This window comes from Stenotrophomonas sp. 93052_Sma, from assembly GCF_056481145.1.
In genome coordinates this window covers 4,846,291-4,902,500 of record NZ_CM151134.1, presented here as the reverse complement: position 1 = coordinate 4,902,500, position 56,210 = coordinate 4,846,291, and the positions used below count along the sequence as shown (strand labels likewise).

Below are 56,210 nucleotides of genomic sequence, written 5' to 3'. Positions count from 1 at the left end.
GACCTGCACGAATGGCGTAACGACAGCGGCGCTGTCTCCACCCGAGACTCAGTGAAATTGAAATCGCTGTGAAGATGCAGCGTTCCCGTGGCAAGACGGAAAGACCCCGTGAACCTTTACTATAGCTTTACACTGAACGTTGAGTTCGTCTGTGTAGGATAGGTGGGAGGCTATGAAACTGTGGCGCTAGCTGCAGCGGAGCCATCCTTGAAATACCACCCTGTCGTGCTTGACGTTCTAACCTGGGCCCATTATCTGGGTCGGGGACCGTGTATGGTGGGTAGTTTGACTGGGGCGGTCTCCTCCTAAAGAGTAACGGAGGAGCTCGAAGGTACGCTCAGCGCGGTCGGACATCGCGCACTGTGTGCAAAGGCATAAGCGTGCTTGACTGCAAGATCGACGGATCAAGCAGGTAGGAAACTAGGACTTAGTGATCCGGTGGTTCTGTATGGAAGGGCCATCGCTCAACGGATAAAAGGTACTCCGGGGATAACAGGCTGATACCGCCCAAGAGTTCATATCGACGGCGGTGTTTGGCACCTCGATGTCGGCTCATCACATCCTGGGGCTGTAGTCGGTCCCAAGGGTATGGCTGTTCGCCATTTAAAGTGGTACGCGAGCTGGGTTCAGAACGTCGTGAGACAGTTCGGTCCCTATCTGCCATGGGCGTTGGAGATTTGAGAGGGGCTGCTCCTAGTACGAGAGGACCGGAGTGGACGAACCTCTGGTGTTCCGGTTGTCACGCCAGTGGCATTGCCGGGTAGCTATGTTCGGAAGCGATAACCGCTGAAAGCATCTAAGCGGGAAAGCGCGCCTCAAGATGAGATCTCCCGGGGCACAAGCCCCCTGAAGGAACCATGTAGACTACGTGGTTGATAGGTCAGGTGTGTAAGTACAGCAATGTATTGAGCTAACTGATACTAATGATCCGAGAGGCTTGACCATATAACCTCAAGTTGCCTTGGCTTTACGACAGCGTCGTAAGAGCATCCAAGTGCACGCTACGTCACAAGAACTATGAGAGGCAGGCGCCTTATCCGGCTGTATTGGATGGCGACGCTCCAACCGCCTCCCTGGTGAAATTAGCGCTGTGGAACCACCCGATCCCATCCCGAACTCGGAAGTGAAACGCAGCTGCGCCGATGGTAGTGTGGCTCAAGCCATGCGAGAGTAGGTCATCGCCAGGGTTTACACCCGAGAACCCCGCTGCTTACGCAGCGGGGTTTTTCTTTGTGCGCGCGAAATGCGGGTAGTGCCGGCCGCTGGCCGGCAACCCGATGGCGTTACATCGCCCGTTAGATCCAGGCCATACGCGGATATTCTCCGCGGGTAGCCACAGCGCCAACCAAGGTTGGCGTCTACCGAGGGCATGCGGACCCACAGTAGGTCCACGCCATGCGTGGATGGGCAGTCCCTGCGAAGAGCGGTGCCAACCCCGGCAGCAGGCCAGACAGTGCGCGTCGCTGTGATTGCCGGCCAGCGGCCGGCACTACCAGTAGATCCACGCCATGCGTGGATGCCCTCCGTGAGGAACCACGGCGCCAACCAAGGTTGGCAGCTACTGGCAGCAAGGCCTACGCAACAAAAAGACGGCGCCCTGCGGGCGCCGTCTTGATCAGGATCGAACTGAAGGCCCGGATCAGGCGGCCTGCGAGACCTCGCGCGGTTCCTGCTGGCGGAACACCGACACCGCCTCGGTAAGCGTACCCGCCTGCGATTGCAGCTCGCGTGCGGCCGCGGTGGCTTCCTCCACCAGCGCGGCATTCTGCTGTGTGGCCTGATCCATCTGCACTACGGTCTGGTTGATCTGCTCAATGCCGATCGACTGCTCCTGCGACGCCGCGGAAATCTCGCGCATCAGGTGGCTGACATCCTCCACGCCGCCAACAATGCCCTGCATGCGTTGGCCGGCGTCAGCTACCAGCTGGGCACCCTCACCCACCTGGCGGCCGGCTTCGTCGATCAGCTTCTTGATCTCCTGGGCCGCCGCCGCAGAGCGCTGCGCCAGTACCCGCACCTCGCTGGCCACGACCGCGAAGCCTCGGCCCTGTTCGCCGGCGCGTGCCGCCTCCACGGCTGCGTTCAAGGCCAGGATATTGGTCTGGAAGGCAATGCCGTCGATGACGCCGGTGATGTCGCCGATCCGCTTCGAGGCACCTTCGATGGCCTGCATGGTATTCACCACGCGTTGCATGGCCGTGTTGCCGTCACTGGCAGCGCTCTGCGTGGAAGCTGCCAACGCACTGGCCTCACGCGCATGGGCGGCGTTCTGGCGCACGGTGGCGGTGAGTTCCTCCATCGATGCTGCGGTCTCCTGCAGGTGCGCGGCCTGGCGCTCGCTGCGCTCGGACAATGCGCCGTTGCCGGCGGCAATCTCGCTGGCGGCGGTACTGATCGACGCCGCACATTCCTGGATGCGACCGACCATGCGTGCCAACTGACCGGCCGTGGCATTCGCATCGCGCTGGATGGCAGCGAAAGCGCCGTGATACTCGCCGTGCATGCGCCGGTCCAGATCGCCATTGGCCAGTGCCGAGAGCATCTGCCGCACTTCGTTGACGGTGCTGCCGAGCGTATCGAGCAGCTGGTTGATGCCACCGGTCAGCCCATCGAGGAAACTGGCACCTTCAGTGGCCTGCAGGCGCTGGTCGAGATCACCGGCCGCTGCCGCTGCGACGATGCCGGCCACGGCGTTTTCCAGCGCGAGTTCATGGGTGCGGTCATGCCATTCCACGGCGAAGCCCAGGCGCGCCCTGCGCATCGAACACCGGGGTGACTACCTGCGCGAAGTGCACCGGGCCGATCTGCACCTTGCCGTTGTGGGTGACCTGCAGGCCGTTGAGGATCGCGCGGATGCGATCCGGGTTGGCGTGGAAGCGGTGGATGCTGCTGCCGACCAGGCGCTCGGCATCGAAGTCGGGGAAGGCCTGGCGCAGTGTTGCCTGCTGGTTGCGCAGCAGGGCCACCACCGAGCGGTTCACGTAACGGATCACGTGGTCGTTGTCGGCAATCATCATCGCGGTGCGCGAGGCATCCAGCGCCTGGCGGATCTGCGCATTCTCGGCATGCGCGTCAGCCTCGCGCCCACGCTGCGCCTGCACGTGGCGGGCGGTATCGGCCAGCGCATGGGCCAGCGAACCGGGTGCATAGGCCGCGGTATCCGCATGTGCGCTCAGATCGGTGCCCGTCGCGATATCGCGCGCCAGTGCCGCCAGGCGGCGTGGGCCGTGGCCAAGTGCCTCGGTCTGCTGCCGCAGGCGCAGCGCGACCTGGCCGAGGAACACGGTCAGGCTGGCGAACAGGCCCGCCTGCAGCAACGTCGGTCCCACGGCTGCGCCGTGCAGCAGCGGTACCAGCAGGGCGAGGGTGCCAACACCACCGGCCAGCCATACCGGCAGGCGATCGCGGTGGCTGAGCAGCACGCCCAGCAACAGCGCAATCGGCAATGCCGGCGACAGGCTGACGATCGCGCACAACAAGGCCAGCTGCAGCGACAACAGCAATGCCAGGCCATTGCGGGCGACGGCCCGGCCCGCCTGTGGACCGGCCAGCCAGAGGGCGGGCAGTACGGCGGCCGCGGCCAACGCAGCGCCCGGTACGTGGGGCCCACGCAGGGCCAGCACGAGGCCAGCCACAGTCAACGCCGCGCTACCGATCAGCAGTCGACGGTCAGCGCGGCGCGCGAGCTGCTGCAGATGCGGCATGCGGGCGGTATCGGGGGGGCGGGAGGATGCAACGGACATCGGCGACTCCTGGATCAGCAAACGACAACAGCCACGCCGCGGCACACGCAGGAGTGCGTGAGCAGGGCGCGAGCCGGGAATTCGGGGAATGCGGCGCGATCAGCGACGCGGAGACGGGACACCGTGGCCACATCCTGTGGGTGACGGTGCAGCAGAGCGGGCATGCGGACTTCCTTGCAGAACCAGACACACGCCGCAGGCCCGACCGGACCTGCGTGCTGCGGACGCAGGGGCCCGCAACTGATGTATCGGCCGCAAACGCGCGGAGTGAAGCGCGCGGATACGTTTGCTCAGCCGGCGTTGCCGTTGCTGAAGAAGTGCAGGATCACGCCCGCGATCTGTTCCGGGTCTTCCATGTGCAGGTGATGGTTGCCGGCAAACACCGCCAGACGGCCATCGCGCAGGTGCTGCAGGCGATCGCTGCGCATCGGCTCGGGATAGTACGACTGCGCCGGTGTGGCGTAGATCACCTGCGTCGGGCAGGCGATGGCCTGCAGCAGGTTGTCGATCTGGCCTTCGCTGAGGCGGATCGCAGTGGGCAGCATCAGGCGCGGGTCGCTGCACCAGCGGTAACCACCTTCGACCGGCTCCACGCCGCGCTCGACCAGCAGCCGTGCACAGCGCTCGCTGAGCTGGTTGGTCATCATCCGCGCGCGGATCGGCGCGGCGAGGTCGGGGAACACGCGCAGCTGCTTGCGTGCCAGTGCGCGCGTGGCATTCACATGTTCGCGCAGGCGGTTGGCGGTTTCTTCCTCAGGACCACGCAGGCCGCCGAGTGCTTCGATCGCCACCAGCCGTTCGACACGGTCGCTGACCGAGGCGGTGAGGCTGGCGATGCCGGCGCCCATCGAATGGCCGAGCAGGCTGAAACGGTCCCAGCCCAGCGCGTCGGCGACGTCGAGTACGTGACAGATGGCGGCGGCCGTGGTGTAGCTGGCACCGGCCGGCAGATGCGCGCTGTGGCCGTGGCCGGGCAGGTCGATGGCCACCAGCTGCAACGACGACAGGTGCGGCGCCAGCGGCACGAAGCTGGCCGCGTTGTCGAGCCAGCCATGCAGGGCCAGCACGCGCGGGCCATCACCGTGGTTGCGCAGGCCGGCGACGCGCGCCACCGACCTCGAGTTCAAACGGCTGCAGGCTCATGCCAGTGACGCCACGGCCAGCCGTGCCAGCGCACGCGCGTGCTCCGGTTCGGCGTTGAGGCAGGGGATGTAGCGCATCGTCGCGCCGCGCTCGGCCAGTGTTTCGGTGAAGCCCAGTGCCACTTCTTCCAGCGTCTCCAGACAGTCGGTGGCGAAGCCCGGGCACACCACGTCGATCTGCTTCACGCCGGATTCGGCCAGCGCCCACAGGCTGGGCTCGGCATACGGCTGCAGCCAGCGCTCGCGGCCGAAGCGCGACTGATAGCCCATCTGCCAGTCGTCCCTGCCCAGCTCCAGCGCCTTGGCGATGGCCTGCGCACTGGCCTCGCAGCGCTGCGGATACGGATCGCCGGCATCGGCCAGGCGCTGCGGAATGCCGTGGAAGGAGAACATCAGTTTCTGGCCACGACCGTGCTGTTCCCAGTAGCGGCGGATCGAGCCGGCAACGGCGTCGACCCAGCCCGGATCGACCGAATAGTCGCGGACCAGGCTGACGGTCACGCCCGGGTTGCGGCGCTGCCAGGCATCGACGCGGTCTTCGACCGAGGCGGTGGTGGTGGTGGAGTACTGCGGGTACAGCGGCAGCACCACGATGCGGCGCGCCTTCGGCGGCCAGGCGGTCGAGCTCGCTGCCCAGCGCCGGTTCACCGTAGCGCATCGCGTGGCGTACCGTCAGCGACGGCAACAGCGCTTGCATGGCCTGCGCCAGCTGGCGCGTATGCACCATCAGCGGAGAGCCCTCCGGCAGCCAGACCTGGGCGTACTTGGCCGCTGAACGGCTGCTGCGCAGCGGCAGGATCAGTCCGCGCAGCAACGGCTGCCACAGCAGTGCCGGGATCGAGACCACGCGGGGGTCGGACAGGAATTCAGCCAGGTAACGGCGTACGGCGGGGGCCGTCGGCGTCTCGGGCGTGCCTAGGTTGACCGCCAGCACGGCGGTATCGGGTGCGTCGAGCATGAGCGGTATTGTCGCCGATCCGGTGCCGCGCCGGGATGCAGGGTTCGGATTGCAGGCATAGCGCGCATCAATGTGAGCAGGGAACGCTCATTGGGGATTCATGACAACACTACTAATTTCAGTCACTTGCTATATCTTCCTATGGACTGACTTCTGGAGCCTGCCATGCGTCGCCCGATCCAAGCCCTGCTGATCGCCGCCAGCCTGCTGTCCAGCCAGGCCATGGCCGGACCGCAGGAAGACCAGCGTGCCCGCAATGCCGTGCGCGTGCTGGCTGAAATCCAGGAAATCCCTGAACAGGGCATTCCGGACAAATTGCTCGACGAAGGCCGCGCGGTCATCGTCATTCCCGACACGATCAAGGCCGGTCTGGTCATTGGCGGTCGTCGTGGCCACGGCCTGATGTCCGTGCGCATGCCCAACGGTGCCTGGTCCAACCCGGTGTTCGTGAAGCTCACCGGCGGCAGCATCGGCTTCCAGGCCGGCGTGCAGTCCTCCGATGTGGTGCTGGTGTTCCGCAACGACCGTAGCCTGGACAACCTGGTCAACGGCAAGTTCACGCTGGGCGCCGATGCGGGTGTCGCCGCCGGCCCGGTCGGCCGCAATGCCGCCGCCGCCACCGACGGTCAGCTGAAGGCCGAGATCTGGTCCTGGTCGCGCGCCCGCGGCCTGTTCGCCGGTGTCGCCCTGGATGGTGCGGTGCTGCAGATCGACGATGCCGCCAATCTGGACGCCTACGGCAGCAACACCACGCCGCGCATGATCTTCGAAGGCCGCGCGGCCGGTTCGCCGTCGATGGATGTGGTCACGTTCCGCGACCGCCTGGAAGAGGCCACCTACGCCGCGCGCAACAACCGCAACGGCAACGGCGGTAGCGCGCCGCGCCCGGCAGCGGCCCCGGCGGTTGCTCCGGCGCCTGTTCAGGCAGCGCCGGCCGCCCCGGCCGAAGCCACTACCGCACCGCTGCAGAACGTGCCGCAGAACCCGCCGCCGCAGCAGCAGGGCTTCCAGCCGGTCAACGACGGCGAGATCCGCACGGAAACGCTGGGCGGAAACTGACTTTCGTCACGCGCGCCGGCTGACACCCGGTGCGCTATGCTCGACAGCCTGATCACTAACGTAACGAGCGTCTTTATGGGCAGTTTCAGCATCTGGCATTGGTTGGTCGTGCTGGCCATCGTCCTGCTGGTGTTCGGCACCAAGCGCCTGACCAGTGGCGCCAAGGATCTCGGTTCGGCGGTCAAGGAATTCAAGAAGGGCATGCGCGACGAGGACAAGCCGAACGCGCAGCTGGGCGATGAATCGCGCAGCCAGGACGCCTCGCGCGCCGCGCAGGACGAGCACGACCGTAACGCTCGCTGATCCGGAGCGGTCGCGGTGTTTGATATCGGCTTCAGCGAACTGCTGGTGATTGCGGTGGTTGCCTTGGTAGTGCTCGGTCCCGAGCGCCTGCCCAAGGCGGCCCGCTTTGCCGGCCTGTGGGTACGTCGTGCCCGCAATCAGTGGGATTCGGTGAAACAGGAACTGGAGCGCGAACTGCAGGCCGAGGACATCAAGCGGCAGATGCAGGACGTGCGCCAGGGCATGCAGGACACCGAGAACCAGCTGCGCGCCAGCGGTGAAGCGATCCGTCGCGAAGCGCAGGAGGCCCAGCAGCAGGGCGATACGTTGGCGCAGGAAGTACGCGCGCCGGCGCCCGCGGATCTTCCGCCGCACATGAGCACCGCGCCCGACGCCGATGTGCCCGTACCGGAGAGCGCTGCTCCCGAGCCGATGCCGGCGACACCCCCTGAAGCCGGTGCGACGCCGCCGCAGAGCACGGAGCGCCAGCCATGAGTGAACAGGATTTCGGCGAAAGCTCGCTGGTTGAGCATCTGGTGGAACTGCGTGGCCGCCTGGTACGCGCATTGCTGGGACTGGGCGTGGTGCTGCTGGGCCTGCTGCCGTTTACCCAGAAGCTCTACAACGCACTGGCCGAACCGCTGGTCTCGCAGCTGCCGAACGGGCAGACGATGATCGCCACCAATCCGGCCGGTGCCTTCTTCGCACCGCTGAAGCTGACTTTCTTCGTGGCCCTGTTCGTGGCGGTGCCGTGGCTGCTGTACCAGCTGTGGGCGTTCGTCGCCCCGGGCCTGTATGCGCGCGAGAAGCGCCTGGCGGTGCCGTTGCTGGTGTCGTCGGTGCTGCTGTTCTACGCCGGCTGCGCCTTTGCCTACTTCCTGGTGCTGCCGGCGGTGTTCCACTTCCTGACCACCTTCAGCCCGGACGTGATCGCGATCACTCCGGATGCGAACGCCTACCTGGACTTCGTGCTGGCGATCTTCTTCGCTTTCGGCGGCAGCTTCGAACTGCCGGTGGCAATGGTGATCCTGGTGCTGCTGGGCTGGGTGACGCCGCAGCAGTTCAAGGAAGGCCGTGGCTACGCGATCGTCGGCATCTTCGTGGTGGCCGCAGTGCTGACCCCGCCGGACGTGGTCTCGCAGCTGATGTTGGCGATTCCGATGTGCCTGCTCTACGAACTGGGCATCCACGCCGCACGCTGGCTGGTGCCGTCGTCGGTAGTGAAAAAACCCGCCGCCTGAAAGAAAAAAAGGGGACGGAGGGGATTAAGTCGTTAGCTGCACACACTGGGCATAAACGACTTAATCCCCTCCGTCCCCTTTTTCCGTCAGGCGTGGAACACGTCGCTTGAGGTCGGCGTGGTCGGGATCGGTGGGGCCGCGCGGCTGCCGCGATGCACGAACATCTGCTTCCACGCGGCGTAGACCGCGCCGACATACAGCGGCATCAGCACCGTGGTCAGCACCAGCTGGGCGATGAAGGCCGCAGCCAGCGGGCCACCGATCAGCATCGCGACCTGGATCACGATCACGAACAGGATGTACATGCAGAACGCGGCGATCAGGCCGAGCGCGGCGAACACGAACATCGCGCCGATGTTCTCGATGCAGCCCTGCAGGCTCAGGCGCAGCGCATGCATGCCGCTCTGCTTGTCGAACACCACCAGCGCCGGCTGGGTGAACATCGCCAGTGACAGCGCCACCGCGCTCAGGAACACCAGCAGCATCCACAGCGCGATGCGCTTGGCCGGCAGGTTGGCGACCAGCGCGGCCGCGTCGTCCGGCTTGATCTGCTGGCCGCTGCGGCTGATTTCTTCCATCTTGGTCATGACCTCGCTGAAGGCGGTGAAGCCCTCGCGGCCGATCATCATGAACAACAGTGCGCCCAGCAGCAGGACCGCCAGCACCTGTATCGCCAGCGGCACCAGCAGGTGGCTGACGCGGTGGTCGCGGATCGGCTGCAGCAGGTGCGAGGCCAGGCCCGGGCGGCCTTCGTCGATCTCGCCCACGGCATACAGCATGCCGCCGAACATGATCGGCGAAATGGCCAGGGTCATGAGCTGTACTGCCATGCCGGCGGCGCCGGGAATCAAGGTCGACAGCAGGGTCACCACCCAGCTCACCAGCAGCCAGGTCAGGCCGATCCGGGCCAGCTGCAGCGGCGCACGCCGGTACAGGGAGAACGTATCGAGCAACCATTGAGCGCCCGCCGAGGCCGGCAGCTTGCGAATCTCTTTCATGGACATCCGGGAGGGACAGAAAGGGGGCCGGGCAGTCACCCGTGCCGCCGATTATCCCTGTTTTGTCGCCGGCTGGGCTGAAGACAGCCGCGCCTGGCGGACGAAGCGGCGCAACAGCTGGCGGGCCAGCGGTGCGGCACTGACCGCGCGCTCGATGCTGCGGGCGCAGCCGCCATGGCGGCCGATGCAGTCGGCCCGGGCGCGCACGTAGCCACGCATATGGTGGGTGGCGAACTCCGGATGGAACTGCACGCCCCAGGCCTGGCGCCCCCAGCGGAAGGCGTGGCAGCCATCCAGCGGTGAACGGGCCAGCACCTCGGCACCATCGGGCGCGCAGCACGGTCTGCAGATGGGTGGCATGGGCGGCAAAGTGCTGCGGCAGGCCCTGGAACAGCGGGTCCTGCGCCGCCTGCGGCTGCAGTTCCAGTTCGATCGTGCCGGACTCGCGGCCGGCCGGGTTGTAGGCCACTTCGCCACCCAGCGCATGTGCCAGCAGCTGATGGCCGTAGCAGATGCCGAACACCGGCAGGTCGTCGTGGGCGGTCTGGCGCAGCCACGCGGCGCTGCGCTCGCTCCAGTCGGCATGGTCGGTGACGAAGGCGGCCGAACCGGTCACCAGCACGCCGGCGAAGGCATGTGGGTCGGGCAGGGCGCCACCGTGTTCGACATCGACCACCACCGTCTCGTGTTCTTCCAGCCCGGCGGCGACGCGGATCCAGTGCGGAAAGCGCCCGTAGCGGCGCAGCGACGGTACCGGGCGGCCGGTTTCAAGGATCAGGAACGGGGCTGGGTTCATCCGGGGGCGGCAGGACTGACAGGACTTCCTCGATTGTAGTCAGCCCCTGCGCCACCTTTTCAAGCCCGGCCTGGCGCAGGGTTCGCAGGCCTTCAGCCCGCGCAGCCCGGCTGAAACCGGCCAGATCCATGTCGGCGCGGATCTGCCCGCGCAGCCGCGAGCCCAATGGCAGCAACTCATACAGGCCGATGCGGCCGAGGAATCCGGTGCGCCGGCACTCCAGGCAACCGACCGGCCGACAGGGCGTGGCGGCATCTGGATATGCAGCATGGCTATCAGCCAGCACCGCCCAATCGGCCGCGCCGAGGCTGTGCGGTTGCTTGCAGTGCGGGCACAGCGTGCGCACCAGGCGCTGGGCAAGGATGCCGTTGAGGGTGCTGGCCAGCAGGTAGTGCGGCACGCCCAGGTCGAGCAGGCGGGTGACCGCCGAGGGCGCATCGTTGGTATGCAGGGTGGACAGCACCAGGTGGCCGGTCAGCGAGGCCTGCACCGCCATCTGCGCGGTTTCCAGGTCGCGGATCTCGCCGATCATGATGATGTCCGGGTCCTGCCGCAGCAGCGTGCGCACGCCGCTGGCGAAATCCAGGTCGATGTTGGTCTGCACCTGCATCTGGTTGAACTCGGGCGCGATCATCTCGATCGGGTCCTCCACCGTGCACACGTTCAGGTCCGGCGTGGCCAGCCGCTTCAGCGTGGAATACAGGGTGGTGGTCTTGCCCGAGCCGGTCGGGCCGGTGACCAGCACGATGCCGTGCGGGCGTTCGACCAGTGCATTCCAGCCCGCCGCCTCCTGCGGGCTGAAACCGAGCTGGTCGATGCTCTTGAACGCGGCATCGGGGTCGAAGATGCGCATCACGCACTTCTCGCCGAAGGCGGTGGGCATGGTCGACAGGCGCATCTCGACCTCGCGGCCGCCCGGCGAACGGGTCTTGATGCGGCCATCCTGCGGGCGCCGGCGTTCGGCCAGGTCCATGCGGCCGAGCACCTTGATGCGGCTGACCACCGCGGTCATCACCGCCGGCGGTACCTCGAACACCTTGTGCAGCACGCCGTCGATGCGGAAGCGCATGCGCCCCATTTCGCGGCGCGGCTCCAGGTGGATGTCCGAGGCGCGCTGCTCGTAGGCGTACTGCAGCAGCCAGTCGACGATATGCACGATGTGCTGGTCGTCGGCATTGACGTCGCCGGTGCGGCCCAGCTCCACCAGCTGTTCGAAGCTGGGCAGGGTGGTGTTGGCTTCGCCACGCACGTCGCCACGGGCGCCGCGCACCGAACGGGTCACCCCGTAGAACTCCATGGTGTAGCGATGCAGGTCCAGCGGGTTGACCACCGCCAGCTCGATGCGGCGGCGGGTCAGGTGCTGCAGGTCGCGGCGCCATTCCTGCACCAGTGGCTCGCTGGTGGCCACCAGCACGCGCTCGGCATCCACCGCCAACGGCAGGAAACGGTGGCGGCGCGCGTAGGCATGGGAGACCAGCGCGGTGACCGCGGCGACGTCGACCCGGGTCGGGTCGATGCGCAGGTAGCGGCTGCCGGTGCGCTGCGCCAGCCACTCGGTGAGGCGCTCCAGGGTCAGTTCGCCACCGCCGTTGGCGGCCAGCTTGAGGTTGGACAGCAGCACCAGCGGGTGCACTTCACTGGCGTTGCGTGCGCCCTGCGCGGAAAAGCGCATGCGCTCGCGGTCCTGCTCGGCCACCAGGCCATCGGCGATCAGGGCCGCGGCAATCTGCTCGAACTGCAGCCGTCCCCACGGCAGCGGTACGCCGCCAGCCTCGCCGGGCGTGCCCACCGGCAGCCGATGTTCCATCTGCCTGCTCCTCCCGGGTACGGAATGCCCCGCAGGTCGGCCGTTATACTAACGCACCCCCTTGCCGGCCAAGACTCGTACGCATGTCCGCGACCCCGACCGTTCCGATCACCTTCCAGGGCCTGATCCAGACCCTGAACCAGTTCTGGGCCCAGCAGGGCTGCGTGCTCATCCAGCCGCTCGACCTGGAGGTGGGCGCCGGTACCTTCCACCCGGCCACCTTCCTGCGTGCGATCGGTCCGGAGAGCTGGAACGCGGCCTACGTGCAGCCCTCGCGCCGCCCGACCGACGGCCGCTACGGCGAGAACCCGAACCGTCTGCAGCGCTACTACCAGTACCAGGTGGCGATGAAGCCGGCGCCGGACAACATCCAGCAGCTGTACCTGGATTCGCTGAAGGCACTGGGCATCGACCCGCTGGTGCACGACCTGCGCTTCGTCGAGGACAACTGGGAGTCGCCGACGCTGGGCGCCTGGGGCCTGGGCTGGGAAGTCTGGCTCAACGGCATGGAGGTGACCCAGTTCACCTACTTCCAGCAGGCTGGTGGCCTGGAGTGCCGCCCGGTGCTGGGCGAGATCACCTACGGTCTCGAACGCCTGTGCATGTACCTGCAGAACTGCGACAACGTCTACGACCTGGTGTGGACCTATGGCCCGGACGGCCAGCCGGTGACCTACGGCGACGTCTACCACCAGAACGAGGTGGAGCAGAGCACCTACAACTTCGAGTACGCCGACGTGGAAGAGATGTTCCACCGTTTCGATGCCTGCGAACGCGAAGCGCAGAAGCTGGTGGAAGTGAACCTGCCGCTGCCGGCCTACGAGCAGGTGATGAAGGCCAGCCACACCTTCAACCTGCTGGATGCGCGCCGCGCGATCAGCGTGACCGAGCGCCAGCGCTACATCCTGCGCGTGCGCGCGCTGGCCCAGGCGGTGGCCAAGGCGTACTACGAGCAGCGCGAGAAGCTGGGCTTCCCGGGCGCGAAGAAGGCCTGACGGCCGCTCCCCCCTTACTCCGGGGCGCCGGACGCGTCGCGCGCTGCGCCCCCACCACAGGATTGAAACGATGAGCCAACTGTCCCCCCTGCTGATCGAACTGGGCACCGAGGAGCTGCCGGTCAAGGCGCTGCCGGGCCTCGCCCAGGCGTTCTTCGATGGCGTTGTCGACGGCCTGCGCAAGCGCGGCGTCGCGCTGGAACTGGGCGATGCGCGCCCGCTGTCGACTCCGCGCCGCCTGGCCGTGCTGCTGCCGGGCGTCGGCCTGGAACAGCCGGAGCAGCACAGCGAAGTGCTGGGCCCGTACCTGAACATCGCGCTGGACGCCGAAGGCCAGCCGACCAAGGCGTTGCAGGGCTTCGCCGCCAAGGCCGGGATCGACTGGACCGCGCTGGAGAAGACCACCGACAACAAGGGTGAGCGTTTCGTGCACCGCGCGGTGACCCCGGGCGCGAGCACCGCCAGCCTGCTGCCGGAGATCCTGCGCGAGGCGATCGCGGCGATGCCGATTCCCAAGCCGATGCGCTGGGGCGACCACGCCTGGGGCTTCGCGCGCCCGGCGCACTGGCTGGTGCTGCTGCACGGCGCCAACGTGGTCGAGGCCGAACTGTTCGGCCTGCAGGCCGGCCGCGTCAGCCGTGGCCATCGCTTCCACCATGACCAGGCGGTGTCGCTGGCGCAGCCGCAGGACTACGTTGAAGCGCTGCGCGCCGCGTTCGTGCTGGTCGACCCGAGCGAGCGCCGCGCGCGCATCGTCGCCGAGGTCGAGGCCGCTGCGGCCAAGGCCGGTGGCAGCGCCCGCATCACCGACGACAACCTGGAGCAGGTGGTGAGCCTGGTCGAATGGCCGTCGGCGGTGCTGTGCAGCTTCGAGCCCGCGTTCCTGGCGGTGCCGCAGGAAGCGCTGATCGAGACGATGGAGATCAACCAGAAGTTCTTCCCGGTGCTGGATGCCGCAGGCACGCTGACCGAGAAGTTCATCGGCATCGCCAACATCGAATCGAAGAACGTGGCCGAAGTGGCCAAGGGCTACGAGCGGGTGATCCGTCCGCGTTTCGCCGATGCCAAGTTCTTCTTCGACGAGGACCTGAAGCAGGGCCTGGTGTCGATGGGTGAGGGGCTGAAGACGGTGACCTACCAGGCCAAGCTGGGCAGCGTGGCCGACAAGGTGGCGCGCGTGGCTGCATTGGCCGAAGTGATCGCACCCCAGGTTGGCGCCGATGCCGCGCAGGCCAAGCGGGCTGCCGAACTGGCCAAGAACGACCTGCAGTCGCGCATGGTCAACGAGTTCCCGGAGCTGCAGGGCATCGCCGGCCGCCACTACGCCGTGGCCGGTGGCGAATCGGCCGAGGTGGCGCTGGCCATCGACGAGGCCTACCAGCCGCGCTTCGGTGGTGATGACATCGCGCTGTCGCCGCTGGGCAAGGTGCTGGCCATCGCCGAGCGCGTCGACACGCTGGCCGGTGGCTTCGCCGCAGGCCTGAAGCCGACCGGCAACAAGGACCCGTTCGCGCTGCGCCGCAACGCGCTGGGCCTGGCCCGCACGATCATCGAAAGCGGCTTCGAGCTGGACCTGCGCGCTGCTGGCCAGCGCCAACGCCGGCCTGGCCGCACGCAACGTGCAGGCCGACGTTGGCGAGCTGTACGACTTCATCCTCGACCGCCTGAAGGGTTACTACGGCGACAAGAACGTGCCAGCCACGCACTTCAATGCGGTGGCCGAACTGAAGCCTGTCTCGCTGTATGACTTCGACCGCCGCCTGGACGCGATCGGCACCTTCGCCGCGCTGCCGGAAGCCGAGGCGCTGGCTGCGGCCAACAAGCGCATCCGCAACATCCTCCGCAAGGCTGAAGGCGACATTCCGGCCCAGATCGACCCGGCGCTGCTGCAGGAAGACGCCGAGCGCGCTGGCTGAAGCGGTCACCGCGGCCATCGACGACACCGGCGCCAGCCTGCAGCACAAGGATTACGTGGCTGTGCTGGCGCGCCTGGCCCGCCTGCGCCCGCAGGTCGACGCGTTCTTCGATGGCGTGATGGTCAATGCCGAGGATCCGGCGCTGCGTGGCAACCGCCTGGCGCTGCTGACGATGCTGGGCGAGCGCCTGGGCAAGGTGGCAGCGATCGAGCATCTGTCGAGCTGACGCCCGTATCGGTAGTGCCGGCCGCTGGCCGGCATTGCCACCGCGCATCGGATCGGTCTGTGGGTTGCCGGCCAGCGGCCGGCACTACCGGATCACCGCTGGCGGATGTCCATCGGGGTCATTGCCGGCATCGCGCACGATGCCGGCATCCTCGGCTGCGATCACGACGATCGCCACAAAGGCGCGTATTTTGACCGCCACTTAACAACCGATCCCCAATGACGTGATGCATTTCGCATCGCCACCTTCGGTCGGTATGCTGTGCCGCATGCAGCCAAAGAAATACGCCCTGCCGCTGATGGTCCTGTCGCTGGCCGCCACCTCCGTGGCCCACGCGCGCGGCACCATCGACAAGGTGGACATCAAGGGATTGGACAAGGGCGACGACGCCGCAATCATCGAGAACATCCAGGAATCGCTGTCGCTGTACGACACGATCGGCAAGGAACAGGGCGAATCGCGCCTGGAGTACCTGCTGTCACAGGCCGAGCGGCAGACCCGCCAGGCACTGGAACCGTTCGGGTACTACAACCCGGTGATCAAGGTCGAGGCGCCGCGCGAGGACGAGCACGTGCGCGTGCTGATCCATGTCGACAAGGGCACCCCGGTGACCGTCCGCCGCGAGCACATCGACATCACCGGGCCGGCGATGTACGACCAGTATCTGCGAGACGATCTGGCCGCGTTCAAGCCGCGCAAGGGCCAGCGTTTCGAACATACGCAGTACGAAGCCAGCAAGATCACCGTCACCCGCCGCCTGGCCGAACGTGGCTATTTCGATGCCGACTACACCCAGCGTCAGGTGCAGATCACCCGTGCCGACAACGCCGCCGACATCGACCTGACCTGGGACAGCGGCCGCCGCTACAACATGGGACCGGTGCGTTTCGAGCAGGACTACTTCGTCGACAAGCTGTTCGATCCGCTGGTGTACTGGGAACAGGGCAGCTACTTCCACGAGGGCAAGCTGGACCGGCTGCGCGAGTCGCTGACCAAGCTGGACTACTTCAGCGTGATCGACATCCAGCCGCGGCCCGACCAGGCCGATGCGAACGGCGAAGTGCCGGTGGATGTGAAGCTGACCCGTGCCAAGCGCACCATCTACACCGCGGGTCTGAGCTACGGCAGCGAAAGTGGCCCGGGTGTGCGCGGTGGCATCGAACGGCGGTGGCTGAACAACCGCGGCCACAAGATGAACACGCAGCTGGACTATGCGCAGAAGCGCAAGAGCCTGGTCACCAGCTACCGCATTCCGGCCTTCAACTGGCTTGATGGCTGGTACACCTTCGCTGCCAGCGCCTACGACGAGCAGACCGACTACATCGACCTGCGCAACTTCAAGCTGATCGCCAGCCGCAGCGGCGAGATCAACGAACACTGGACCGCGATCGCCTCGATCAACGCGCTGCGCGAGCGCTGGCGCTATGCCTCCGGCACCGAATTCACCGACGCGGTCTACAACACGTCGACGCTGGTGTACCCGCAGATGGTCGCCGACTACGTCAACGTCGATGACGAACTGTTCCCGCGCAAGGGCATCAGCGGTACTGCGACGATGCGTGCCGGCGTTGAAGGTGCCGGTTCGGACACCAGCTTCGTGCAGGCCAATGCCGTGCTGCGCTGGTACATCCCGGTGGGCGAAAGCAACCGCCTGATCCTGCGCGGCGAGGGTGGCACCACCTGGACCAGTGATCTGGTGGCGATGCCGCCCAGCCTGCGCTACTTCGCCGGTGGTGACCGCAGCATCCGCGGCTATGCCTATCGCGAGGTGGGCCCGCGGACCCCGGCACCGGACAAGTACGCGCTGGGCGCCAAGAACCTGGTGATCGGCTCGGCCGAGTACGAGCACTACTTCAATGGTGGCCCCTGGGGTGCGGCGGTGTTCGTCGATACCGGCAGCGCCTTCGACAACACCATCGATCTGCATACCGGCGTCGGCTTCGGCGTGCGCTGGAAATCGCCGGTGGGCCCGGTGCGCGTGGATATCGCGCATGGCCTGAACAACCCGGATTCGCAGTTCCAGCTGTACCTCAACATCGGAGCGGACCTGTGAGTACGCCCGCACCCACTCCGAACCCGACCACGCCGCCGCGCGTGCGCTTCTACCGCCGCCGCCGCTTCTGGGCCTGGTCCGGTGTGGGCGTGCTGGGCCTGGTGCTGCTGGCCCTGCTGGCGGTGTACTGGCTGCTGCAGACCGTGGCCGGCCGTGACGTGCTGCTGGCGCAGGTGGTGGCACGGCTGCCGGTGGGCGCCAGCTTCACCTGGGACAAGGTGGACGGCCCGGTGGCCGGTCCGCTGACCCTGTACAACGTCGACTTCCGCTACGACGACATCCATTTCCACGCCGAGCGCGCCCATCTGGAGCCGGACCTGCGCCCGCTGCTGGGCCGCAAGCTGCTGCTGGACAAGCTGGAACTGACCAACGCGACGCTGAACCTGGCCAAGAGTGACGAGCCGTTCAAGCTGCCGTCGTGGCCCGATTCGCTGCCGCAGATCGAAATGCCGTTGGCGATCCAGGCCGATGCCATCGCCATCGACGGCTTCCGCATCAGCCAGGCCAACGAGCCGGTGATCGACATCAGTCGCGTGCGCGGCGGCATCGAGATCGCCAATGGCGAGTTCCAGGCACACAAACTGGTGGTGGACAGCGACATGGGCAATTTCACCGCCCAGGGTCGTTACATCCCGGCCAAGGACTACGACACCGATGTGACCGTCACCGCGGTGCTGCCGGCGCCGCGTGGCCGCACGGCCGCCACCGTCGGCCTGGTCGCCCGCGGTGACCTGTCGCACATGGAAGTGGCCGTAGCCGGGCGCGCCGAAGCCGCTGCACGCGATGCTGGTGTTCGATGGCCGCACCGATCCGAGCTGGAGCGCCAGCATCCGCAGTGACGAGCTGGATCTGGCGCTGCTGTCGCCGGCACTGGCCAGCTCGGCGATCGCGCCGCTGGCACTGGACTTCACCGCCGCCGGCAAGGGCGGCAACGCCAACCTGCGTGGCAAGGTGAAACAGGGCGATCAGGAACTGGAACTGGCACCGTCGGTGGTGTCGCTGCAGGACCAGGTGCTGAAAGTCTCACCGCTGCTGGTGAAGGGTCTTGGCGGTGAGGCGCGGCTGGAAGGCACCGCCGATTTCAGCCAGGAAGACCAGCAGAAGCTCAACTTCTCGGTGGTCGCACATGACCTGACCTACGTGCCAGCGGCGGACCCGAACACCGCCGGCAGCGCCCCGGTGCCGGTCACCTTGAAGGAAGCACGCTTCGGCCTGGCCGGTACCCTGAAGGCCTGGGCGGCGATCGGCCGCGCCGAGGTCGAGCGCGACGCGCAGAAGGCACAGCTGCACTTCGATGTGCGCGGCAACGATCAGGCCGCGTCGATCCACCAGCTGCAGGCGCAGACCCCAGGTGGCCAGCTGCAGGTGGAAGGCCAGGTGGCGTGGGCACCGCAGCTGGACTGGGATGCCAAGGCCACGCTGAAGGACTTCGACCCCGGCTATTTCGTGCCGGGATGGAATGGCCGCCTGTCCGGCAACCTGGCCTCCAAGGGCCGCCAGCTGCCGCCGCCGGCAAACGCACCGCCGGGTACCGCCGGCACGTTGGAAGCCACGGTCGATCTGCCGTCGTTGAAGGGCGTGCTGCGTCAGCGCAACCTGGACGCGCAGGGCAAGTTCGCGCTGCAGGGCGCGCAGGGCCAGGGTGACCTGAAGCTGTCGCTGGGCAGCAGCCGGGTGACCGCTTCGGGCAAGGTCGGTGACCGCCTCGACATCGATGCGCGTTTCGAACCGCTGCAGCTGAGTGACCTGCTGCCGGGCGCCGATGGCGGCCTGCGTGGCCAGGTACAGGTGAAGGGCCCGCGCGATGCGCCGGACATCACCGCCGACCTGGTCGGCAACAACCTCAACTGGGACGGCTACGGCGCCGAGAGCGTGAGCATCAAGGGCCACCTGCCGTGGCGTGGCGACAGCGGCACGCTGGCGATCCAGGGCCAGCAGGTCAATGCCGGCATGCTGCTGGAACGCTTGAATGTGGATGCGCAGGGCAGTGTCTCCAACCTGCGCCTGGCCGCGCAGACCCGCAACGAGATGGGCGCGATCGAGCTGCAGGGCAGCGTGCGCCAGCAGGGCGCGCAGTGGCGCGGCGAGCTGGCCGCGCTGCGCATCGCACCGGTGAAGGGCGATGCCTGGTCGCTGCGTGCACCGGCGGCGTTCGCGATCAACGGCAGCAACTACACGCTGGGCGAAGCCTGCCTGGCCGCTGCCAGCAGCGGCACACTGTGCGCACAGGCCAACTGGCCGCGCGAGGGCCTGGTGGTGCGCAGTGATGCGCTGCCACTGGCGCTGGTGCAGCCGTGGTTGCCGCCGCAGTCCGGCCGTCGCATCTACCTGCGTGGCGATGTCAGCCTGGATGCGCAGATCCGCCCGCGCGGCAACGCCTGGGAAGGCCATGTGGAAGTGCGCTCGAAGGAAGGCGGCGTGCGCCTGGGTGAGAACCGCAATGCCGTGGGGGACACCACCCGTGGCGAGCTGGTGCGCTACGACCAGTTCTCGCTCAAGCTCGACATGACCCCGGCCAGCATCAAGGGCTACCTGGGCATGGGCTTCCAGGGCAACGGCTTCGTCGACGCCAGGATGCAGACCGGCTGGGAAGCCAGCGCACCGCTGAACGGCGAGCTCTACCTCAACATGTCGCGGCTGTACTGGCTGGAGCTGTTCTCGCCGGACATCGTGCGACCGACCGGCCTGATCGAAGGCCACGTCAGCCTGCGCGGTACGCGTGGCCAGCCGTCGCTGGGCGGTGACGCACAGCTGAGCAACTTCAAGGGTGAATTCCCGGCACTGGGCCTGACCTTCGACCAGGGCAAGGGCAGCTTCGTGGCCCAGCCCGATGGTTCGGCCAAGATCACCGCGCAGGCCAACTCCGGCCAGGGCACGCTGTACGTGGATGGTGGCCTGTCGTGGTTCGGCGATGCACAGCCGCTGCAGTTGAAGATCCACGGCGACAACGTGCTGCTGTCCAACACCAGCGAGCTGCGCATCGTCGCCAATCCCAACCTCGACTTCACCCTGGCCAAGGCCGCGATGGAGCTGCGTGGCACCGTGCACGTGCCCGAGGCCGACATCGATCTGGAGCGCCTGGACCGCGGCACCTCGGTGTCCGAAGACGTGGTGGTGCTCGACCCGGCCGATCCGGAAGAGTCGCGTACCTCGCCGCTGGACATGGAGCTGACCGTCAGCCTCGGTGACAAGGTGAAGATGACCGGCTTCGGCCTGAAGGGCGCACTGACCGGCAAGATGCAGGTCTGGGCCAAGCCTGGCCGCGAAATGACCGCCAATGGCGGGCTGGAAGTGAGTGGCCGCTACAAGGCGTACGGGCAGGACCTGACCATCACCCGCGGCAACCTCACCTGGAACTACAACGCGGTGTCCGACCCGCGCATCAACATCCGCGCCGAGCGCCGGATCGGTGATGTCACCGCGGGTATCGACGTGACCGGGCGTGCGCAGCAGCCGCGTGCGGACGTGTGGTCCGATCCGGCGATGTCGCAGTCCGAAGCCCTGGCTTATCTGGTGCTGGGACGCAGCCTGACCGGCGCCAGCAGCGACCAGACGCAGCAGGTCAATGCGGCCTCGGCGGCATTGTCGGCCGGTAGCGGCCTGCTGGCCTCGCAGCTGGGTGCCAAGCTGGGCCTGGACGATGCCGGCGTGAGCCAGTCGCGCGCGCTGGGTGGCTCGGTGATCGGCGTCGGCAAGTACATCTCGCCCAAGCTGTACGTCGGTTACGGCGTGTCGCTGGTCGGTGCCGGTTCGGTGATCACGCTGAAGTACCTGCTGCGCCGCGGCTTCGACGTGGAAGTGGAATCGAGCACGGTGGAAAACCGTGGGTCGATCAACTGGCGGCGGGAGAAGTAACGATGCGGTAGTGCCGGCCGCTGGCCGGCAACTGCACCGTATCTCCCGAGTTGCGTGGCTTGCCGGCCAGCGGCCGGCACTACCGTGCACGACGCCCCCAACCATCGGCCGTTGCCCCATCCGCCCCCAGCGGCTATGGTCCCGGGCTGTTCTGTCGTACCGGATTGCCCCATGTCACCACGCAAAGCCCTTCCCACTGCCCTGGCCCTGGGCCTGACCCTCGCCGCCGGCGCCCACGCCGATGAAGGCATGTGGATGCCGACCCAGCTGCCGGAGCTGGCCAAGCCGCTGCAGGCCGCAGGCTTCAAGGGCAATCCGGCCGACCTGGCCAATGTCACCGCACCGCCGCTGAGCGCGGTGGTGCGTGCCGGTGGCGGCACCGGCTCGTTCGTATCGTCGGACGGCCTGCTGCTGACCAACCACCACGTGGCGATGGGCGTGATCCAGTACAACAGCTCGCCCGAGCACGACCTGATCAATGGTGGCTTCATCGCCAGGGACCGCGCCGACGAGCGCCCGGCCAACCCGGACTTCCGCGTGCTGGTCACCGTCGGCTTCGACAAGGTGACCGACCAGGTGCTGGCGCAGGCGCGTGGCAAGACCGGCCGTGCCTACTTCGATGCCGTGGATGCGGCCAGCAAGCAGATCGTGGCCGAGTGCGAGAAGGACGGCAGCGTGCGCTGCTCGGTGGCCAACATGTACTACGGCACCGATTTCTACCGCATTGCCCAGCTGGAGCTGAGCGACGTGCGCCTGGTGTATGCGCCGCCGCGTGCGATCGGCAACTACGGCGACGAGATCGACAACTTCATGTGGCCGCGCCACACCGGCGACTTCACCCTGCTGCGCGCCTATGTCGGCAAGGACGGCAAGCCGGCCGCGTACAGCAAGGACAACGTGCCCTACCAGGCGCCGGCGCACCTGCAGATGTCGGTGGAAGGTCCGAAGGAAGGTGACTACGCGATGCTGGCCGGTTACCCGGGCATCACCTACCGCCACCGTACCGCGGCCGAATTCGCTGGCCAGATCGATACCGTGCTGCCGCGCCGCGTATCGGTGTTCCAGCAGATGATCGACACCATCGAGGCCGCCAGCGCCAAGGACGCGCAGGCGCGCACCCGCTACGCCTCACAGCTGCAGTCGCTGAAGAACAACCGCAAGCGCGCCGCCGGTGAGCTGGAAGGCCTGTTGCGCAGCGACGCCAAGGCCCAGCGTGCCGCCGACGAGACGGCGATGCTGGCTGCCACCGACCGCAAGTACCAGGGCGACATCAAGGCGCTGCTGACCAATCTGTCGCAGGGCGCGGCGGTGGGCGAGCGTGACCTGCTGCTGGACCAGATGGCCGCACAGAGCCAGCTGCTGCGCTCGGCGCTGCTGCTGGAACGCCTGCGCATCGAATCGGCCAAGCCGGACGCGCAGCGCGAGAGTGGTTTCCAGCAGCGCGACCAGGCGATGATCGAAGGCGTGCTCAAGCAGGTTCAGCGCCGTTACGCACCGGAAGTCGAGAAGGCGCTGCTGGCCACCCTGCTGACCCGCTACCAGAAGCTGCCGGACGCGCAGCGCGTGGCCGAGTTCGATACGGCCTTCGGCCGTACCCCGGAGCAGCTGGCAGCGGCGCTGGATACCCTGTACGCCGGCACCCAACTGGGTGAGGAGGCACAGCGCCTGTCCCGTTTCGCTGCTGCGCGCGAAGGCAAGGCGCTGGCTGCCGATCCGCTGATCACCGTGGCTGGCCCGCTGGTGGCCGCGCAGCTGCGCATCGAGAACGAAAGCAAGACCCGCGAAGGCGAGCAGCTGCGCCTGCGCCCGGCCTACATGCAGGCGCTGTTCGCCTGGCGTGCCAAGCAGGGCCGCGCGGTGTATCCGGATGCCAACCGCACCCTGCGCATCAGCTACGGCAAGGTCGAGGCGCTGCATCCGCGCGACGGCGTGACCTACTCGCCGGTGACCACCGTGGCCGGCATCGTCGAGAAGAACACCAACGCCTATCCGTTCGATGCGCCCAAGCCGCTGCTGGCCGCGATCGCCAAGGGTGACTTCGGCAGCACCGCCGACCCGGCGCTGAAGACCCAGACGGTCAACTTCCTGACCAACCTGGATACCACCGGCGGCAACTCCGGCTCGCCGGTGCTCAACGCCAAGGGCGAACTGATCGGCCTGAACTTCGACAGCAACTGGGAATCGGTCAGCGCCAGCTGGTGGTTCGACCCGCGCTACAAGCGCGCCGTGCACGTGGACATGCGCTACCTGCGCTGGCTGCTGGCCAAGGTCTACCCGGCGCCGGAACTGCTGAAGGAAATGGGCGTGCCGGCCCAGTAAGAAGCCGGCCACGACCAATGGTCGTGGCCCGCACCGCGTAGGCCCCCACCTTGGTGGGGGTGGTTGCCCCCAACGAGCCCGCACCCCCGGCCACGCCTGGCCTACACTGCGGGTTCTTCCGACGGAAACGCGCGCGTGGTCTCCAGCTGGATCCTGCTGCTGGTCTCGGTTGCCTATGCCGCGCTGCTGTTCGGCGTGGCGTGGTGGGGTGACCGTCGGCCGATGTACCCCGACCGGCCGTGGCTGCGGCCGGTGGTCTACAGCCTGGCACTGGCCGTGTACTGCTCGTCGTGGACGTTCTACGGCGCGGTCGGCACCGCCGTGCGCAACGGCGTGGGCTACCTGCCGATCTACATCGGCCCGCTGCTGCTGCTGTTGTTCGGCTGGCGCATCATCGAGCGCCTGGCGCTGATCGCGCGCAGCCAGAACGTGGTGTCCATCGCCGACTTCATCTCTTCGCGCTTCGGCCGCTCGCGGCGGCTGGCGGCGCTGGTGGCGATCATCGCGCTGATCGGCATCATTCCGTACCTGGCCCTGCAGTACAAAGCGGTGGCGATGAGCCTGCAGGTGCTGACCGGCAACACCGGCCCGACCGGCTTCTTCACCGATCCCGCGCTGTACGTGGCGCTGCTGATGGCGTTGTTCGCCACCCTGTTCGGTACCCGCCAGGTCGATGCCACCGAACACCATCACGGCATGATGCTGGCGATCGCCTTCGAATCGGTGATCAAGCTGTTGGCGATGCTGGCCGTGGGCGTGTTCGCCTACCTGTGGCTGAGCAACCGCACCGACGCGGTGGTCGAGTCGGTGCATACGCTGTTCACCGGCCTGCCGCCGGTGGGTTTCATCTCGCAGACCCTGCTCAGTTTCCTCGCCATCATCTGCCTGCCGCGCCAGTTCCACGTGGCGGTGGTCGAGTGCGGTGACGTGCGCGATGTGCGCCGCGCGCGCTGGATGTTCGGCGGCTACCTGGTGCTGATCTCGGGCATGGTGCTGCCGATCGCCACCGCCGGCGTGACCCTGTTCGGTACCGGCGGCAGCGTCGCCGACGACTCGATGGTGCTGGCCCTGCCGCTGGCCGAAGGCCGCAATGCGCTGGCGCTGATCGCCTATGTGGGCGGCTTCTCGGCGGCCACCGGCATGGTGATCGTGTCGTCCATCGCGCTGGCCACCATGGTCAGCAACGATCTGGTGATGCCGGTGCTGCTGCGCCGCAGCGGTGACCACCAGGAGGCCGCCGACGTCGCCTCGCGCGTGCTGTGGATCCGCCGCCTGGCGATCCTGCTGCTGGCGCTGATGGCCTACAGCTATTACCGCACCAGCAGCAACGACAGCACGCTGGCCTCGTATGGCCTGATGGCGTTCGCCGCGGTGGCGCAGTTCGCGCCGGGCCTGATCGGCGGCCTGTACTGGCGCGGTGCCAGCCGGCGCGGCGTCGAGGTGGGCATGCTGCTCGGCTTCGCCACCTGGCTGTACACCCTGCTGCTGCCGGCGATGACGATGGCCGGCTGGGTCGATGCTGGCTGGGTGCAGCACGGCCCGTTCGGAATCGAGTGGCTGCGCCCGCAGCAGCTGTTCGGCATGACCGGCTGGGATCCGCTGACCCACGGCACCTTCTGGTCACTTCTGGTCAACGCGGCGACGATGATGCTGGTGTCCGCGCGCTGGCGGCCCGGTGTCGACGAGCGGCTGCGCGCCGCGCCGTTCCTCGACCCGTATGCCGAGCGCCCGTCGGTGGCCGGTGGCTGGCCCGGTCATGTGCACGTGGGCGACCTGCTGGCACTGGCCTCGCGCGTAGTGGGTGAACGCCATGCGCGACGTTCGTTCTTCGAACAGGCGCAGTCACTGGGCCGTGAGCTGCAATCCTCGGCACCTGCCGACCGTCCGTGGGTGCAGTTCACCGAGCGCCTGCTGGCCGCCTCGATCGGTGCGGCATCGGCGCGCCTGCTGCTGACCAGCCTGCTGCGTGGCTCGGGCATGGACCTGGGCGAAGTGGTGGCGGTGCTGGACGAAGCGGGGCAGGAGCTGCGCTTCAACCGCGAGATCCTGTCGACCACGCTGGAGAACATCAGCGCCGGGGTCAGCGTGGTCGACCCGGACATGCGACTGACCGCTTGGAACCGGCGTTACCAGGACATGTTCGGCTACCCCGACGGCATGCTCTACGTGGGCCGCCCGGTGGCCGACCTGATCCGCTACAACGCCGAGCGCGGCGAGCTGGGCGAGGGCGATATCGAAGTGCAGATCAACCGCCGCATCGGCTACATGCGTGCCGGTTCACCGCACGTGTTCGAGCGCACCCGCAGCGATGGCAAGGTGATCGAGATGCGCGGCCAGGCGCTGCCCGGCGGCGGTTACGTGACCAGCTACAACGACATCACCGACTACAAGCACGCGGAAAAAGCGCTGCTGGAAGCCAATGAGACGCTGGAACAGCGCGTGGCCGAGCGCTCGCATGAAGCCGAGGTCGCGCAGCAGTCGAAGACCCGCTTCCTTGCAGCGATCAGCCATGACGTGCTGCAGCCACTGAACGCCGCACGCCTGTTCGCTTCTGCGCTGCGCGACAGCGATCACGTGAGCGATGAGCAGAAGCACCTGGCCGAGCGTGTGGATGCGTCGTTGCGTGCGGCCGAAGAGCTGCTCGATGGCCTGCTGGACGTATCGCGGCTGGATGCCGGTGGCCTACACCCGGTGATCGGCGAGTTCGACGTGAGTGCGTTGATGCGTGAGCTGGCCGCGCAGTACACCCCGGTCGCCGCCGGCCGTGGTCTGCGCCTGGACCTGTTCGCACGCCCGGCATGGGTGCGCAGTGACCGCCGCCTGCTGCGCCGCGTGCTGCAGAACTTCCTGGCCAACGCGCTGCGCTACACCCGCCAGGGCCGCATCGTGCTGGCCGTGCGCCAGCGCGGCGACGAAGTGGAGCTGCAGGTGTGGGATACCGGGCCCGGCATTCCCGAGCACCACATGCGGCAGATCTTCGACGAGTTCCACCGCTACCAGCAGCCGTTCGACTGGGGTGAGCAGGGCCTGGGCCTGGGGCTGTCGATCTGCCAGCGCATCTCGCGCCTGCTCGACCATCGGTTGAACGCACGCAGCCGGGTCGGCAAGGGATCGATGTTCTCGATCATCCTGCCGCGGGTGGCGCCGCTGCCGGGCTACACCGAGCTCGCCACATCCGCACAGACCGTCGCCGCGCCAGTACGCAGCGATTCGCTGGCGGGCCTGCGTGTGCTGTGCGTGGACAACGACGAGGAGATCCTCGACGGCATGCGCGCACTGCTCGGCCGTTGGCAGGTGCAGGTGATCACTGCGGCCACCGTCGACCAGGCGCTGGAGAAGATCGCCGAGCGCCCGCAGGTGATGCTGGTGGATTACCACCTGCACGACCGCATGGACGGCCTGGATGCGCTGGTAGCGCTGCGCGAGGCGGCCGGTTACCCGCTGCCGGGCGCACTGCTGACCGCCGATGGCCGCGACGAGCTGAAGCGGATGGCGCGCGAACGCGGCTACCGCGTGCTGACCAAGCCGATCAAGCCGGCCTCGCTGCGCGCCTTCCTCGGCGCGCTGCGCGACGCTCAGTAGTGCCGGCCGCTGGCCGGCAACCACGCAATCGCTCGCTCTCGGCGTTTTACCCCAGGCCGTGCAGGTGTTCGTACAGGATCGTCGCGCCGATGATCACCAGGATCACGCCGCCGATGATCTCGGCACGCTTGCCGACCATGCTGCCCAGCACGCGGCCGAGCATGATGCCGACGGTGACCATGGTCAGCGTGCACAGGCCGATGACCGCTGCCATCACGCCGATATGCACGTCCATGAAAGCCAGGCCGATGCCCACCGCCATCGCGTCGATGCTGGTGGCGAAACCGGTCAGCGCCAGCTTCCAGAAGCCGTGGTGCTGCGAGGGGTCTTCGTCTTCGTCGGCACTGTCCGGGCGCAGGCCGTTGTAGATCATGTGGATGCCCAGCGCGCCGAGCAGGCCGAACGCGATCCAGTGGTCGAAGGCTTCGACATACTGCAGGGCGGCGCGGCCGAGCAGCCAGCCGATGATGGGCGTGATCGCCTCGATGACGCCGAAGATGATGCCGGCACGCAGTGCGTCGCGGAACACCGGCTTGCGCATGGCCGCGCCCTTGCCGATTGCAGCGGCGAAGGCATCGGTGGACATGGCAAAGCCGATCAGGAGGATCGAAATGGGGGACATGGGCGGCGGCTGAGGTCGGGCTAGGACGGACGCACGGCCTGCGCTCGCGCCCAACCTGACGTTGCGCGCGCGGGCCGCTGGTCTCGCCAACCATCATGGTTGTCCACGCCACGGCGCACTGGCCGAGTATGTTGACGTGGACGATTCCTGCGTAGGAATCCGGCTACTCCCCAAGGGGACGCGCAGCTTAGCATCGCGATTCACGCGCGGCGCATTTCCAGCGAAACGCGCAGGCAGGGCTGGTTTGTATAGCGATGGCTATATCGAGAGCGCAGCCGTGCCTGGTAGTGCCGGCCGCTGGCCGGCAGGTGCACCATCAAAAGCGTGCCAAGCAAGCTTGGCACCTACCGGAGCAGTGCCTGATGGTGCTGGGCCATGCCTGGAGGCCTGGGACCATCCGGACAGCCTTCGCGAACGAAAGCGATCAACGTGCGGATACTTTCGATTCTGTTGAGGGCAGGGTGAGAGGTTGCTCATCGGCTGGGCGGGTCATTGAACTGATCTGGAACTGACACCAGTCACGCATGATCTGCAGATTCGAGACCCGCTGCGGATCGTCCTCCCCGCTGGGCCCCACTGCACGAATGCGCAATGCAGCGATGCTTCTCTCGAGATCGTCGACATGGGTGAACAACTGCTCATTGGCTGCATATTCAAGATCGGCGAAGAGCCGCTGGTACCTTGAATAGCCGAGATCGGGCATGAACCTGCCACTCACGCGCCAGGATTCATATCGGAAGCGCTGGACTACACCAATCTTCAAGCCGTCGGTATCGATCAGTGTCCAGGTGTCCATCGTTCCGGGCGGGAAGTTGGAACGTCCAGCTTGAGACCGAATCCATCATCCCGCCAGAGCTGATTGCGTCATCGGCGGGGCTGGGCAAAAGTGCCAAGCAAGCTTGGCACCTACCGAAGCGATTTCAGGCGGCTTCAGGCCAATGCCGGCCAGCGGCCGGCACTACCTTCAGTCTTCTTCCGGCGGCAGCACGATGGCGTCGTCGTCGATCGCCAGCTTGCCGGCCATCAGCACGGCCTGGGTGCGGTTGGTCACGCCCAGCTTGCGCAGGATGGCGGTGACGTGGGCCTTGATCGTCGCTTCGGAGACGTTGAGGTCGTAGGCGATCTGCTTGTTCAAGCGGCCGGCGCCGAGCATCTGCAAAACGCGGAACTGCTGCGGGGTCAGCTCGCGCAGGCGCTGGCCGACTTCGCGTTCCTCGCTGCCGGTGGGCGGCACGTTGTGCGCTTCCGGCGGTGCCCAGGTCTCACCATCGAGGATGGTGCCCAGTGCGTGGCCGATGGTGTCCGAATCCGCAGACTTCGGAATGAAGCCCAGCGCGCCGTGGTCGAGCGCGCGGCGCATCACCGTCGCCTCTTCGCGCGGGACACCACGACCACCGGCAGGTGCGGATGCAGCGAGCGCATGTGCACCAGCGCGTTGAAACCCTGCGCACCGGGCATGTTGAGGTCCATCAGGACCAGGTCGGCGTCGTTGTGCTGGTCGGCCAGCGCATACAGCGCTTCCACGCTGTCGGCTTCGAACAGCTGCACGCCGGGGATGACCCGCTGTACCGCCCCACGCAGGGCTTCGCGGAACAGCGGGTGGTCATCGGCAATCAGGAGGGTGGTCATGGTCGGGGGGAACCGTGGGGGAAAGCAGATGGGGTCAGAGCCCTTTCCTTGCGGAAAGGGATCCGACCCCGGTCGTACATCAGCGCACCTTGCGCTCGTCCACCAGCGACGCCACCACCGACGGATCGGCCAGCGTCGAGGTGTCGCCAAGCTGGTCCGGTGCGTTCTCGGCGATCTTGCGCAGGATGCGGCGCATGATCTTGCCCGAGCGGGTCTTCGGCAGGCCTGGCGCCCACTGCAGGTGGTCCGGCGTGGCGATCGGGCCGATCTCCTTGCGCACCCAGGCAACCAGTTCCTTCTGCAACTCGTCGCTCGGTGCCTCTTCGGCCACCAGGGTGACGTAGGCGTAGATGCCCTGGCCCTTCACGTCGTGCGGGAAGCCGACCACGGCCGCTTCGGCCACCTTCGGGTGCGAGACCAGCGCGCTTTCCACTTCGGCGGTGCCGATGCGGTGGCCGGACACGTTGATCACATCGTCCACGCGGCCGGTGATCCAGTAGTAGCCGTCTTCGTCGCGGCGGCAACCGTCACCGGTGAAATAGCTGCCCGGGTAGGTGCGGAAATACGTATCGATGAAGCGCTGATGGTCGCCGTACACCGTGCGCATCTGGCCCGGCCAGGAATCGCGGATGATCAGGTTGCCCTCGGTCGGGCCGTCCTGGATCTCGCCATCGGCGTTGACCAGCGCCGGCTGCACGCCGAAGAAGGGCAGGGTGGCCGAGCCCGGCTTGAGGTCCATCGCGCCGGCCAGCGGCGAGATCAGGATGCCGCCGGTCTCGGTCTGCCACCAGGTATCGACGATCGGGCAACGGCTGTCGCCGACCACTTCGTAGTACCAGCGCCAGGCTTCCGGGTTGATCGGTTCGCCGACACTGCCGAGCAGGCGCAGCGATGCGCGCGAGGTCTTCTTCACCGGCTCCTCGCCTTCGCGCATCAGTGCACGGATGGCGGTCGGGGCGGTGTAGAAGATGCTCACCTTGTGCTTGTCGATGACGTTCCAGAAACGCGAGGTGTCCGGGTAGTTCGGCACGCCTTCGAACATCAGCGAGGTCGCGCCGTTGGCCAGCGGCCCGTACACGATGTAGCTGTGGCCGGTGACCCAGCCGACGTCGGCGGTGCACCAGTAGATGTCGTCCTCGCGCAGGTCGAACACCGCTTCATGGGTGTAGGCCGCGTACAGCAGGTAGCCGCCGGTGGTGTGCAGCACGCCCTTCGGCTTGCCGGTGGAACCGGAGGTGTAGAGGATGAACAACGGATCTTCCGCGTTCATGCGTTCCGGCTCGCAGGTGGCCGGCTGGCTGTCCACCACATCGTGGAACCAGCGGTCGCGCGGGGCCTGCATGTCCACCGCGCCGCCGGTGTGGCGCACTACCAGCACGGTTTCAACCGTGTTCGTGCCGGGCAGCTTCAGCGCTGCATCGACGTTGGCCTTCAGCGGAATCTTTCGACCACCGCGCAGACCCTCGTCTGCGGTGATGATCAGCTTGCTCTGGCAGTCGCTGACGCGGTCGGCGATCGAGTTCGGTGCGAAGCCACCGAACACCACCGAGTGGATCGCACCGATGCGTGCGCAGGCCAGCATGGCCACGGCGGCGTCGACGATCATCGGCAGGTAGATGGTGACCCGATCGCCCTTCTTGACCCCGAGGTTGCGCAGCGCGTTGCCGAGGCGGCAGGTGCGCTCGTATAGCTCGCGATAGGTCACGTGCTGCGCCGGTGCGTCCGGGCCGTCCGGCTCGAACAGCAGGGCGGTCTTGTCGCCACGCTTCTCCAGCTGGCGGTCCAGGCAGTTCACGCTGGCATTGAGCTCGCCATCTTCGAACCACTTGATGTGGAAATCGGACAGGTCGTAGCTGACGTTCTTGATCTTCGTCGGCTTGCGCATCCACTCCAGGCGCTCGGCGGCCTTGCCCCAGAAACCATCCGGGTCGGTCACCGAAGCCTGGTACTGCTGTTCGTACGACGTCTTGTCGATGCGTGCCTTGGCGGCGAACTGCGGATCGACGGGGTAGATATCAGCCATGGCACCCTCACTTGCACGTTGACTTTGTATGTGCGGTCGCAGCATCGCAGCGACCGATCCCCTTCAGTTTGCCCCATCCACCCCCGGCCGCGTCACCACTCTGGTTAGACCATGGTCGAAAGTGAGCGCCCAGCAGGGCCGGGTTCGACCAATGGCGAATAGCCGCTATACATAATCGCCCCGCAGTCTCGGCTCGACCGTGCCCCACGCGCGGCATCACCTTGCCACTTGGGAGAGAGGGCAACATGAGCCACCGTACGTTGAAAGCCGTGCGCAAACCTTTGGCGGCCTGCCTGTTGGTCGCCCTGGTCGCACCGGGCATGGCGTTCGCTGAGACCGCCAAAGAGAAAGCGCTGGAAGCACGCGTTGCCGAACTGGAACGCCAGGTCCAGCTGCTGCTGTCTTCGCAGCAACAACAACAGACCCAGATCAGCCAGACCCAGCAGGCGGTGACCGAAGTCCGCACGGTGCAGGCCGAGCAGAAGCCGGTCGCCTCGGTGCCGGCGGGCAAGCAGCCGATCCAGGTCACCACCATCACCCCGGGCGCCGCGCCGGGCACCACGGTCAAGATCGGCGGCTTCATCAAGGCCGATTTCCTGGCCACCCAGACCAGCGATGGCCAGCTGGCCGACGACGCCACCGGCCGCTCGCTGTATCTGCCGGGCCAGACCCCGGTGGAAGGCGCCGGCGGCAGCGGCAAGCGTTCGGGCACCGACTTCAATGCCCACGCCAAGTTCTCGCGCTTCAACCTGGGCATCGACAACGTGAGCGAGTCGGGCAACAAGGCCGGTGCGTTCTTCGAGATGGACTTCTTCGGCAACTCGCTGGGCAACCAGACCGCCACCAATACCTATGGTGTGACCCTGCGCCACGCCTACATGTACTGGAACAACTGGATGGCCGGCCAGACCTGGTCCAACTTCATGGACGCGGCCGCGCTGCCGGAAGCGGTCGACTTCGTCGGCCCCACCGACGGCGTGATCTTCGTGCGCCAGGCCCAGGTGCGCTACACCCAGGGTGGCTTCAGCGTCGCGCTGGAAAACCCGGAAACCACCACCCTCACCGGTACCCGCAACCCGGTCACCGGCGCCTGGACCAACACCAGCGCCAACTCCGACCGTGGCAGCCTGCCTGACCTGACCCTGCGCTATGGCTGGAAGGGTGACTGGGGCACCTTCGGTGTCGGCGGCATCGTCCGTCAGCTGAAGGTCGACAACCAGGCCACCGGCGCCAAGGCCGACAAGGTGGCTGGCGGCCTGACACTGGGCGGCAAGTGGGTGATGGGTGACAGCGATTCGCTGCACTACCAGCTGACCGGCGGCGAAGGCATCGCCCGCTACATCGGCCTGGGCATCACCGCCGACAGCGCCTACGACGTGGCCCGCGACGAGCTCAACCCCACCGGCGTGCTGGCCGGTTACGTGGGCTGGCGGCATGCGTTCTCGCCGAAGCTGCGCACCAACCTGATCTATGCGCGCAGCGACTACGACAACGACAGCATCCTCGGCCCGCTGGTGACCAAGAGCGTGCAGAGCATCCGCGGCAACATCTTCTATTCGCCGCTGCCCAAGGTCGATATCGGCGCCGAGCTGATGTACGGCCGCCGCGAAGTGGAGAACGGCAACAAGGGTGACATCACCCGATTGCAGTTCACCACGAAGTACAGCTTCTAAGAGCGTGCCGGCCAGCGGCCGGCACCTACCGAGATGGGGTGCCGGCCAAGGTCGGCACCTACCGAGATGGGGTGCCGGCCAAGGTCGGCATCTACCGAGATGGGGTGCCGGCCAAGGTCGGCATCCACCGAATTGAGTGCCGACTAACGTTCGGCACCCACCAACAACGATTGCTTCGGAGGGGAAGCGTCCCATGTCCAGTACACCCAGCACCGCCCATAAAGCGGGCACCCTGACCAAGGGCCACAAGAAGGTCATCTTCGCATCGAGCCTCGGCACGGTGTTCGAGTGGTATGACTTCTTCCTGTACGGCTCGCTCGCGGCCATCATCGCCAAGCAGTTCTTCAGTGGCGTCAATGAAACCACGGGCATGATCTTCGCCCTGCTGGCGTTCGCCGCCGGCTTCTTCGTACGCCCGTTCGGCGCGGCCTTCTTCGGCAGCCTCGGCGACCGCATCGGCCGCAAGTACACCTTCCTGGTCACCATCCTGATCATGGGCATCTCGACCTTCCTGGTCGGCGTGCTGCCCAACTACGCTTCGATCGGTTTCGCCGCGCCGGTGATCCTGATCATCCTGCGGCTGGCCCAGGGCCTGGCGATGGGCGGCGAGTACGGCGGTGCCGCCACCTACGTGGCCGAGCACGCGCCGGACGACAAGCGTGGCCTGTACACCAGCTTCATCCAGTGCACCGCCACGCTCGGCCTGTTCCTGTCGCTGCTGATCATCCTGGCCTGCCGCATGACACTGGGCAACGAGGCCTTCGAAGCCTGGGGCTGGCGCATTCCGTTCCTGGTGTCGATCCTGCTGCTGGGCATTTCGGTATGGATCCGCCTGCAGCTGAGCGAATCGCCGCTGTTCCAGCAGATGAAGGCTGAAGGCAAGGGCTCCAAGACCCCGTTCCGCGACAGCCTGAAGGGCGGCAACCTGAAGCTGATGTTGCTGGTCCTGCTCGGTGCGGCGGCTGGCCAGGCCGTGGTCTGGTACGGCGGACAGTTCTACGCGCTGTTCTTCCTCAGCAGCATGCTGAAGGTCGATGCCACCACCTCCTACCTGCTGATCGCCGCAGCGCTGGCACTGGGCACGCCGTTCTTCATCTTCTTCGGCTGGCTGTCCGACCGCATCGGCCGCAAGAAGATCATCCTGGCCGGCTGCCTGCTGGCGGCCATCACCTACATCCCGATCTTCAAGGGCCTGACCCACTTCGCCAACCCGGCCATCGAAGAAGCCCGCAGCAGTTCGCCGGCGCTGGTCGTCGCCGATCCGGCCACCTGCTCGTTCCAGTTCGATCCGGTGGGCCTGCGCAAGTTCACCAGCTCCTGCGACGTGGCCACCGCCGCGCTGACCAAGGCCGGCGTGCCGTACGACGTGCAGCCCGCCGCCGCCGGCTCGCTGGCGATGGTGAACGTGGGCAGCGCCAGCGTCCCCTCGTATGAGGCCGCAGGCCTGACCAAGGAAGAAGGCAAGGCCAAGGCCGATGCGTTCGGAGCGGAGCTGAAGACCGCGCTGACCACCGCCGGCTACCCGGCCAAGGCCGATGGTGCGCGCATCAACATCGCCGGCACCATCTTCATGCTGTGGCTGCTGGTGCTGTACGTGACCATGGTCTACGGCCCGATCGCCGCCTACCTGGTCGAACTGTTCCCGACCCGTATCCGCTACACCTCGATGTCGCTGCCGTACCACATCGGCAACGGCTGGTTCGGTGGCTTCCTGCCGGCGATCTCGTTCGCGCTGGTGGCCGGTACCGGCAACCTCTACTACGGCCTGTGGTACCCCATCATCATCGCGCTGATGTCGGTGGTGATCGGCGGCCTGTTCCTGCGCGAAACCAAGGACGTGGATATCACCAAGTAGCCGGCGCGCCGACCAACGGTCGGCACCCACCGGGTTTCAGGGGCCGCGGTGCAGACCGCGGTCTTTCTGTTTGTGGGGTGGCGACTGGGGTCGGATCCCTTTCGCGCGCGAATGGGCTCCGACCCCAACCGCAGGACGTGCTACTCCGAGCATCCATCGCTCAGCTCAAGCTGTCGCCTTGAAAACGCTTCGATGCAGAACCGACGCTGCGCGCTCTCATCGACTGCCTGGCGGATCTGCCTGCGCAACTGGTCGGCTCCCGGGCAACGCGCAGCGCGAGCGACAACGAGGTTGCACACAGGAACGAACGGGAAGTGGACGTCATGGCGTGGAATGTTCAACTTCTCGTCCCAGGCTTCGAACGGAAAGAGCACATGCAACAAGCCATCTGCCGCTTCATCCTCGCTTGGTCGCGTGAGGGCGACATCCGGTGCATCCCTGAGCAACGTCGCATAGGCGTCCAGGAGGCGACGGCCGTGCCGATCATGCTCCGCCGGTGTGCTCGCCTGCCGCAATGCTGTGTAATACGGGAAGAGGCTGTCTACATCGGGTCCGCTGCAGATCACGCCGGACGACCGTGAGCTGTCATTGACGGGGGTGTGTACACGGCAGGTCGTACGCTCAAGCCTCTCTGCAAGCGCCTCGAGCACCCTGCCAATACTGGCACCGGGTGTGGCATCGCCCTCGAGCTCGCCGACCACGGCGGCCAGGCTGTCGCCCACCAATGGGATGTGTTCGTGCTCGGTGTTCAAATCGATTGCCGCGACATCAATGGACTGCTCGCTGGCATCGGAAACTCCGGGCATGAGAAGACATCCGGTCAGAAATGCAAATACGCGTCGCATCTACGCATGTTTTTGGAGGTGGGACACCACCTTCAGCACGCTAACGTCGTGAAGCAATGAAACAAGTACGAATCTACATATCAGCCCAGTACTCAATCGTACCGGTGCGAGGTGACGTATCCAGCCACACGGAACACTGGGGCTTCTAGCAAGAACTGCCAACTTATGACGCAAATGGCCCGAATTCCCTTTGTTCGCCAGTGCGTCCCATAGCATGGGCGATTCATCGAATCGGATCGGGGCATGCGCAGCGTACTTCTGGCAGCGATCATCACTGTCTCAGCGTCATCGCCCGACGCAGAAACGCATGTAGCTGCCGACGGTGCGGCACCGCAGGGAAGCCTGCGAGTCGAGGAAAGATCGCCCGTGATCAAACAACTATGCAAGACAGAGAAGGTCTGGCTGTCCTGGAACAACGCCGTACCAAGCGCAACATTGGTGACCTGCGACTGCAGTTGCACATCGCATGACAACTCAGGATGGCTTGTCGAGGCGCAACCGGAAGTCGGCACCTATCGGGTGCATCGAGTCTCTCTCGGCAAGGTTTTCAGTCCCACGGAGTTCCGTCGGGCTGGTGCGCGGATTCAGGACATCGTCTCGTCGCATCCGTGGTGTTCAGGCGCCAAACCGAGCATGCCAACGAATGCCGTGTTTGCGACGTTGGTGAAGCAGCCCACGGAATCGGGCGATGAGCCTTACTGCTTTATGCCCCACTTCTTCGTAGGTGATCCAAAAGCCCCCCTGAGAAGAACTCCAGTGTCGGGTGAACTGTTCTCCGATGCGCCCGCAGCAGAGTCAGCAGTGATCGTGCGGGAGATCGAGATCCTGCATGACTGGAGGCGGGAATCTGCGAGTGAGTAGCGCTGCGTAGCGCATTGATTCCCTCGGACAAAGTATGAGGGCTATACATGCTGGAGTTTCAGTGATGTTTGTTTTGAAGCGCGTGGCGCTGGCATTAACTGTTGGCCCACCTCTGCTCTTATCTGCTTACGCTGTGGATGCCAGTGCGATCTATGGCGTCAACCACACTCACTGGGCGATCAACCGATTCAGTGTCGATGGCCGTTCGGCGATTGACGTTATTGGTCCATATCAAGGTGGCGGAGGAGGATGCTGTTACATGACTCCAGATCAGTGGCGGCCAGGGATGATGGTACGGGTCGATTGGGAAACCGGGACAGGGAGTACAGCGGGATTCCCTGGGTTTGCAGATGAGGCGAAGTACGACGCTTGGCTGCAACAAATCGAGGCACAAAAGCGCAGGCACAGCAAAGTCGTCCCCGTCCCGGATTACACCAACCAGAAAGTCTGCGGCATCACCGTGCATTTCCTGCTCTGCGATGAGATTCAGGTCACCACCTCCTGTTACGCCTACGGCAGCCCTGAGTATCCGATCAAGATTCCGCTTGAGTTGCCAGAACCGCCGTCATGCCCGGCAGAGCGTACCGAGCAGCAGAAGGCGTAGTGAGGGACGGGATTGCATGCGAGGGTGAGCGCATGCACGTTGGTGGCGAGGTTCCCGAATGAGACCCCGTGCGAAGGCGTGAAGGTTGGCATGCGAGTCGAGCACGGCTCGACTCTACAATCGGCCCATGACCACCACCACGCCGACCGACCTGCCCGCCATCCTGCACACCCTGCGCAGTGCCTGGCGGTCGCAGCGCCCTTCGCTCGACCAGCGCGAAGCCGACCTGCGCCGCCTGCGCGAGGCGTTGAAGCCGCGTCTGGACGAAATGGCCCAGGCCATCGCCGAGGACTTCGGCCATCGCGCCCACGTCGAATCGAAGCTGGCCGATGGCATGAGCGTGCTGTCGGCCATCGACCACCTGCGCCGCCACCTGCGCCGCTGGTCGAAGCCGCAGCGGGTGGGCGCCGGTTGGCGATTGTGGCCGGCGCGCGCAGCTGCGGCCGACGCCGTTGGGCGTGGTCGGGGTGATCTCGCCTTGGAACTACCCGGTCACGCTGGCATTGGTGCCGCTGGCCACCGCCATTGCCGCCGGCAATCACGTGTTGCTCAAGCCCTCCGAACACACGCCGTGCACCAGCGCGTTCCTGGCCGATCTCCTGGCCAGCGTGTTCCCGCCCGATCGGGTGGCGGTGGTGCAGGGTGGGGCGGATGTGGCGGCGGCGGTGTCCTCGCTGCCGCTGGACCATCTGCTGTTCACCGGCTCGACGGCGGTTGGCCGCAAGGTGATGGCTGCCGCCGCCGAGCATCTGGTGCCGGTCACGCTGGAGCTGGGCGGCAAGTCGCCGGCCATCGTCTGCCACGATTTCCCACTGGACAAAGCCGCAACGCGGCTGGCCACCGGCAAGTGGTTCAACGCGGGCCAGACCTGCATCGCGCCGGATTACGTGCTGATCGACACCGCGCGCCAGCGTGAGTTCGTGCAGGCCCTGCAGCAGCAGGTACGCGAGCGCTACGGCGACTTCAGCGATGCCGACGATTACACGCGCATCATCAACGAAGGCCAGTACCGGCGCCTGCAGGGCTATCTGGCGCAGGCGCGCGAACGTGGCGTGCCGGTGATTCCGTTGGCGCAGGTGGATGAGGCGCGCCGACCGCGAGCGCCTGCTGGTGCCGACCGTGGTGCTGGACCCGCCGGACGACTTGGACTTGATGCGCGAGGAGATCTTCGGGCCGATCCTGCCGGTGCGGGCTTACCCGGATCTGGATGCTGCGCTGGCCGACGTACTGTCCCGCGACCGGCCGCTGGCGCTGTATCCCTTCAGCCATGACCGGGCCACGGTGGAGCGCATCCTCGGCCAGGTGGTGGCCGGCGGGGTGACGGTGAATGACACGCTGCTGCACTTCGCCGCCGATGGCCTGCCGTTTGGCGGGGTAGGGGCCAGCGGCATGGGCGCGTACCACGGCCGGGCCGGGTTCGATGCGATGAGCAAGCGGCTGCCGGTGCTGTGGCAGTCGCGCTGGGCGGCCAGCGACCGGCTGCGGCCGCCGTATTCGAAGATTGCGGGGTTGTTGAAGTTCCTCTTGCGGTGATCGGGTTCCGGTAGTTGCCAACCTTGGTTGGCACACGGTGATTGCTGGCGCCAACCAAGGTTGGCGTCTACGGGGGTATATGGGCGCCCATCAAGGCCCACCCGGGTAGAATGGCCCCCATGAAGATCGCCTCGTGGAACGTCAATTCGCTCAATGTCCGCCTGCCGCACCTGGAGCAGTGGCTCAAGGACTTCGGCCCGGACATCGTCGGTATCCAGGAAACCAAGCTGGAGGACCACAAGTTCCCCGATTCGGCGCTGATCGCCGCGGGCTACCGCAGCGTGTTCGCCGGCCAGAAGACCTACAACGGCGTGGCGCTGCTGTCGCGTGAGCCGGCGCAGGACGTGCAGATCGGTATTCCCGGCTTCGAGGACGAGCAGAAGCGCGTCATCGCCGGTACCTTCGGCGACCTGCGGGTGATCAACCTGTACGTGGTCAACGGCCAGGACATCGGCACCGACAAGTACGACTACAAGCTGCGCTGGCTGGAAGCGGTCCATGCCTGGATCGCCGAAGAACTGCAGCGGCACCCGAAGCTGATCGTGATGGGCGACTTCAACATCGCCCCGGACGCGCGATGTGCACGACCCGGAGGTGTGGAACGAGAACCACATCCTGACCTCCACCGCCGAGCGCGGCGCGCTCAACAAGCTGCTGCAGCTGGGCCTGCACGATGGCTTCCGCCTGCACAACGACGAGGCGGGCACCTTCAGCTGGTGGGATTACCGTGCCGCGGGCTTCCGCCGCAACCTGGGCCTGCGCATCGACCTGACCCTGGTCTCCGACGCGCTGAAGGGCAGTGCGGTGGCCTCGGGCATCGACCGCGAGCCGCGTACCTGGGAACGCCCGAGCGACCATGCGCCGGCGTGGGTGCAGTTGGGTTGAACGAACGGGGCCCGACGATTGCCGGGCCCGTTCTGAAACGTCTGCCGGCCAGCGGTCGGCACTACCCTCAGATCACCGTATGCTCTTGCGGGTGAACAGGTTGACGATTGCCAGCAGGATCACCGCACCGATCAGCGAGAACAGGAAGGTGCGGATGGTGATCGCTTCGTTGATGCCGCCGCCGAACAGCCAGCCGGAAATCAGCGCGCCGACGATGCCGACCACGATGTTGAGGATGATGCCCTGCTGGGCATCGCGCTTCATGATGATGCTGGCCAGCCAGCCTACGATGCCGCCGACGATCAGCCAGATGATGATGCCCATGATCGAACCTCCGGTGGGGAACTGTGACCAGTTGACGCGCACGGCCGTGAACCCGTCGTGGAATTGCGTGACGGGCGCGTGCGGATGAGCCTGCCAGCCACCCTCGACGGCCCGTGGCGCTTCGGCCCGGTCACGGTCTGGCGGCGCCCGCACGTGCCGGGCCACCGCGGTGAACCGCAGGCGCGGCAGGTGCTGGCGCAGGCGCTGGGCGCCGACCCGGACACGCTGCCGCTGGTCCGCGATGACAAGGGCCGGCCGGAGCTGAGCGGCGCGCTGGCCCACTACGGCACCGGCTGGAGCCACAGCGGCGAGGTGCTGCTGGTGGCGCTGGGCGAGGGCGTGCGGCTGGGCGTCGACCTGGAACTGCTGCGCCCGCGGCCGCGTCTTCTGGAAATCGTGCAGCGCTTCTTCCACCCCGAGGAAGTGGCCTGGCTGGAAAGCCTGGACGAGGCCGGGCGCGAGCACTGGTTCTTCCGCGTGTGGTGCGTCAAGGAGGCCATCCTGAAGGCGCACGGGCAGGGCATCTCGTTCGGCCTGCACCGCCTGCAGCTGGCACCGGGGGCCGATGGCGCCCTGCACCTGCGCTGGTGCGCCCCGGAACTGGGCGAGGCCGCGCGCTGGCACCTGCACGAATGGCAGGCCACCGGCCAGTTCCGCGCCGCATTGGCCTGGTATCCACACTGAAGCGGGGAATCAGCGCGCAAAACCGGCGATAATGGCGGCATGAGCGAACACCCACTTCCCGCCAGCGTGGCTGCCACGCTGGAACAGGGCCTGGCCAGCATGGGCCTGGACGCCGCGCTGGCGCCGCCGCTGCTGCGCTACCTGGCCCTGCTGCACCGCTGGAACGGCACCTACAACCTCACCGCCATCCGCGACCCGCAGGAGATGGTTACCCGCCACCTGCTCGATTCGCTGGCGATGCAGCCGTTCGTGGCTGATGGCAGCCTGGCCGACCTCGGTACCGGCCCCGGGTTGCCCGGCATCCCGCTGGCGATCGCCTGCCCGGGCCTGCAGGTCACCCTGGTGGAGAGCAACGGCAAGAAGGCGCGCTTCATGCGCGAGGCCGTGCGCCAGCTCGGCCTGGGCAACGCCCGCGTGGCCGAATCGCGGGCCGAAGCGCTGGACGAGGCCGGTCGTTACGACCAGCTGACCGCGCGCGCAATGGATACCCTGGCCGGCATCGTCCGTGTCGGTGGCCATCTGCTGCGCCCCGGTGGCGTGCTGCTGGCCATGAAGGGCGTCTACCCGCATGAGGAGATCGCGGAACTGCCGGCTGGCTGGCAGGTGCGTGAGGTGACCCCGCTGAGCGTGCCCGGCCTGGCCGGCGAACGTCACCTGGTCACTGTTACAGGCCCCTGATTCCCGCCGCCAGCCCCTTGTGGAACAAGAGGTTGGCGATTCACGATTTCCGCAAGGGGCCGGTTGTACGCATAATGACCGGTCCCAGCACACGTCGACGAGGCACACCCGCATGGCCCGCATCATCGCCATCGCCAACCAGAAGGGTGGCGTCGGCAAGACCACGACCGCCGTCAACCTGGCCGCTTCCCTGGCCAACGCACCCAAGCGCGTGCTGTTGGTCGACCTGGATTCGCAGGGCAACGCGACCATGGGCAGTGGCGTGGACAAGCGCGAGCTGGCCGCCTCCACCTGTGACCTGCTGCTGGGCGAGAACAGCGCCGCCGATGTGCGCGTGCAGACTGCCGAGGGCTACGACCTGCTGCCCGGCAACATCGACCTGACCGCCGCCGAGATCCAGCTGATGGGCCAGAGCGAGCGCGAGCAGCGCCTGAAGCGCGCATTGGCGCCGATCCGCGACGAGTACGACTACATCCTGATCGATTGCCCGCCGGCGTTGTCGCTGCTGACGCTCAACGCGCTGGCCGCCGCCGATTCGGTGATCGTGCCGATGCAGTGCGAGTACTACGCATTGGAAGGCCTGAGCGCGCTGGTGGAAACCATCGAAGCGCTGCGCACCAGCCTGAACCCGGCGCTGGAGATCGAAGGCGTGCTGCGCACCATGTTCGACGTGCGCAACAACCTGGCCAACGCAGTGTCGGCCGAGCTCACCGAGCACTTCGGCGACCGCGTGTTCCGCACCATCGTGCCGCGCAACGTGCGCCTGGCCGAGGCGCCCAGCCATGGCCAGAGCATCGTCGGCTACGACCGCGCCTCGCGCGGTGGCGTGGCCTACCTGGGCCTGGCCGGCGAGATCATCCGCCGCAACAACGAACGCAACAAGGCCGCCAAGGCCGTGGAGACCGTCTGATGACCAGCAGCAAGCCGGCAGCCAAGAAGCGAGGCCTCGGCCGTGGCCTGGACGCGCTGCTGGGCCCGAAAGGCGCGGTCAGCCAGGTGCAGGCCACCACCGCGGTGATCGAACCGCTGCCGGGTGAAGTGCTGCGCAAGTTGCCGGTCGGCCAGCTGCAGCCGGGCAAGTACCAGCCGCGCCGCGAGATGGACGAGGGCAAGCTCTCCGAGCTGGCCGACTCGATCAAGTCGCAGGGCGTGATCCAGCCGATCCTGGTGCGCCAGCTGCCGGCAGGCAACTACGAGATCGTCGCCGGTGAACGCCGCTGGCGCGCATCGCAGCTGGCCGGCCTGGACGAAGTGCCGGTGGTGGTGCGCGAGCTGGAAGACCGCACCGTCATCGCGATGGCGCTGATCGAGAACATCCAGCGCGAAGACCTCAACCCGCTGGAAGAAGCCGAAGCGCTGCAGCGCCTGATCAGCGAATTCACCCTGACCCATGCCGAGGCTGCCGAGGCCGTCGGCCGCTCGCGTGCGGCGGTGTCCAACCTGCTGCGCCTGCTGGAGCTGCCGGTGGCAATCCGGCTGCTGCTGGAAACCCGCCGCCTGGAAATGGGCCATGCCCGCGCGCTGCTGACCCTGGCCCCCGAGCTGGCCGGCAAGCTGGCGCAGGAAGCGGCCGATGAAGGCTGGTCGGTGCGCGAGGTCGAGCGCCGTGCGCAGGCCTTCGCCGCCGGCAAGGTGCCCAGCAATCGCCCGGTGGCCGCGCCGAAGGTGCAGCAGGCCGACATCGCCTCGCTGGAAACCGAACTGTCCGAAGCGCTGGGTGCCAAGGTGGCGATCAGCCACGGCCGGGGCGGCAAGGGCAAGCTGATCATTCACTACGCCGACCTGGATACCTTGGACGGCGTGCTGGAAAAACTGCGCACGCGCCAGGGCTGAGCCCGACGCAGCGCCAGGGGGGCGGCCTGTTCCTGCCGCGTCCTGTAGATGACAGGGAACGCACCGCCGCGCGCCGGGGGATGCACTGCTCTCCGGTCCGTGGCCTCATCCAGGGAGCAGGACATGAGCAACGAATACGAGGACGTCAGCCCGGACGGCACCCAGATACTGGTACATCGCCGCGAAAAGGACTTCGCGCTCGCCATCGGCGAAGAACAGCACATCGAGGCAATCAGCGCCCACCTCGAGCGCCATCTGGGTCCGGTGTCCGGTGTCTTCCACGAGATCATCTCCGACCTGGTGCACATCGACGTGCACGTGGTGCCGGCCAATGACCAGTTCCCGTACCTGCGCCTGGTCACCTCCGGCATGAGCGACCTGCCGATGACCGTGCCCGCCGAGGTGGATGCGGACGTGCCGCGCTACATGGAGCTGATGGTGACCCTGCCGGCCGACTGGCCGATGTCCCAGGACGCCTTCGAGGACGAGCGCAATTACTGGCCGGTGCGCCTGCTGAAGGGCATGGCGCGGCTGCCGCACGAGTACGACACGTGGCTGGGCTTCGGCCACACCATTCCCAACGGCCATCCCAGCGAGCCCTACGCGCCGGGCGTGGGTTTCGACGGTGCCATCGTGCTGTCGCCGGTGACCGCCCCGGAGGACTTCGCCACGCTGGCGCTGGAGGACGGCAGAACCATCAGCTTCATGAGCCTGGTTCCGCTGTACCCGGAAGAGATGGACCTGAAGCTGAAGAAGGGCGCCGACGCCCTGCTCGACCGCTTCGATGCGAAGCAGATCAACGATGTGATCGAGCCTGGCCGCGTCAACGTGGCGAAGAAGCGTTTCGGTTTGTTCTGAGACCGGTAACATCAGGGGCCTGAATTTCTGCTTCCGGGCCCCTGCCATGACCATCCTGCTCACCGGCGCTGCCGGCTTCATCGGTGCCTACACCGCCCGCGCGCTGCTGGAGGCGGGCCAGCCGGTGGTCGGCCTGGACAACTTCAACGACTACTACGACCCGCAGATCAAGCGCGACCGCGTGGCCGCGCTGTGCCCGGCGCTGGACCTGCGCACGCTCGACCTGACTGATCGCGAAGGCCTGGCGGCGCTGTTCGATGAAGTGAAGCCGACTGCGGTGATCCACCTGGCCGCACAGGCCGGCGTGCGCTATTCGCTGGAAAATCCGCAGGCCTACGTCGACAGCAACCTGGTCGGCTTCGTCAACATGCTCGAGCTGTGCCGCCACCGTGGCGTGCAGCATCTGGTGTATGCGTCGAGCAGCTCGGTCTACGGTGATTCGGCCACGCCGCCGTTCTCCGAGGACCAGCGCGTGGACCAGCCGCGCTCGCTGTATGCGGCCACCAAGGCGGCCAACGAGCTGATGGCCTACACCTACGCGCAGCTGTACGGCCTGCATGCCACCGGCCTGCGCTTCTTCACCGTGTATGGCCCGTGGGGCCGGCCGGACATGGCACCGTTGCTCTTCTCGCGCGCGGTACTGGCCGGGCGGCCGATCGACGTGTTCAACGAAGGCCGCATGCAGCGCGACTTCACACATGTCTCCGACATCGTGTCCGGTATTCTCGGCGCGCTCGCGCATCCGGCCGATGGTCCGGTACCGCACCGGGTGTTCAACCTCGGCAACCATACGCCGGTCGAGCTGGAGCGCTTCATCAGCGTGATCGAGCAGGCCGCCGGTCGCCCCGCGCAGAAGGTCTACAAGCCGATGCAGCCGGGCGACATGGTGCGCACGATGGCCGATACCCGGCGCGCCCATGACGCATTCGGCTTCGACGCGGTGACCCCGATCGAAGAAGGGTTGCCCCCCGTCGTGCAGTGGTGCCGCGAGTATTTTGGCGACCGCGCCTGAGGACGGATCCTCACACAGCCGGATTCATCTTCGGATAACCTCGGCTTCGGAGAATGCGCGGTCTTTGTCCCCCTTTGGCCGAGTGCCTTATGAGCCAACCCGAGCTTTCCGTTGTCGTCCCGGTGTTCAACGAACGCGACAATGTCGCCCCGCTGGTTGCCGAAATCACCGCCGCACTGCGTGGGCGGCTTCCGTTCGAGATCGTCTACATCGACGACCACTCGCGCGATGACACCCTGGCGGTGCTGCAGGGGCTGAAGGCGACCACGCCGGAACTGCGGGTGCTGCACCACGTGGACCAGAGCGGGCAGAGCACCGCCGTGCGCACCGGCGTCAAGCACGCACGTGCGCCGTGGATCGCGACCCTGGATGGCGATGGCCAGAACGATCCGGCCGACATTCCCAAGCTGCTGGCCGCGCGCGATGCCGCCGAGGCGCAGGTGAAGCTGTTCGCCGGCTGGCGCGTCAACCGCCAGGACAGCGGCAGCAAGCGCTGGGCCAGCAAGTGGGCCAATGCCATCCGTGCACGCATGCTGCGCGACGATACGCCCGATACCGGCTGCGGCATCAAGCTGTTCGAGCGCAGCGCGTTCCTCGACCTGCCCTACTTCGACCACATGCACCGCTACCTGCCGGCGCTGATGCAGCGCGCCGGCTGGAAGACCACCAGCGTGCCGGTCAACCACCGCCACCGTACCGCCGGTGTCTCCAAGTACAACAACCTCGGCCGCGCCCTGGTCGGCATCCGTGACCTGCGTGGCGTGGCCTGGCTGATCACCCGCAGCAAGCGCACCGCGGTGGAGGAGCGTTGATGGATCTGGAGCTGCACTGGCTCGACCAGCCGCTGACCTGGTTGTACTGGACCGGCCTGCATGTGACCGGCTGGAAGCTGATCGGCTACACCGGCGCGCTGATGTTCGGCGGCCGCTGGCTGGTCCAGTTTATCGCGTCCAAGCGTGCGGGCAAGCCGGTGATCCCGCGCCTGTTCTGGTACATGAGCGTGGTCGGCAGCCTGATGACGCTGAGCTACTTTCTGTTCTCGGCCAAGCAGGACTCGGTGGGCGTGCTGCAGAACCTGTTCCCGGCGTTCACCGCGCTGTACAGCCTGCAGCTGGACATCAAGCACCGGGGCTGGAAGCGGGACAAGGCCAGCCACTAGGTCTTCGGGGCCTCATCCGGTAGCTGCCGACCTTGGTCGGCGCTGGTTTGGGGGCCAACCAAGGTTGGCCGCTACCGGAGCCCCGGTCTGCCACGCTACGGTAGATGCCGACCTTGGTCGGCGCTGGGTTTGGGGGGCCAACCAAGGTTGGCCGCTACCGGGGCCCCGGTCTGCTGCGCAGGCAGGACCTTCGTCCCATGCCACGGGCCGTGGGCGGTGCCATCATCGGGGTCTGCCTTCCCGGGAACCTGTGCTCGTGAAAACCCGTCTTGCCGTTGCCCTGCTGATCGCCCTGTCCACCCCCGCCGTAGCCCTGGCCGCACCGCCCGCCGCCGCCGCGCCGGCCAGCGTGGCCACCGAATCGCCCGCCGATGCCGCCTTCCGCGCGCTGTACGAGAAGGAATGGAAGTGGCGCCAGGAGGGCGGCGGCGAGGCCAGCGAGGACGAGGACGCTCCGGCCAATGCCACCCGCATGCCCGACGTCGGCCCGGCCGCGCAGCAGGCGCGCCTGAAGGTGTGGGATGAAACCCTGGCTGCACTGAAGAAGATCGACCCGAAGACCCTGTCGCCCGACAACCAGGTCAACTACGCGATCTACCGCGATCAGGTGTTCAACCTGGCCGAAGAAGTGCGCCTGCGTGGCTACGAGATGCCGTTCAACGCCGACTCCTCGTTCTGGTCCAACCTGTCCTTCATGGCCCGGCGCGAGATGAAGACCGTGCAGGACTACCAGAACTACATCGCACGGCTGAACGATGTGCCGCGTTACTTCGGCCAGCAGACCGAGAACATGCGTGCCGGCCTGAAGCGTGGCTTCAGCGTGCCGCGTGCCGTGCTCGATGGCCGCGAAGTGTCCATCGCCACCGTCGCCGAGCTGAAGGACCCGACCGGATCGCCGTTGTACGCGCCGTTCAAGAAGCTGCCCACCACCATCCCGGCCGCCGAGCAGGCCAGGCTGCAGGCGCAGGCGCGTGAAGCGATCAGCGGCAAGGTGGTGCCGGCGTTCCAGCAGCTGCGCACCTTCTTCGTCAACGAGTACGTGCCGCAGGCGCGCACCACGCTGGCCGCCGAAGCGATGCCGGGCGGCAAGGCGTACTACAAGCAGCAGATCCACGAATACACCACGCTGGACCTGTCGCCGGACGAGATCCATCGCATCGGTCTGGATGAAGTTGCACGCATCCAGAAGGAAATGAACGACATCATCAAGCAGGTGAAGTTCAAGGGCAGCTTCGCCGAGTTCCTGACCTTCCTGCGCACCGATCCGCAGTTCTATGCGAAGACGCCGGAAGAGCTGCTGTCGCGCGCCGCATGGATCTCCAAGCGGGCCGACGGTCAGCTCGGCAAGTACATGACGTTGCCGCGCGCGCGCTTCACCATCGTGCCGGTGCCGCCGGACATTGCACCGTTCTGGACCGCCGGCCGCGGTGGCATGGGCACCTACTGGCTCAACACCTACAACCTGCCGTCGCGCCCGCTGTACAACCTGCCGGCACTGACGCTGCATGAGTCCGATCCGGGCCACGCGCTGCAGGGCGCCATTGCCGCCGAACAGAAGAACCTGCCCGAGTTCCGCCGCAATGCCTACATCTCCGCCTATGGCGAAGGCTGGGCGCTGTACTGCGAGAAGCTGGGCGTGGAAATGGGCATCTACGAAACCCCGTACGAGGATTTCGGCCGCCTGACCTATGAGATGTGGCGCGCCGCGCGCCTGGTGATCGACACCGGCGTGCACAGCAAGGGCTGGACCCGCGAGCAGGCGCTGGCCTACCTGCGTGACCACACCGCGCTGAGCGAGCATGAAGTGACCACCGAAGTGGACCGCTACATCTCCTGGCCGGGCCAGGCACTGAGCTACAAGCTGGGCGAGATCGCCATCGTGCGCCTGCGCGCGCAGGCCGAGAAGGAACTGGGCGACAAGTTCGACATCAAGGGCTTCCACGACACCCTGCTCAAGCAGGGCTCGGTGCCGCTGCCGGTACTGGAGCAGCAGATCCAGGCCTACATCGCCGAGCGCAAGAAGGCCTGACCGTGCAAGGGTAGTGCCGGCCGCTGGCCGGCAACCCGCATGCACCGCAAACGTTCGACATTGCCGGCCAGCGGCCGGCACTACCCCTGATTGGAAAACGGGGTCGGATCGCGGGATCCGACCCCGTGGTCTTTCAGCCCACTGCCCGCGGCTTGGCCACGCGTGCTGCAAAGGTCGGCAGCACCAGCAGGGTCAGCACGGTGGCGGTGATCAGGCCACCGATCACCACCGTCGCCAGCGGCTTCTGCACTTCCGCACCGGAACCGCTGGCGATCGCCATCGGAATGAAGCCGACGATCGCCACCAGCGCCGTGGTCAGCACCGCACGGATACGGCTCGATGCACCGTTGATCGCCGCCTGCAGCGGCAGGTCACCGGCATCGAGGCGCTCGCGGATCGCCTGCATCAGCACCAGGCCGTTCAAGGTGGCCACGCCGGACACGGCGATGAAACCAACCGCCGCCGACACCGAAAACGGCATGCCACGCAGCAGCAGCGCGAGAATGCCGCCGACCAGCGCCAACGGCACGCAGCTGAACACCAGAATGGCTTCCTTGCCGCTGCGCAGGGCCATGAACAGCAGGCTGCCGATCAGCAGGAACACCACCGGTACCACCGTTGCCAGCCGCTTCTCGGCGCGCTGCAGGTTCTCGAACTGGCCACCCCAGGTCAGGTAGGCGCCCGGCGGCAGTGCCACGTCGGCCACCGCCGCTTGTGCTTCACCGACGAAGCCACCCAGATCACGCCCACGCACGTTGGCCTGCACCACCACTCGGCGGCTGCCGTTGTTGCGGCTGATCTGGTTCGGCCCTTCGCTGACCGTGATGCGCGCGACCGACGACAGCGGAATCACCAGCCCCGATGGCGTTGCAATCGGCAACGACGCCAACTGGTCCGGATCGTTGCGCGAGGCATCGTCCAGGCGCACCACCACGTTGAAACGGCGGTCGCCTTCGAAGATCTTGCCGGCCGCCGTGCCACCAATGCCGGTGGACAGCGCATCACTCACGTCCGCGGCAGTCAGGCCGTACTGCGCCGCCGCCACGTGGTCGATGGCCACATTGAGCGTGGGCAGGCCGGAGATCTGTTCCACCCGCACGTCGGCCGCACCGTTCACCGCACGCAGCTTCAACGCCACCTGGTCGGCCACCTTCTGCAGCTGGCTGAAGTCATCGCCGAAGATCATCACCGCCAGGTCGGTACGCACGCCGGAAATCAGCTCGTTGAAGCGCAGCTCGATCGGCTGGCTGAATTCGAAACTGTTGCCCAGCTGCTGCCCGGCCAGCTTTTCGAAGCGTGCTACCAGTGCATCCTTGCCCAGTTTCGGATCCGGCCAGTCCTTGCGTGGCTTGAGCACGATCACGCTGTCGGAGATGTTGGTCGGCATCGGGTCGATCGCCGCCTCGGCGGTACCGGTGCGCGAGAACACGGTTTCCACTTCCGGCTGTTTGGCAATCGCCTTTTCCAACGCCAGCTGCATCGCCAGCGACTGCTCCAGTGAGGTCGACGGCACGCGCAGGGCCTGCATCGCCACGTTGCCTTCGTCCAGCGTCGGCATGAACTCGCGGCCCAGCAGCGAGAACGAACCGATACCCACCACCACCATCATCACCGCACCGGCCAGCACCGTGCGCGGATGCGCCACGGCTTTGCGCGCCACTGGTTCGATGCGCGCACGCAGCATGCGGATCAGCTTGGTTTCGTGCTCGCCATCGTCAGCATGTGCATCGCCGTCCTTCACCTTCGGCTCGCGCACCAGCAGTGCGGCCATCGCCGGCACGAAGGTGAAGGAGAAGATGAAGGCACCGATCAGGGCCAGCATGAACGTGGCCGCCATCGGGTGGAACGTCTTGCCCTCCACGCCTTCCAGGGTAAGGATCGGCGCGAACACCAGCAGGATGATCAGCTGCCCGAAGGCCGCAGGGCGCGCCATCTTCATCGCCGAATCGGCGGCCACGCGCAGGCGTTCCATCGCGGTCAACGCACGGCCCAGTTCGGCGCGGCGCTGGCCCAGCATCAGCAGCGTCGACTCGACCACGATCACCGCACCGTCCACCAGGATGCCGAAGTCCAGCGCACCCAGGCTCATCAGGTTGCCGCTGATGCCGAAGCGGTTCATGCCGATCACCGCGAACAGGAACGACAGCGGAATCACCAGCGCGGTGATCGTTGCCGCACGCAGGTTGCCCAGCAGCAGGAACAGCACCACCACCACCAGCAGCGCACCCTCGGTGAGGTTCTTGGCCACGGTCTTGATGGTGGAATTGACCAGCACGCTGCGGTCCAGCACCGGTGCCGCCACGATGTCGGCCGGCAGCGACTTGTTCACCTGTTCCAGGCGCGCGGCCGCGGCCTGGGCCACGGTGCGGCTGTTGCCGCCGGCGATCATCAGCGCGGTGCCCAGCACGGCTTCATGGCCGTTGCGGCTGGCCGCACCCAGGCGTGGCGCGCGGCTCAGCTCGACCTCGGCCACATCGGCCACGCGCACCACCACGCCATTGCGGGTGGCCACCGGGGCCTGTGCCAGATCGTCGGTGGTCAGCGCCAGGCCGTCAGCACGTACCACCAGGCCCTCGCCGGCACGCTGCACGAAACCGGCACCGGCCTGTACGTTGGAACGCTGCAGGGCAGTGACCAGATCGGCCAGGCCGAGGCCGTGCGCGGCCAGTCGGGCGCTGTCCGGATGCACGCCGTATTCCTTGACGTAGCCGCCGACCGTATCGACGCCGGCCAGCCCCGGGCTGGAACGCATCTGCGGCGCGATGATCCAGTCCTGCACGGTGCGCAGGTAGGTGGCACGTTCTTCCGGCGTACGCAGCAGATTGCCTTCCGGCGTGCGGTAGACCTCGCCGGCCTGCCAACCCGCTTCACCGGGCTTGGCCAGCCTGGCCGGATCGAACGCCGTGAAGTCCACCGTCCACATCAGTACCTCGCCGAGGCCGGTGGTGACCGGCGACAGCATCGGCGACGCGCCATCGGGCAGGTCTTCCGATGCCTCGCGCATGCGTTCGGCCACCTGCTGGCGGGCGAAGTAGATGTCGGTCGCATCAGTGAAGATCGCGGTGACCTGCGAGAAGCCATTGCGCGACAGCGAACGCGTGGTGGTCAGGCCGGGAATGCCGGCCAGCGCGGTTTCCAGCGGATAGGTCACCTGCCGCTCGATCTGCTCCGGCGTCAGCGCCGGTGCCACCGTGTTGATCTGCACCTGGCGGTTGGTGATGTCCGGCACCGCGTCGATCGGCAGCTTGCCCAGCTGGAACAGGCCCACCGCAGCAATCAGCGCCGCCATGAACACCACCAGCCAGCGGTGGCGCACCGCTGTTTCAATGATCAGCTTGAACATGGTCGCTTCCTCAGTGGCCGTGCTCGGCTTCGCCCTTGGCCAGTTCGGCCTTGAGCAGGAAGGCGTTGCTGCCAACGATGCGCTCGCTGCCGGTCAGGCCACCGAGGATCTCGATGCGGTCACCGGCACGGCGCCCAGCCAGCACCGGCTGCGCCTTGAAGCCGCCTTCGACGGCGACGAACACCGCGCTGCTGCCATCGACGTTCTGCACTGCATCGGCCGGGACGCTGAGCGAGTCGTCCTGGCCTTCGGTGACCACTACGGCCGATACCGGCGAACCGGCCGGCGGCAGCGACGCATCCACCGGCGTGGCACGGATGACCGCGACGCCGCCCTGCTGGCGCACATCGGCGGCCGAACCGGTGACGGTGGCGGTGAAGCTGCCACCCGGCACGCTGACTTCCAGCTTCATGCCGGGCGTGACCTGCGCGGCCAGCGCGGGCGGTGCGGTGAACACCAGCTCGTTCATCGTCGGGTCGGCGACGTCGGCCACCGCGCTGCCGGCGGCGACCACTCCACCCGGGGTGACCTGCACGTTGCCGACGATGCCGGCTACCGGGCTGGTGATGCGCACGCGACCGCTGCTGTCCGGCGAACCGTTGGCGGCGGCTTGAGCCTGCGCGGCGGCGGCCTGGGCCTGTGCCGCCAGCGAACGTGCGCGCGAGGTTTCCATTTCCTGGCGGGCGACCACGCCCTGGTCGACCAGCGCCTTGTCGCGGCCATAGGCCAGGCGCGCGGCTTCTGCTTCGGCCGAGGCGGCCAGCGCATTGGCGCGGAACACCGCGGCCTCGCCACTGACCACGATGGCCAGTGCCTGGTTCTGCTTCACCGCCGTGCCCGGCGCGACCAGCACGCGCTCGACGCGGCCGGTCACCGTGGAGGCCACCGACGCGCGTGCGCCGACCGACGGTTCGACCCGGCCGGACAGGCGCGTGGAACCACCGCCACCGCGACCGATCGCGACCACTTCAATACCGGAGGCCTTGATCTGTTCCTGGGTCAGCTGCACCACGCCTTCATCGGCGTCGGCGGGGGCTTTGGCGGTTTCCGCCTTGGCCTCCTTGCTGCCGGCGGCATGGCCGTGGCCATCGTCGGTGCCGGCCTTGGCCGCAGCGGGGTTTTCATTGGCAGGCGTCTGCGCGTTGCCGGCGCAGCCGGCCAGCAGCATGGTCAGCAGCACGCCGCCGATCAGCGGGAAAGTACGGGAGAGAGTCATTTGGCCTCCACAAAAGGTGCGCGCCCTTCCAGGCGGGCAAGATCGATTTCCGCGGCGACGCGCGACAGGCGCGCATCCACGGCGGTGCCGCGGGCGGCGATGAGGGCGCTGCGCGTGCTGCGCAGTTCCAGCTGCGAGATGCGTCCGGCGTCGAAGCCAATGCGGGCCAGGCGATACGCCTCTTCGGCGGCGACCACGCTTTCATCGGCGGCGCGGGTACGGCTGCTGGCGGCCTTCAACCCGGCCACCGCAGAGAGGCGCTCGGCCTCGCTGTCGCGGCGCTGCTGGTCCAGGCGCGCTTCGGCCGCGCGCTGGTCGGCATTGGCGGCGCGGATGCCACCGCGGTTGCGGTCGAACAGCGGGATGCTGAGGCTGACCCCGAGGTTGTAGGCACGCTCGCCGCCTTCGCGGAAGCGGGTCTGCGCGGCGGTGACACTGAGGTCGGGCAGGGCACGCTTGCGCTCCACCTCGACCAGCTTGCCCGCCGCATCGGCTTCGGCTTCGGCAATGCGCACCGCCAGCGCCACGTCGGTGGCACCGCGCGGCAGCGGCGGCGCACGGTCGAGCAGGCTGTCGTTGATCGACTGCACCGGTGCATCCAGCAGTGCAGCACCGGCCAGGCGGGCCAGCGCGGCGTCGCGGAACGCCTGCGCTTCATCCAGCGCTGCGCTGGCGTTGGCCACCTCGCTCTGCGCCTGCACCGCACGCAGCTGCGGTTCGCGGCCCTGCTTGACCAACGCGTTGACGGCGTTGGCGTCAGCGCGGGTGAGGGTCAGTGCTTCTTCGGCCAGGGTGTAGCGGCGCAGTGCACTTTCCGCCTGTGCGTAGACCACCGCCAGCTGGCTGGCCACGTCGCTGCGGCTTTGGGCACCACGCAGGTTGGCGGCCTGTGCTTCGGCCCGGGCCGCACGGACGCGCGCCACGCTGGCCCCAGACCTCCAGCGGCTGGGACAGGGTGAGCACGGTATCGGCCTTGCCCATGCCGCCGTAGGAGCCGGTGCCCCAGGCATTTTCAGCTGAGTAGGAGAGGGAAGGGTTGGGCAATGCACGGGCCTGGTCGGCGCGCGTCGGCGGCCTCGGCCAGCGCCGCACCCACGCGGGTGCCGGGCAGCTGGTCCAGGCGTTCAAGCAGGGTGTCGTAGGAAGGGGCGGCTTGCGCCATCACCGGTGCCGCCGGGGCCAGGCCCAGCAACACGGCGACGACCAGCCCGGCCGCGCGCGGCGACCGAGGTGTCAGGATCGACATAGGGGGATTCCGGTTGTGAGTGAAACGGGAGCCCGCAATCGCGGGACGCGCTCAACTCACGCCCGGGGGGGACGCGTCAATTCATCCTGGGCGACCGCATAGGTCGCCGCGTCGCCGGCATTCATCCAGCGCGCCGGCAGCGGCGCACCGAAGGCGGCGAAATCGTTCGCCGGCAGGCTCAGCGTGGAGTGGTGGCAGTGGTTATGCGTGCAGGCACCCGTGTGCTTGCTGTCGCTGTCACCGCCTGCATCGTCCGCGAGGGATTCGACATGGGCGCTGCTGGCATGCGGTTCCACCGCACACACCAGTGCGTCGGCCACCGGCACGACCACGAATGCCGCCATCAGCAGCATCATCAGGTACGTACGCAGTTGGCGGGTGATCCGGCGCATGGAGGGGAGGCTAGCAAGCGGTTTTCGCCGGATACAATATCAATGGCCACCTCGGGAATTCGTCGGAACCTCCCGTTCAGGTGCGCCGGGCACGCCAGCTCTGGCAGGTGCCGACCTCCTGCCCTGGTGGGTGTCGACCTTGGTCGACACGCTTTTCGACCCCCGACACTTTGCTGCCGGCCAGCGGCCGGCACTACCGGTCTGCAGGCAGCTTCGCGATCACCTTGATCTCGAACTGGAACCCATACAGCCAGGTTATGCCGACTGCCCTGGTAGGTGTCGACCTTGGTCGACACGCTTTTCGACCTCCGACACATTGCCGGCCAGCGGCCGGCACTACCCGTATCACGGCAGCTTCGCGATCACCTTCATCTCGAACTGGAACCCATACAGCCAGGTCACGCCGATGCCGGTCAGGGTCGGGTGCGGCGCCTCGCCCCAGTACTCGGGCACGATCGCCCAGGCCTTCTCGAAGTTGGTTTCCGGATCGACCAGGAACACGGTCACGTCGATCACGTCATCGAACGTGCAGCCGGCAGCAGCCAACACCGCATTGAGATTCTCGAACGCGCGGCGCACTTGGGTTTCGAAATCCGGCTCGGGCGAGCCGTCCTCGCGGCTGCCGACCTGGCCGGAGACGAACAGGAAGCCATTGGATCGGATCGCCGGCGAGTAGCGGTTGCGCTCGTACAGGGCCTGGCGGCCGGCGGGGAAAACGACATCACGCTGTGACATGGGGAAGATCCCGTGGGAGAGAACGCCATCCTCCGCGCCAGCGCTGTCTGGATAAACCGCGATGATCGGCCTAGATTGATTGCCAATTCCAAACAATCACGGCCCACAATGGACCGTTTCGAGGCGATGCGGGCGTTTGCCCGCGTGGTGGAAACCGGCAGCTTCACCCGCGCCGCGCAGACCCTGCAGATCAGCCGAACCACGGTCACCCAGCTGGTGCAGCAGCTGGAGGCGCACCTGCGGCTGCGCCTGCTCAACCGCACCACGCGCCGGGTCAGCGTCACCGCCGACGGCGCGGCCTACTACCCGCGCATCGCCCGCCTGCTGGCCGAGCTGGAAGAAGTGGAGGGCGGGCTGGGCGACGCGGCCACCCAGCCACGCGGGCGGCTGCGCGTGGATGTGCCCGGGCCGTACGCGCGGTTGCGGCTGGTGCCGGCGTTGCCGGATTTCCAGGCGCGCTACCCGGAGATCCAGCTGGACATCGGCGTGAGTGACCGCGAAGTCGATGTCATCGCCGACAACGTCGACTGCGTGATCCGTGGTGGCACCCCGGCCGACCCGGCACTGGTGGCGCGACCGCTCGGCGCGCTGCCGATCGGTTTCCACGCCAGTCCGGGCTATGTGCAGCGTTTCGGCCTGCCGACCGATCCGCGCGCTGGAAGGCCCCGATCACCACATGGTCGGCTTCCTCAGCCCGCGCAGTGGCCGCGCACGCGTGTTCGTTGCACAGCGCGGCGATGAACGCGTTGAGGTGCAGGGCCGCTATACGGTCGGCTTCGATGATGGAAACGCCTATCTGGCCGCTGCGTTGGCGGGGTTAGGCGTGGTGGCGCTGCCCAGCTACATGGCCGAGCCGCACGTGGCGCGCGGCGAGCTGCTGCCGGTGTTGCAGGACTGGCAGCTGCCGCCGATGCCGATGCACGTGATGTTCCCGCCGAACCGGCACATGAGCCAGCGGCTGCGGGTGTTCATCGATTGGGTGGTGGAAGCGTTGGGGTGAGTGCATCGGCCGCGTGCGAGAATCGGCGTGCACGGACTGGAGAACGCACACTTTGATGAGCCGCATCGTTGCACTGGATACGGAAACCACCGGCATCTCCCACCGCCTGGGGCACCGGGTGATCGAAATCGGTGCCGTCGAACTGATCGATGGCCAGCTCACCGGCCGCCAGTTCCACACCTACCTGCAGCCGCAGCGC

Annotated in this window: 33 protein-coding genes, 2 rRNA genes, 11 pseudogenes and 1 riboswitch (2 of these 47 only partly in view); of the genes and pseudogenes, 29 read left to right on the top strand and 17 right to left on the bottom strand. The window is 66.8% G+C overall.

Going from position 1 to position 56,210, the window contains the following annotated elements:
• Together ACZK2V_RS22855 and rrf are read left to right on the top strand one after the other, a co-directional pair.
• Positions 1-945 (top strand): 23S ribosomal RNA (locus tag ACZK2V_RS22855); it begins 1,934 nt to the left of the window's first position.
• Positions 946-1,072: 127 nt separating this feature from the next.
• Positions 1,073-1,187 (top strand): 5S ribosomal RNA (rrf, locus tag ACZK2V_RS22850).
• 452 nt (positions 1,188-1,639) lie between these two features.
• Here rrf and ACZK2V_RS22845 read toward each other — a convergent pair.
• The 3 pseudogenes from ACZK2V_RS22845 to hemH all read right to left on the bottom strand — a co-directional run bounded on the left by ACZK2V_RS22845 (position 1,640) and on the right by hemH (position 5,843).
• Positions 1,640-3,743, bottom strand: a pseudogene (locus tag ACZK2V_RS22845) (methyl-accepting chemotaxis protein).
• 290 nt (positions 3,744-4,033) lie between these two features.
• Positions 4,034-4,886 (bottom strand): annotated as a pseudogene (locus ACZK2V_RS22840) (alpha/beta fold hydrolase).
• Positions 4,883-5,843 (bottom strand): annotated as a pseudogene (gene hemH / locus ACZK2V_RS22835) (ferrochelatase). Before hemH ends, ACZK2V_RS22840 begins: the two co-directional pseudogenes overlap by 4 nt.
• 165 nt (positions 5,844-6,008) lie before the next feature.
• Between hemH and ACZK2V_RS22830 the strand changes: the two are divergent.
• The 4 genes from ACZK2V_RS22830 (at position 6,009) to tatC (ending at position 8,425) form a co-directional block, all read left to right on the top strand.
• Complete coding sequence (locus ACZK2V_RS22830) at positions 6,009-6,902, top strand: lipid-binding SYLF domain-containing protein (protein WP_100469988.1); 894 nt, start codon at positions 6,009-6,011, stop codon at positions 6,900-6,902.
• A 75-nt stretch (positions 6,903-6,977) separates the two neighbouring features.
• Positions 6,978-7,205 (top strand): Sec-independent protein translocase subunit TatA, encoded by a 228-nt coding sequence (tatA, locus tag ACZK2V_RS22825; RefSeq protein ID WP_032128453.1) that lies wholly within the window; start codon positions 6,978-6,980, stop codon positions 7,203-7,205.
• 15 nt (positions 7,206-7,220) lie between these two features.
• Positions 7,221-7,679, top strand: coding sequence for a Sec-independent protein translocase protein TatB (gene tatB, locus ACZK2V_RS22820; protein WP_189720266.1), 459 nt, complete (start codon positions 7,221-7,223; stop codon positions 7,677-7,679).
• Positions 7,676-8,425 carry a twin-arginine translocase subunit TatC gene (gene tatC / locus ACZK2V_RS22815; protein WP_006403544.1) on the top strand — a complete coding sequence of 250 codons (750 nt, stop codon included), beginning with the start codon at positions 7,676-7,678 and terminating at the stop codon, positions 8,423-8,425. The genes tatB and tatC overlap by 4 nt, the downstream gene beginning before the upstream one ends.
• An 86-nt stretch (positions 8,426-8,511) precedes the next feature.
• Here the strand turns inward: tatC and ACZK2V_RS22810 are convergent, their stop codons facing one another.
• The 3 genes and pseudogenes from ACZK2V_RS22810 to ACZK2V_RS22800 all read right to left on the bottom strand — a co-directional run bounded on the left by ACZK2V_RS22810 (position 8,512) and on the right by ACZK2V_RS22800 (position 12,026).
• Positions 8,512-9,423 carry a BPSS1780 family membrane protein gene (locus tag ACZK2V_RS22810; RefSeq protein ID WP_012512520.1) on the bottom strand — a complete coding sequence of 304 codons (912 nt, stop codon included), beginning with the start codon at positions 9,421-9,423 and terminating at the stop codon, positions 8,512-8,514.
• Between the two features lie 51 nt (positions 9,424-9,474).
• A pseudogene (locus ACZK2V_RS22805) lies at positions 9,475-10,219 on the bottom strand (glutamine amidotransferase).
• A complete protein-coding gene (locus ACZK2V_RS22800; protein ID WP_478476255.1) occupies positions 10,191-12,026 on the bottom strand; it encodes a GspE/PulE family protein in 1,836 nt (611 codons plus the stop codon). Before ACZK2V_RS22800 ends, ACZK2V_RS22805 begins: the two are co-directional and overlap by 29 nt.
• An 83-nt stretch (positions 12,027-12,109) precedes the next feature.
• Here ACZK2V_RS22800 and glyQ point away from each other — a divergent pair, with 83 nt between their 5' ends.
• From glyQ to ACZK2V_RS22770, 6 genes and pseudogenes are all read left to right on the top strand, one after another.
• Positions 12,110-13,021, top strand: coding sequence for a glycine--tRNA ligase subunit alpha (glyQ, locus tag ACZK2V_RS22795; RefSeq protein ID WP_006403404.1), 912 nt, complete (start codon positions 12,110-12,112; stop codon positions 13,019-13,021).
• A gap of 70 nt (positions 13,022-13,091) precedes the next feature.
• Positions 13,092-15,163 (top strand): annotated as a pseudogene (glyS, locus tag ACZK2V_RS22790) (glycine--tRNA ligase subunit beta).
• A 256-nt stretch (positions 15,164-15,419) separates the two neighbouring features.
• Positions 15,420-17,216, top strand: coding sequence for an autotransporter assembly complex protein TamA (locus ACZK2V_RS22785; RefSeq protein WP_107433444.1), 1,797 nt, complete (start codon positions 15,420-15,422; stop codon positions 17,214-17,216).
• Positions 17,213-21,071, top strand: a pseudogene (locus ACZK2V_RS22780) (translocation/assembly module TamB domain-containing protein). The gene ACZK2V_RS22785 and the pseudogene ACZK2V_RS22780 overlap by 4 nt, the downstream one beginning before the upstream one ends.
• Before the next feature lie 171 nt (positions 21,072-21,242).
• A complete protein-coding gene (locus ACZK2V_RS22775; RefSeq protein ID WP_486322859.1) occupies positions 21,243-23,390 on the top strand; it encodes a S46 family peptidase in 2,148 nt (715 codons plus the stop codon).
• 135 nt (positions 23,391-23,525) lie between these two features.
• Positions 23,526-26,972 (top strand): hybrid sensor histidine kinase/response regulator, encoded by a 3,447-nt coding sequence (locus tag ACZK2V_RS22770; RefSeq protein ID WP_486322858.1) that lies wholly within the window; start codon positions 23,526-23,528, stop codon positions 26,970-26,972.
• A 46-nt stretch (positions 26,973-27,018) separates the two neighbouring features.
• Here the strand turns inward: ACZK2V_RS22770 and ACZK2V_RS22765 are convergent, their stop codons facing one another.
• The 4 genes and pseudogenes from ACZK2V_RS22765 to acs form a co-directional block, all read right to left on the bottom strand.
• On the bottom strand, positions 27,019-27,594 hold the full coding sequence (locus ACZK2V_RS22765) for a manganese efflux pump MntP (protein WP_032128462.1): 576 nt from the start codon (positions 27,592-27,594) through the stop codon (positions 27,019-27,021).
• A gap of 88 nt (positions 27,595-27,682) precedes the next feature.
• Positions 27,683-27,772, bottom strand: a riboswitch (yybP-ykoY riboswitch).
• 246 nt (positions 27,773-28,018) lie between these two features.
• Positions 28,019-28,390, bottom strand: coding sequence for a hypothetical protein (locus tag ACZK2V_RS22760; protein WP_132811051.1), 372 nt, complete (start codon positions 28,388-28,390; stop codon positions 28,019-28,021).
• Between the two features lie 168 nt (positions 28,391-28,558).
• Positions 28,559-29,223 (bottom strand): annotated as a pseudogene (locus tag ACZK2V_RS22755) (response regulator transcription factor).
• Between the two features lie 79 nt (positions 29,224-29,302).
• Positions 29,303-31,246: an acetate--CoA ligase gene (gene acs, locus ACZK2V_RS22750; RefSeq protein ID WP_032128463.1), complete on the bottom strand. Its 1,944-nt coding sequence runs from the start codon at positions 31,244-31,246 to the stop codon at positions 29,303-29,305.
• 245 nt (positions 31,247-31,491) lie between these two features.
• Here acs and ACZK2V_RS22745 point away from each other — a divergent pair, with 245 nt between their 5' ends.
• Positions 31,492-32,919 (top strand): DcaP family trimeric outer membrane transporter, encoded by a 1,428-nt coding sequence (locus ACZK2V_RS22745; RefSeq protein ID WP_458075119.1) that lies wholly within the window; start codon positions 31,492-31,494, stop codon positions 32,917-32,919.
• Between the two features lie 193 nt (positions 32,920-33,112).
• Positions 33,113-34,774 (top strand): MFS transporter, encoded by a 1,662-nt coding sequence (locus ACZK2V_RS22740; RefSeq protein WP_486322857.1) that lies wholly within the window; start codon positions 33,113-33,115, stop codon positions 34,772-34,774.
• 140 nt (positions 34,775-34,914) lie between these two features.
• Here the strand turns inward: ACZK2V_RS22740 and ACZK2V_RS22735 are convergent, their stop codons facing one another.
• Positions 34,915-35,580: a hypothetical protein gene (locus ACZK2V_RS22735; protein ID WP_486322856.1), complete on the bottom strand. Its 666-nt coding sequence runs from the start codon at positions 35,578-35,580 to the stop codon at positions 34,915-34,917.
• 282 nt (positions 35,581-35,862) lie between these two features.
• On the opposite strand from ACZK2V_RS22735, the gene ACZK2V_RS22730 reads away from it, so the two are divergent.
• The 4 genes and pseudogenes from ACZK2V_RS22730 to xth all read left to right on the top strand — a co-directional run bounded on the left by ACZK2V_RS22730 (position 35,863) and on the right by xth (position 39,502).
• Positions 35,863-36,480 carry a hypothetical protein gene (locus ACZK2V_RS22730; RefSeq protein WP_486322855.1) on the top strand — a complete coding sequence of 206 codons (618 nt, stop codon included), beginning with the start codon at positions 35,863-35,865 and terminating at the stop codon, positions 36,478-36,480.
• A gap of 64 nt (positions 36,481-36,544) precedes the next feature.
• Positions 36,545-37,084: a DUF3304 domain-containing protein gene (locus ACZK2V_RS22725; protein ID WP_486322854.1), complete on the top strand. Its 540-nt coding sequence runs from the start codon at positions 36,545-36,547 to the stop codon at positions 37,082-37,084.
• 127 nt (positions 37,085-37,211) lie between these two features.
• A pseudogene (locus ACZK2V_RS22720) lies at positions 37,212-38,617 on the top strand (coniferyl aldehyde dehydrogenase).
• Between the two features lie 119 nt (positions 38,618-38,736).
• A pseudogene (gene xth / locus ACZK2V_RS22715) lies at positions 38,737-39,502 on the top strand (exodeoxyribonuclease III).
• A gap of 72 nt (positions 39,503-39,574) precedes the next feature.
• Here the strand turns inward: xth and ACZK2V_RS22710 are convergent.
• Entirely contained in the window at positions 39,575-39,826 is a 252-nt protein-coding gene (locus ACZK2V_RS22710) for a GlsB/YeaQ/YmgE family stress response membrane protein (protein WP_005411656.1), read from the bottom strand.
• Between the two features lie 84 nt (positions 39,827-39,910).
• Between ACZK2V_RS22710 and ACZK2V_RS22705 the strand changes: the two genes are divergently transcribed.
• The 9 genes from ACZK2V_RS22705 to ACZK2V_RS22665 all read left to right on the top strand — a co-directional run bounded on the left by ACZK2V_RS22705 (position 39,911) and on the right by ACZK2V_RS22665 (position 48,079).
• Positions 39,911-40,510 carry a 4'-phosphopantetheinyl transferase family protein gene (locus tag ACZK2V_RS22705; protein WP_197656012.1) on the top strand — a complete coding sequence of 200 codons (600 nt, stop codon included), beginning with the start codon at positions 39,911-39,913 and terminating at the stop codon, positions 40,508-40,510.
• 39 nt (positions 40,511-40,549) lie between these two features.
• A complete protein-coding gene (gene rsmG, locus ACZK2V_RS22700) occupies positions 40,550-41,188 on the top strand; it encodes a 16S rRNA (guanine(527)-N(7))-methyltransferase RsmG (protein ID WP_012481632.1) in 639 nt (212 codons plus the stop codon).
• A 112-nt stretch (positions 41,189-41,300) separates the two neighbouring features.
• Positions 41,301-42,098, top strand: coding sequence for a ParA family protein (locus ACZK2V_RS22695; protein WP_005411653.1), 798 nt, complete (start codon positions 41,301-41,303; stop codon positions 42,096-42,098).
• Positions 42,098-43,021, top strand: coding sequence for a ParB/RepB/Spo0J family partition protein (locus tag ACZK2V_RS22690; protein ID WP_486322853.1), 924 nt, complete (start codon positions 42,098-42,100; stop codon positions 43,019-43,021). The genes ACZK2V_RS22695 and ACZK2V_RS22690 overlap by 1 nt, the downstream gene beginning before the upstream one ends.
• A 123-nt stretch (positions 43,022-43,144) precedes the next feature.
• Positions 43,145-43,879, top strand: a complete 735-nt coding sequence (locus ACZK2V_RS22685; protein ID WP_486322852.1) for a suppressor of fused domain protein — start codon at positions 43,145-43,147, stop codon at positions 43,877-43,879.
• 46 nt (positions 43,880-43,925) lie between these two features.
• A complete protein-coding gene (locus ACZK2V_RS22680) occupies positions 43,926-44,891 on the top strand; it encodes an NAD-dependent epimerase/dehydratase family protein (protein WP_486322851.1) in 966 nt (321 codons plus the stop codon).
• A gap of 89 nt (positions 44,892-44,980) precedes the next feature.
• Positions 44,981-45,703 (top strand): glycosyltransferase family 2 protein, encoded by a 723-nt coding sequence (locus ACZK2V_RS22675; protein WP_010482377.1) that lies wholly within the window; start codon positions 44,981-44,983, stop codon positions 45,701-45,703.
• Entirely contained in the window at positions 45,703-46,050 is a 348-nt protein-coding gene (locus ACZK2V_RS22670) for a lipid-A-disaccharide synthase N-terminal domain-containing protein (RefSeq protein ID WP_005414908.1), read from the top strand. The genes ACZK2V_RS22675 and ACZK2V_RS22670 overlap by 1 nt, the downstream gene beginning before the upstream one ends.
• A 256-nt stretch (positions 46,051-46,306) precedes the next feature.
• Positions 46,307-48,079, top strand: a complete 1,773-nt coding sequence (locus ACZK2V_RS22665; RefSeq protein WP_486322850.1) for a DUF885 domain-containing protein — start codon at positions 46,307-46,309, stop codon at positions 48,077-48,079.
• A gap of 133 nt (positions 48,080-48,212) precedes the next feature.
• Here ACZK2V_RS22665 and ACZK2V_RS22660 read toward each other — a convergent pair whose 3' ends face one another.
• From ACZK2V_RS22660 to ACZK2V_RS22640, 5 genes and pseudogenes are all read right to left on the bottom strand, one after another.
• Positions 48,213-51,422: an efflux RND transporter permease subunit gene (locus tag ACZK2V_RS22660; protein ID WP_486322849.1), complete on the bottom strand. Its 3,210-nt coding sequence runs from the start codon at positions 51,420-51,422 to the stop codon at positions 48,213-48,215.
• Between the two features lie 10 nt (positions 51,423-51,432).
• A complete protein-coding gene (locus ACZK2V_RS22655) occupies positions 51,433-52,638 on the bottom strand; it encodes an efflux RND transporter periplasmic adaptor subunit (protein ID WP_486322848.1) in 1,206 nt (401 codons plus the stop codon).
• Positions 52,635-53,884, bottom strand: a pseudogene (locus tag ACZK2V_RS22650) (TolC family protein). The gene ACZK2V_RS22655 and the pseudogene ACZK2V_RS22650 overlap by 4 nt, the downstream one beginning before the upstream one ends.
• 56 nt (positions 53,885-53,940) lie before the next feature.
• Complete coding sequence (locus ACZK2V_RS22645; RefSeq protein ID WP_486322847.1) at positions 53,941-54,276, bottom strand: hypothetical protein; 336 nt, start codon at positions 54,274-54,276, stop codon at positions 53,941-53,943.
• A gap of 345 nt (positions 54,277-54,621) precedes the next feature.
• Positions 54,622-55,011, bottom strand: coding sequence for a RidA family protein (locus tag ACZK2V_RS22640; RefSeq protein ID WP_486322846.1), 390 nt, complete (start codon positions 55,009-55,011; stop codon positions 54,622-54,624).
• 108 nt (positions 55,012-55,119) lie between these two features.
• Between ACZK2V_RS22640 and ACZK2V_RS22635 the strand changes: the two are divergent.
• Both ACZK2V_RS22635 and dnaQ read left to right on the top strand, forming a co-directional pair.
• Positions 55,120-56,011, top strand: a pseudogene (locus tag ACZK2V_RS22635) (LysR substrate-binding domain-containing protein).
• Positions 56,012-56,066: 55 nt separating this feature from the next.
• On the top strand, positions 56,067-56,210 hold the 5' end (the start) of the coding sequence (gene dnaQ / locus ACZK2V_RS22630; protein WP_005411640.1) for a DNA polymerase III subunit epsilon. Its footprint extends 366 nt past the window's final position; only the first 144 of its 510 coding nucleotides appear in the window; its start codon is at positions 56,067-56,069; its stop codon lies beyond the right edge, outside the window.

Coding starts and splice junctions, on each gene's coding strand:
- ACZK2V_RS22830 (WP_100469988.1), top strand. CDS start 6,009: ATGCGTCGCCCGATCCAAGCCCTGCTGATCGCCGCCAGCCTGCTGTCC.
- tatA (WP_032128453.1), top strand. CDS start 6,978: ATGGGCAGTTTCAGCATCTGGCATTGGTTGGTCGTGCTGGCCATCGTC.
- tatC (WP_006403544.1), top strand. CDS start 7,676: ATGAGTGAACAGGATTTCGGCGAAAGCTCGCTGGTTGAGCATCTGGTG.
- ACZK2V_RS22810 (WP_012512520.1), bottom strand. CDS start 9,423: ATGAAAGAGATTCGCAAGCTGCCGGCCTCGGCGGGCGCTCAATGGTTG.
- ACZK2V_RS22800 (WP_478476255.1), bottom strand. CDS start 12,026: ATGGAACATCGGCTGCCGGTGGGCACGCCCGGCGAGGCTGGCGGCGTA.
- glyQ (WP_006403404.1), top strand. CDS start 12,110: ATGTCCGCGACCCCGACCGTTCCGATCACCTTCCAGGGCCTGATCCAG.
- ACZK2V_RS22785 (WP_107433444.1), top strand. CDS start 15,420: ATGCTGTGCCGCATGCAGCCAAAGAAATACGCCCTGCCGCTGATGGTC.
- ACZK2V_RS22775 (WP_486322859.1), top strand. CDS start 21,243: ATGTCACCACGCAAAGCCCTTCCCACTGCCCTGGCCCTGGGCCTGACC.
- ACZK2V_RS22765 (WP_032128462.1), bottom strand. CDS start 27,594: ATGTCCCCCATTTCGATCCTCCTGATCGGCTTTGCCATGTCCACCGAT.
- ACZK2V_RS22760 (WP_132811051.1), bottom strand. CDS start 28,390: ATGGACACCTGGACACTGATCGATACCGACGGCTTGAAGATTGGTGTA.
- acs (WP_032128463.1), bottom strand. CDS start 31,246: ATGGCTGATATCTACCCCGTCGATCCGCAGTTCGCCGCCAAGGCACGC.
- ACZK2V_RS22745 (WP_458075119.1), top strand. CDS start 31,492: ATGAGCCACCGTACGTTGAAAGCCGTGCGCAAACCTTTGGCGGCCTGC.
- ACZK2V_RS22740 (WP_486322857.1), top strand. CDS start 33,113: ATGTCCAGTACACCCAGCACCGCCCATAAAGCGGGCACCCTGACCAAG.
- ACZK2V_RS22735 (WP_486322856.1), bottom strand. CDS start 35,580: ATGCCCGGAGTTTCCGATGCCAGCGAGCAGTCCATTGATGTCGCGGCA.
- ACZK2V_RS22730 (WP_486322855.1), top strand. CDS start 35,863: ATGCGCAGCGTACTTCTGGCAGCGATCATCACTGTCTCAGCGTCATCG.
- ACZK2V_RS22725 (WP_486322854.1), top strand. CDS start 36,545: ATGTTTGTTTTGAAGCGCGTGGCGCTGGCATTAACTGTTGGCCCACCT.
- ACZK2V_RS22710 (WP_005411656.1), bottom strand. CDS start 39,826: ATGGGCATCATCATCTGGCTGATCGTCGGCGGCATCGTAGGCTGGCTG.
- ACZK2V_RS22705 (WP_197656012.1), top strand. CDS start 39,911: ATGAGCCTGCCAGCCACCCTCGACGGCCCGTGGCGCTTCGGCCCGGTC.
- rsmG (WP_012481632.1), top strand. CDS start 40,550: ATGAGCGAACACCCACTTCCCGCCAGCGTGGCTGCCACGCTGGAACAG.
- ACZK2V_RS22695 (WP_005411653.1), top strand. CDS start 41,301: ATGGCCCGCATCATCGCCATCGCCAACCAGAAGGGTGGCGTCGGCAAG.
- ACZK2V_RS22690 (WP_486322853.1), top strand. CDS start 42,098: ATGACCAGCAGCAAGCCGGCAGCCAAGAAGCGAGGCCTCGGCCGTGGC.
- ACZK2V_RS22685 (WP_486322852.1), top strand. CDS start 43,145: ATGAGCAACGAATACGAGGACGTCAGCCCGGACGGCACCCAGATACTG.
- ACZK2V_RS22680 (WP_486322851.1), top strand. CDS start 43,926: ATGACCATCCTGCTCACCGGCGCTGCCGGCTTCATCGGTGCCTACACC.
- ACZK2V_RS22675 (WP_010482377.1), top strand. CDS start 44,981: ATGAGCCAACCCGAGCTTTCCGTTGTCGTCCCGGTGTTCAACGAACGC.
- ACZK2V_RS22670 (WP_005414908.1), top strand. CDS start 45,703: ATGGATCTGGAGCTGCACTGGCTCGACCAGCCGCTGACCTGGTTGTAC.
- ACZK2V_RS22660 (WP_486322849.1), bottom strand. CDS start 51,422: ATGTTCAAGCTGATCATTGAAACAGCGGTGCGCCACCGCTGGCTGGTG.
- ACZK2V_RS22655 (WP_486322848.1), bottom strand. CDS start 52,638: ATGACTCTCTCCCGTACTTTCCCGCTGATCGGCGGCGTGCTGCTGACC.
- ACZK2V_RS22645 (WP_486322847.1), bottom strand. CDS start 54,276: ATGCGCCGGATCACCCGCCAACTGCGTACGTACCTGATGATGCTGCTG.
- ACZK2V_RS22640 (WP_486322846.1), bottom strand. CDS start 55,011: ATGTCACAGCGTGATGTCGTTTTCCCCGCCGGCCGCCAGGCCCTGTAC.